The 57330-nt window shown below is 71.1% G+C and carries 53 protein-coding genes and 1 tRNA gene (1 of these 54 only partly in view); 28 read left to right on the top strand and 26 right to left on the bottom strand.

Translation table 11 applies throughout. The features are described 5' to 3' along the window. Window positions 1-18: 18 nt before the first annotated feature. The 3 genes from AMETH_RS00840 to AMETH_RS00830 all read left to right on the top strand — a co-directional run bounded on the left by AMETH_RS00840 (window position 19) and on the right by AMETH_RS00830 (window position 2687). The gene (locus AMETH_RS00840; RefSeq protein WP_017986126.1) at window positions 19-783 is read left to right on the top strand and encodes a CPBP family intramembrane glutamic endopeptidase; all 765 of its coding nucleotides are present in this window, start codon (window positions 19-21) and stop codon (window positions 781-783) included. Window positions 784-820: 37 nt separating this feature from the next. After that, on the top strand, window positions 821-2008 hold the full coding sequence (locus tag AMETH_RS00835; RefSeq protein ID WP_017986125.1) for an arginine deiminase: 1188 nt from the start codon (window positions 821-823) through the stop codon (window positions 2006-2008). Window positions 2009-2138: 130 nt separating this feature from the next. Then, window positions 2139-2687, top strand: coding sequence for a ferritin (locus tag AMETH_RS00830; RefSeq protein ID WP_017986124.1), 549 nt, complete (start codon window positions 2139-2141; stop codon window positions 2685-2687). Between the two features lie 58 nt (window positions 2688-2745). On the opposite strand, the gene AMETH_RS00825 is transcribed toward AMETH_RS00830, so the two are convergent. The 4 genes from AMETH_RS00825 to AMETH_RS00810 all read right to left on the bottom strand — a co-directional run bounded on the left by AMETH_RS00825 (window position 2746) and on the right by AMETH_RS00810 (window position 5441). Next, a complete protein-coding gene (locus tag AMETH_RS00825) occupies window positions 2746-3558 on the bottom strand; it encodes a hypothetical protein (RefSeq protein WP_017986123.1) in 813 nt (270 codons plus the stop codon). Then, window positions 3555-4058, bottom strand: a complete 504-nt coding sequence (locus AMETH_RS00820) for a SigE family RNA polymerase sigma factor (protein ID WP_017986122.1) — start codon at window positions 4056-4058, stop codon at window positions 3555-3557. The genes AMETH_RS00825 and AMETH_RS00820 overlap by 4 nt, the downstream gene beginning before the upstream one ends. A gap of 157 nt (window positions 4059-4215) precedes the next feature. Then, on the bottom strand, window positions 4216-4566 hold the full coding sequence (locus AMETH_RS00815; RefSeq protein WP_017986121.1) for a DUF952 domain-containing protein: 351 nt from the start codon (window positions 4564-4566) through the stop codon (window positions 4216-4218). Next, window positions 4566-5441, bottom strand: coding sequence for a DUF5926 family protein (locus AMETH_RS00810; RefSeq protein WP_017986120.1), 876 nt, complete (start codon window positions 5439-5441; stop codon window positions 4566-4568). Before AMETH_RS00810 ends, AMETH_RS00815 begins: the two co-directional genes overlap by 1 nt. A 78-nt stretch (window positions 5442-5519) precedes the next feature. On the opposite strand from AMETH_RS00810, the gene AMETH_RS00805 reads away from it, so the two are divergent. Continuing rightward, window positions 5520-6674, top strand: a complete 1155-nt coding sequence (locus tag AMETH_RS00805) for a cytochrome P450 (RefSeq protein WP_017986119.1) — start codon at window positions 5520-5522, stop codon at window positions 6672-6674. 33 nt (window positions 6675-6707) lie between these two features. On the opposite strand, the gene AMETH_RS00800 is transcribed toward AMETH_RS00805, so the two are convergent. The 12 genes from AMETH_RS00800 to AMETH_RS00745 all read right to left on the bottom strand — a co-directional run bounded on the left by AMETH_RS00800 (window position 6708) and on the right by AMETH_RS00745 (window position 18551). Further along, entirely contained in the window at window positions 6708-7580 is an 873-nt protein-coding gene (locus AMETH_RS00800; RefSeq protein ID WP_017986118.1) for a DUF4328 domain-containing protein, read from the bottom strand. A 53-nt stretch (window positions 7581-7633) separates the two neighbouring features. Continuing rightward, window positions 7634-7984 (bottom strand): rhodanese-like domain-containing protein, encoded by a 351-nt coding sequence (locus AMETH_RS00795; RefSeq protein ID WP_017986117.1) that lies wholly within the window; start codon window positions 7982-7984, stop codon window positions 7634-7636. An 89-nt stretch (window positions 7985-8073) separates the two neighbouring features. Continuing rightward, on the bottom strand, window positions 8074-9684 hold the full coding sequence (locus tag AMETH_RS00790; RefSeq protein WP_017986116.1) for a solute symporter family protein: 1611 nt from the start codon (window positions 9682-9684) through the stop codon (window positions 8074-8076). Next, on the bottom strand, window positions 9681-10031 hold the full coding sequence (locus AMETH_RS00785) for a DUF485 domain-containing protein (RefSeq protein WP_017986115.1): 351 nt from the start codon (window positions 10029-10031) through the stop codon (window positions 9681-9683). Before AMETH_RS00785 ends, AMETH_RS00790 begins: the two co-directional genes overlap by 4 nt. 249 nt (window positions 10032-10280) lie before the next feature. Beyond that, the gene (locus tag AMETH_RS00780; protein WP_017986114.1) at window positions 10281-12062 is read right to left on the bottom strand and encodes a sodium/solute symporter; all 1782 of its coding nucleotides are present in this window, start codon (window positions 12060-12062) and stop codon (window positions 10281-10283) included. Window positions 12063-12105: 43 nt separating this feature from the next. Next, window positions 12106-12603 carry a hypothetical protein gene (locus AMETH_RS00775; RefSeq protein WP_017986113.1) on the bottom strand — a complete coding sequence of 166 codons (498 nt, stop codon included), beginning with the start codon at window positions 12601-12603 and terminating at the stop codon, window positions 12106-12108. Then, window positions 12600-13424 (bottom strand): LytR/AlgR family response regulator transcription factor, encoded by an 825-nt coding sequence (locus AMETH_RS00770; RefSeq protein ID WP_051079479.1) that lies wholly within the window; start codon window positions 13422-13424, stop codon window positions 12600-12602. The genes AMETH_RS00775 and AMETH_RS00770 overlap by 4 nt, the downstream gene beginning before the upstream one ends. A 112-nt stretch (window positions 13425-13536) precedes the next feature. Further along, window positions 13537-14388: a S49 family peptidase gene (locus AMETH_RS00765; protein ID WP_017986111.1), complete on the bottom strand. Its 852-nt coding sequence runs from the start codon at window positions 14386-14388 to the stop codon at window positions 13537-13539. Then, entirely contained in the window at window positions 14385-15668 is a 1284-nt protein-coding gene (locus AMETH_RS00760) for a sensor histidine kinase (RefSeq protein WP_026153683.1), read from the bottom strand. Before AMETH_RS00760 ends, AMETH_RS00765 begins: the two co-directional genes overlap by 4 nt. A gap of 78 nt (window positions 15669-15746) precedes the next feature. Then, a complete protein-coding gene (locus tag AMETH_RS00755) occupies window positions 15747-16598 on the bottom strand; it encodes an Fpg/Nei family DNA glycosylase (RefSeq protein ID WP_017986109.1) in 852 nt (283 codons plus the stop codon). A gap of 2 nt (window positions 16599-16600) precedes the next feature. Next, the gene (locus AMETH_RS00750; protein WP_017986108.1) at window positions 16601-17041 is read right to left on the bottom strand and encodes a hypothetical protein; all 441 of its coding nucleotides are present in this window, start codon (window positions 17039-17041) and stop codon (window positions 16601-16603) included. A gap of 85 nt (window positions 17042-17126) precedes the next feature. Continuing rightward, window positions 17127-18551 (bottom strand): sigma-70 family RNA polymerase sigma factor, encoded by a 1425-nt coding sequence (locus AMETH_RS00745; protein WP_017986107.1) that lies wholly within the window; start codon window positions 18549-18551, stop codon window positions 17127-17129. 228 nt (window positions 18552-18779) lie between these two features. Here AMETH_RS00745 and AMETH_RS00740 point away from each other — a divergent pair. Continuing rightward, window positions 18780-18852, top strand: a tRNA-Gly gene (locus tag AMETH_RS00740). Between the two features lie 181 nt (window positions 18853-19033). Here the strand turns inward: AMETH_RS00740 and AMETH_RS00735 are convergent. The 4 genes from AMETH_RS00735 to AMETH_RS00720 form a co-directional block, all read right to left on the bottom strand. Further along, window positions 19034-21361, bottom strand: coding sequence for a translocation/assembly module TamB domain-containing protein (locus AMETH_RS00735; RefSeq protein ID WP_223843022.1), 2328 nt, complete (start codon window positions 21359-21361; stop codon window positions 19034-19036). A gap of 832 nt (window positions 21362-22193) precedes the next feature. Beyond that, complete coding sequence (locus AMETH_RS00730) at window positions 22194-22955, bottom strand: amino acid ABC transporter ATP-binding protein (protein ID WP_017986105.1); 762 nt, start codon at window positions 22953-22955, stop codon at window positions 22194-22196. Then, window positions 22952-23761 (bottom strand): amino acid ABC transporter permease, encoded by an 810-nt coding sequence (locus tag AMETH_RS00725; RefSeq protein ID WP_026153681.1) that lies wholly within the window; start codon window positions 23759-23761, stop codon window positions 22952-22954. Before AMETH_RS00725 ends, AMETH_RS00730 begins: the two co-directional genes overlap by 4 nt. A 30-nt stretch (window positions 23762-23791) precedes the next feature. Continuing rightward, window positions 23792-24613: a transporter substrate-binding domain-containing protein gene (locus tag AMETH_RS00720; RefSeq protein WP_017986103.1), complete on the bottom strand. Its 822-nt coding sequence runs from the start codon at window positions 24611-24613 to the stop codon at window positions 23792-23794. A 196-nt stretch (window positions 24614-24809) separates the two neighbouring features. Here AMETH_RS00720 and lepB point away from each other — a divergent pair, with 196 nt between their 5' ends. Then, the gene (lepB, locus tag AMETH_RS00715; protein WP_017986102.1) at window positions 24810-25505 is read left to right on the top strand and encodes a signal peptidase I; all 696 of its coding nucleotides are present in this window, start codon (window positions 24810-24812) and stop codon (window positions 25503-25505) included. Here lepB and AMETH_RS00710 read toward each other — a convergent pair. Then, complete coding sequence (locus tag AMETH_RS00710) at window positions 25459-26886, bottom strand: M20/M25/M40 family metallo-hydrolase (RefSeq protein ID WP_017986101.1); 1428 nt, start codon at window positions 26884-26886, stop codon at window positions 25459-25461. The genes lepB and AMETH_RS00710 overlap by 47 nt on opposite strands. A gap of 154 nt (window positions 26887-27040) precedes the next feature. Between AMETH_RS00710 and AMETH_RS00705 the strand changes: the two genes are divergently transcribed. From AMETH_RS00705 to AMETH_RS35440, 14 genes are all read left to right on the top strand, one after another. Continuing rightward, window positions 27041-27832 carry an ABC transporter ATP-binding protein gene (locus AMETH_RS00705; protein WP_017986100.1) on the top strand — a complete coding sequence of 264 codons (792 nt, stop codon included), beginning with the start codon at window positions 27041-27043 and terminating at the stop codon, window positions 27830-27832. Next, window positions 27820-28644: an ABC transporter ATP-binding protein gene (locus AMETH_RS00700; RefSeq protein WP_017986099.1), complete on the top strand. Its 825-nt coding sequence runs from the start codon at window positions 27820-27822 to the stop codon at window positions 28642-28644. Before AMETH_RS00705 ends, AMETH_RS00700 begins: the two co-directional genes overlap by 13 nt. After that, a complete protein-coding gene (locus AMETH_RS00695) occupies window positions 28641-30452 on the top strand; it encodes an AMP-dependent synthetase/ligase (protein WP_017986098.1) in 1812 nt (603 codons plus the stop codon). Before AMETH_RS00700 ends, AMETH_RS00695 begins: the two co-directional genes overlap by 4 nt. Further along, entirely contained in the window at window positions 30449-31345 is an 897-nt protein-coding gene (locus tag AMETH_RS00690; protein ID WP_017986097.1) for a branched-chain amino acid ABC transporter permease, read from the top strand. Before AMETH_RS00695 ends, AMETH_RS00690 begins: the two co-directional genes overlap by 4 nt. Further along, window positions 31345-32442 carry a branched-chain amino acid ABC transporter permease gene (locus AMETH_RS00685; RefSeq protein WP_017986096.1) on the top strand — a complete coding sequence of 366 codons (1098 nt, stop codon included), beginning with the start codon at window positions 31345-31347 and terminating at the stop codon, window positions 32440-32442. Before AMETH_RS00690 ends, AMETH_RS00685 begins: the two co-directional genes overlap by 1 nt. A gap of 14 nt (window positions 32443-32456) precedes the next feature. Further along, the gene (locus AMETH_RS00680; protein ID WP_017986095.1) at window positions 32457-33731 is read left to right on the top strand and encodes an ABC transporter substrate-binding protein; all 1275 of its coding nucleotides are present in this window, start codon (window positions 32457-32459) and stop codon (window positions 33729-33731) included. 357 nt (window positions 33732-34088) lie between these two features. Next, the gene (pdhA, locus tag AMETH_RS00675; RefSeq protein ID WP_026153679.1) at window positions 34089-35321 is read left to right on the top strand and encodes a pyruvate dehydrogenase (acetyl-transferring) E1 component subunit alpha; all 1233 of its coding nucleotides are present in this window, start codon (window positions 34089-34091) and stop codon (window positions 35319-35321) included. Continuing rightward, window positions 35321-36349: an alpha-ketoacid dehydrogenase subunit beta gene (locus AMETH_RS00670; RefSeq protein ID WP_017986093.1), complete on the top strand. Its 1029-nt coding sequence runs from the start codon at window positions 35321-35323 to the stop codon at window positions 36347-36349. The genes pdhA and AMETH_RS00670 overlap by 1 nt, the downstream gene beginning before the upstream one ends. Window positions 36350-36355: 6 nt before the next feature. Continuing rightward, window positions 36356-37705 (top strand): dihydrolipoamide acetyltransferase family protein, encoded by a 1350-nt coding sequence (locus AMETH_RS00665; RefSeq protein WP_017986092.1) that lies wholly within the window; start codon window positions 36356-36358, stop codon window positions 37703-37705. Between the two features lie 113 nt (window positions 37706-37818). Then, on the top strand, window positions 37819-38367 hold the full coding sequence (locus AMETH_RS00660; protein ID WP_026153678.1) for a TetR/AcrR family transcriptional regulator: 549 nt from the start codon (window positions 37819-37821) through the stop codon (window positions 38365-38367). Beyond that, window positions 38367-40319 (top strand): ABC transporter ATP-binding protein, encoded by a 1953-nt coding sequence (locus AMETH_RS00655; protein WP_085929439.1) that lies wholly within the window; start codon window positions 38367-38369, stop codon window positions 40317-40319. Before AMETH_RS00660 ends, AMETH_RS00655 begins: the two co-directional genes overlap by 1 nt. Window positions 40320-40381: 62 nt before the next feature. After that, window positions 40382-40825 carry a hypothetical protein gene (locus AMETH_RS00650; protein ID WP_017986089.1) on the top strand — a complete coding sequence of 148 codons (444 nt, stop codon included), beginning with the start codon at window positions 40382-40384 and terminating at the stop codon, window positions 40823-40825. Then, window positions 40822-41343: a DUF3558 family protein gene (locus tag AMETH_RS00645; protein WP_123684305.1), complete on the top strand. Its 522-nt coding sequence runs from the start codon at window positions 40822-40824 to the stop codon at window positions 41341-41343. Before AMETH_RS00650 ends, AMETH_RS00645 begins: the two co-directional genes overlap by 4 nt. A 96-nt stretch (window positions 41344-41439) precedes the next feature. Next, window positions 41440-43239 (top strand): hypothetical protein, encoded by a 1800-nt coding sequence (locus AMETH_RS35440; RefSeq protein ID WP_017986087.1) that lies wholly within the window; start codon window positions 41440-41442, stop codon window positions 43237-43239. Here the strand turns inward: AMETH_RS35440 and AMETH_RS00635 are convergent. Next, window positions 43236-44870 (bottom strand): hypothetical protein, encoded by a 1635-nt coding sequence (locus AMETH_RS00635; RefSeq protein WP_017986086.1) that lies wholly within the window; start codon window positions 44868-44870, stop codon window positions 43236-43238. The two genes, AMETH_RS35440 and AMETH_RS00635, sit on opposite strands and share 4 nt — an antisense overlap. A gap of 174 nt (window positions 44871-45044) precedes the next feature. Between AMETH_RS00635 and AMETH_RS00630 the strand changes: the two genes are divergently transcribed. The 5 genes from AMETH_RS00630 to AMETH_RS00610 are packed head-to-tail and all read left to right on the top strand — an operon-like array spanning window position 45045 to window position 52489. Beyond that, window positions 45045-46244, top strand: coding sequence for a hypothetical protein (locus AMETH_RS00630; protein WP_017986085.1), 1200 nt, complete (start codon window positions 45045-45047; stop codon window positions 46242-46244). Between the two features lie 2 nt (window positions 46245-46246). Next, window positions 46247-48310, top strand: coding sequence for a class I SAM-dependent methyltransferase (locus AMETH_RS00625; protein ID WP_017986084.1), 2064 nt, complete (start codon window positions 46247-46249; stop codon window positions 48308-48310). Beyond that, on the top strand, window positions 48307-50190 hold the full coding sequence (locus tag AMETH_RS00620) for a glycosyltransferase family 4 protein (RefSeq protein ID WP_017986083.1): 1884 nt from the start codon (window positions 48307-48309) through the stop codon (window positions 50188-50190). The genes AMETH_RS00625 and AMETH_RS00620 overlap by 4 nt, the downstream gene beginning before the upstream one ends. Then, on the top strand, window positions 50187-50687 hold the full coding sequence (locus AMETH_RS00615) for a hypothetical protein (RefSeq protein WP_017986082.1): 501 nt from the start codon (window positions 50187-50189) through the stop codon (window positions 50685-50687). Before AMETH_RS00620 ends, AMETH_RS00615 begins: the two co-directional genes overlap by 4 nt. Beyond that, a complete protein-coding gene (locus AMETH_RS00610) occupies window positions 50684-52489 on the top strand; it encodes a glycosyltransferase family protein (RefSeq protein ID WP_017986081.1) in 1806 nt (601 codons plus the stop codon). Before AMETH_RS00615 ends, AMETH_RS00610 begins: the two co-directional genes overlap by 4 nt. 148 nt (window positions 52490-52637) lie before the next feature. On the opposite strand, the gene AMETH_RS00605 is transcribed toward AMETH_RS00610, so the two are convergent. From AMETH_RS00605 to AMETH_RS00595, 3 genes are all read right to left on the bottom strand, one after another. Continuing rightward, a complete protein-coding gene (locus AMETH_RS00605; RefSeq protein WP_017986079.1) occupies window positions 52638-53306 on the bottom strand; it encodes a response regulator in 669 nt (222 codons plus the stop codon). Next, the gene (locus tag AMETH_RS00600; protein WP_017986078.1) at window positions 53303-54379 is read right to left on the bottom strand and encodes a sensor histidine kinase; all 1077 of its coding nucleotides are present in this window, start codon (window positions 54377-54379) and stop codon (window positions 53303-53305) included. The genes AMETH_RS00605 and AMETH_RS00600 overlap by 4 nt, the downstream gene beginning before the upstream one ends. 254 nt (window positions 54380-54633) lie before the next feature. After that, window positions 54634-54936, bottom strand: a complete 303-nt coding sequence (locus AMETH_RS00595; RefSeq protein WP_017986077.1) for a hypothetical protein — start codon at window positions 54934-54936, stop codon at window positions 54634-54636. Between the two features lie 72 nt (window positions 54937-55008). On the opposite strand from AMETH_RS00595, the gene AMETH_RS41265 reads away from it, so the two are divergent. From AMETH_RS41265 to AMETH_RS00585, 3 genes are read left to right on the top strand one after another with little or no spacing between them, the layout of a single operon-like run. After that, entirely contained in the window at window positions 55009-55143 is a 135-nt protein-coding gene (locus AMETH_RS41265) for a hypothetical protein (RefSeq protein ID WP_017986076.1), read from the top strand. A 52-nt stretch (window positions 55144-55195) separates the two neighbouring features. Then, window positions 55196-55720 carry an RNA polymerase sigma factor gene (locus AMETH_RS00590; protein WP_017986075.1) on the top strand — a complete coding sequence of 175 codons (525 nt, stop codon included), beginning with the start codon at window positions 55196-55198 and terminating at the stop codon, window positions 55718-55720. Continuing rightward, complete coding sequence (locus AMETH_RS00585) at window positions 55713-56582, top strand: VOC family protein (RefSeq protein WP_017986074.1); 870 nt, start codon at window positions 55713-55715, stop codon at window positions 56580-56582. The genes AMETH_RS00590 and AMETH_RS00585 overlap by 8 nt, the downstream gene beginning before the upstream one ends. A gap of 42 nt (window positions 56583-56624) precedes the next feature. Here the strand turns inward: AMETH_RS00585 and AMETH_RS00580 are convergent, their stop codons facing one another. Further along, on the bottom strand, window positions 56625-57330 hold the 3' portion of the coding sequence (locus AMETH_RS00580) for a UDP-glucose dehydrogenase family protein (RefSeq protein WP_081617641.1). Its footprint extends 617 nt past the window's final position; 706 of the gene's 1323 nt are visible here — the last part of the coding sequence; its start codon lies beyond the right edge, outside the window; it ends in the stop codon at window positions 56625-56627.

Genomic DNA, 57330 nt, shown 5'->3' with positions numbered 1-57330 from the left:
CGCCCCGAACGTCCCGCGATGCCCGAACCGGTGGACGCCGGGACCGCGCGGCGGCTGAAGATCGAGCTGGTCATCGTCTTCTCGATCACGCTCGGCCTGTCCGGCGCACGCAGCCTGCTGTCGCTGATCGACTCGCTCCTGCAGCCCGAACCGCTGTCCGACCAGAGCGTCGCGCTGAACGTCCCGCAGCGCGCGGCCGACCTGCTGGACCTGCTCGCCCAGCTGCTGTCGGCGGTGCAGCTCGTCGGCTGGGGCGCGCTCGGCGCGTACCTGCTGTGGCGCGGCGGGATGAAGCTGGCCGAGGTGGGCCTGGACCGCACCCGGCCCGGCCGGGACGTGCTGTGGGGCGCCGGGCTGGCCGCGTTGATCGGCATCCCTGGTCTGGCGCTGTACTTCGTCGGCTGGAAGCTCGGCTTCAACCTCGCCGTCGTCCCGTCCCGGCTGGACGACACGTGGTGGCGCCCGATCGCGCTGACGCTGTCCGCGTTCGGCAACGCCTTCGCCGAGGAAGTGCTGGTGGTCGGTTACCTGCTGACCCGGCTGCGGCAGCTGGCCTGGCGGGAGAACACCGCGTTGTCCGCCGCCGCCGTGCTGCGCGGGTCCTACCACCTCTACCAGGGCTTCGGCGGGTTTGTCGGCAACCTGGTGATGGGACTGGTGTTCGGCCGCGTGTGGCAGCGGACCAACCGGCTGGTGCCGCTGATCGTCGCGCACACGCTGCTCGACGTGGTCTCGTTCGTCGGGTACTCGCTGCTCCGCGGACACGTCAGCTGGCTGCCCTGAGCACTACGCTCAGCGCGTGACCACCAAAACCCCCAGGGTGGACAGCGAGGTCGGGCCGCTGCGCGCCGTCCTGCTCCACCGGCCGGGCAACGAGCTCACGAGGCTCACCCCGCGCAACAACGACAAGCTGCTGTTCGACTCGATCCCGTGGGTCGGCCGCGCCCAGGAGGAGCACGACGCGTTCGCCGAGGTGCTGCGCGGACGCGGCGTGGAGGTGCTCCTGCTGGCCGAGGTGCTGCGCGAGGCGCTGACCGATCCGCGCGCGCACGCGGCCGGGGTGCACGCCGCGGTCGACGACCGGCGCCTCGGCGAGGACCTGGGGGACGCGCTGCGCTCGCACCTGTCTGGTGTGGACGCCGCGACGCTGGCCGAGGTCCTGATGGCCGGCCTGACGTTCGAGGAGCTGCCCGCCGCCGAGGGCGCGTCGCTGGTCCGCAAGATCCACCACCCGCACGACTTCGCGGTCGACCCGCTGCCGAACCTGCTGTTCACCCGCGATTCGTCGGTGTGGATCGGCGACCGGGTGGCGATCTCGTCGCTGGCCATGCCTGCCCGCCGCCGCGAGACCGCGCTGCTCGACCTGATCTACGCCTACCACCCGCGGTTCTCCCACGCCTCGCGCGCGTACGGCGCCCACTCGGCCCCGGTCGAGGGTGGCGACGTGCTGCTGCTCGCGCCGGGCGTGCTGGCCGTCGGCATCGGGGAACGCACCACGGCCGCCGGCGCGGAGTCACTGGCGCGCTCGCTGTTCGCCGACGACATCGCCCACACCGTGCTCGCGGTGCCGATCGCGCAGGCCAGGGCCACCATGCACCTGGACACCGTCTGCACGATGGTCGCGCCGGACGCCGTGGTGATGTACCCGCTGGCGCGCGACGAGCTGGTGGCCTTCACGCTGCGCCCGGACGGCGACGGCTCGCTGCGCGTGGACGGCCCCGAGCCGTTCCTGCACGCGGCCGCCGAGGCGATGGGCATCGAGAAGCTGCGGGTGATCGACACCGGTCTCGACCCGGTGACCGCGGAACGCGAGCAGTGGGACGACGGTAACAACACGCTGGCGCTCGCGCCGGGCGTGGTGGTGGGCTACGAGCGCAACGTGGAGACCAACGCGCGGCTGGCGGACGCCGGCATCGAGGTGCTCGCCATCGCCGGTTCCGAACTCGGCTCCGGCCGGGGCGGGCCGCGCTGCATGTCCTGCCCCGTTGTTCGTGACCCGATCGGGTAATTAGGAAAGGCTAAGCTGAATAAGTACGCCCTAAATAAGCACTTCCTAATCTCGGTAAGCCTAGCCAAACGAAATCGGAATCACCAGACCCGCAGGGTTAACGATCAGGAAAATGGCCTATTCTTGAGTCATGGCGATGCTGAAGAAAGAACCGCGCTCCAAGTTCTACGAGCTCCTGCAGCAGCAGGTGCAGAACGAGTTCCACGCTTCCCAGCAGTACGTGGCGCTGGCGGTCTGGTTCGACAACGCGGACCTGCCCCAGCTGGCCAAGCACTTCTACCGCCAGGCGGTGGAGGAGCGGAACCACGCGCTGGCGATCGTGCAGTACCTGATCGACACCGACCACCACGTGGACATCCCGCCGACCGGCGAGGTCCGCAACGACTTCGCGGAGCCGCTCGAGCTGGTCGAGCTCGCGCTGGAGCAGGAGAAGGAGGTCACGGCCGACTTCCGCACCCTGATGAAGGCCGCCCGCGCCGAGGACGACTACCAGGGCGAGCAGTTCCTCCAGTGGTTCCTCAAGGAACAGGTCGAGGAGGTGTCGCAGATGTCCACACTGGTCAACGTGGTCAAGCGCGCCAACGGCAACATGTTCGAGGTGGAGAACTGGCTGGCCCGGGAGTCCGTCGGCGACGACGGCAACGCGGACATGCCGCCGGTCGCCGGTGGCGCCCTGTAGGACCGCCATACCGCGGAGCGCACGAGGGCCCGGGCCACAGCCCGGGCTCTTTTCCGTGTCAGCAGCCCGGCGGGGCGACCAGTTCCCACCGCACGACGGTTTTCGCGGAATCGACGTAGAACGTGTAGTTGGCGCCCGATCCGGCGGCGGCGCTGTAATTCCCCGCGCCGGCCGTCAAATCAGGATAGGCATTCCTCAGTTCGGCCACCGTGGAACCGGCGCCGACTTTTTCCGGCGTGCGCGCGCCGGTCGCGGTGAAGACCACCACTCCCCCGGTCGGCGAAATCGTCACCGACGCGACGTTCGCCGCGCCTTCGGTGAGCCGGTAGGTGGTGCATTCGGCAGGCGCCGTGCCCGCGTCGGCGAGCAGCCCGGTCGCCTTGGCCTCGTCGAAGCTCATCCCCAGCCGCAGCGACCCGTAGCCGGTCGGGCCGAGGACCACTGCCTCGGGCTCCGGGCGCACGGTCGTGCGGCTGCTGCTCGACGGCGACCGCGTGGACGTACCGGCCGGCGGGGACGCGGGCAGGACCGTGGTGGTCGAGGACGGCGCGGGCGGCTGGGTGGGCAGTTCGGGGAACGACGGCGGCACCACGACCGGCCCGGGCGCCTCGGAGGTCGTCGTCGGGGCGGCCGTCGTGGGCTGGGCGGCCTGGTGGACACCGGGGTCCTGACGCGCGGCGACGAGACCGGCGGTGACGAGCAGGGCGGCGGTGAGCACACCCCCGGAGGCGGCGACGGCGGTGCGGCGGCGACGTCGACGGCGGGCGCCGCGGACGATGGCGCCCTCGGCTCCCGATGCGGGCCTGATCGCCAGCCGGTCGTCGTCGAACAACCGCCGCAGCTCGTCACCGAGCTCGTCGTCGGGGTTCACCAGTCGTCCCTCCCTCCGGAGATCGAACCGATCTTGGTCCGCAGCGTCGCGATCGCCTTGCTGGCCTGGCTCTTCACCGTGCCCGCACTGACGCCGAGCGACGCGGCGATCTCGGCCTCGGACAGACCCTCGTAGTAACGGAGCACGATGACCGCGCGCTGTCGCGGCGGCAGTTCGCGCAGGGCCTGCCACAGCGGCTCGTGCTCGAACGGGTCCACCGGTTCGGCGGTGCGCTGCTCGGGCAGGTCCGCGACCAGGCTCTCCCGCTTCAGGCGCCGCCAGCGGCTGATGTGCGCGTTCGCCATCGCACGGCGGACGTAGGCCAGCGGGTCGGCCGTCTTGCGTTGCACGTGGGTCCAGCGGGAGCCGACCTTCTCCAGCACGGTCTGCACCAGGTCGGCTGCGTCGTGCGGGTTGCCGGTGAGCGCGTGGCCGTATCGGAGCAGCCCGGGCAGGCTCGCCTGGACGAACTCTCCGAAGTCCGCCAGCTCGTCGCTCACCGCTGACCCCCTCCCCGCCGCGCGGCCGCCTCCCCAGGCGATGGCCGACGCGGCCGAGGTCACCGTATCGCCTCCCTCGGCCGTGTGTCTTACCCCTTCGCCGAGTCCACGCATGACGGCCCCCTCAGGTTGTCCGGCGTGCTCTGAGGTGGACGCCTCAGCGGGGGTCTCGTTGCGCGAGGCGCGGCGGCAGCTCGAAGACGCCGTCCGCGTTCGGCGGGAAGGGGTGCACCGCCACCACGGCTTCGGCGCGGATCGGGCCGTAGACGTGCGGAAAGAGGATGCCGTCCGGATGCGGAGGGTCGCCGGCCTCCCAGCGCAGTGGGACGTCCAGCCGCGCCGGGTCGATCTCCAGCAGCACCAGGTCCGTGCGGCCGCGGTAGAGCGCGTTCGCCGGGATCGCCACCGTGCCCGGGTCGGAGCAGTGGATGAAGCCGACGGTGTCCAGGGACGGGGCGCGGTAGTCCGCGCCCGTCCACTCCGCGGCCGCGCAGAGGTGCAGGATCACTAGCGGAGCGTCAGCTGCCTGCCGACCAGGCCGTCGCGGGCACGGCGCTCGGCGGCGGTCAGCGGCTCGGCATCCACCGACTTCAGTGCCTCCTCCAGGCGGGCGCCCAGCTGCTCGGCCGGCTCGGCCCACTCGCGGGCGTGCGCCTCCGGGTCCAGGTCCCACACCGGCACCAGCAGGCCGTGCGCGCGGAACGACCCCGCGTAGCGGGAGCCCTCGCCGAGCGACAGCTCACCCGCCGCGGACAGCCGCGCAAGCGCTTGCATCAGGCGACCCTCCGGCTCCGGCCGGACCCAGCGCAGGTGTGCCTTCTCGCCCGCCAGCACCCAGTACGAGCCGGTGCCCAGCCGCTCGGTCGGCATGATCGCCTCGTTGGCCCGCTCCAGCGAGACCTTGACCTCGCCGCTGGGGTCGGTGTCCTCGGGCAGCCACCAGTCGAAGTTCGGGTGCAGGGTGACGTCCAGCTCGGCGTCGGCCACCAGCAGGTCCTGCAGGCGCTCGCCGTCGGCAGGCGGGCTCGTGGTGTCCGGCACCGGCAGCACGTCGCCCGGCTCGGCCGTCAGCGCCCAGCGGACCGCGCGGCCGAGGTCGCGGCTCACATCGCTGGAGCGGGTCTGCACCTGGAGCCCGACGAACACCTCGCCGTCGGTGCGCACGAACGCGGCCGCGGCCATCGGCAGCACGGTCGCCAGCGTGATCTTCCGCTCGCCCGCGTCCACAAGGGACAGCGGCGCGGTGGCCGACGGCACGAACTCGCGCAGCGCGATCAGCTCCGGCTCCGCGGCCAGCCCCTCGAACGGCTGCCCCACGAACACTTCGCGGACCTTCGGTGCCTTGTCCTTCTTCGGACCCCGCTTGCGCGCGCCCTTGCCCATCTCGCCTCCTCGGACTACAGGCCGCAGACGCTACCGAACCGGGCACGGCCCGCCGGATCGGGGGATTAGGCTCGCGTCGTGTTCGATCCCCGTGACCCCGCCTTCCTCGCCGACCCGTACCCGGAGTTCGCCCGCCTGCGCGCGCAGGCGCCGGTGCACCAGCACGACGGGCTGGGCCTGGCGATCGCGGTGTCCCACGCGGCGGCGTCGGCGGTGCTGCGGCACCGCGGGCTGGGCCGGATCTGGACCGACGCGAGCCCGGCCGAGCAGTTCGTGTCGTTCAACCTGCTGCACCGCAACTCGCTGCTGGAGAACGAGCCGCCGGTGCACACGCGGCTGCGCCGGTCGATCTCGTCGGCGTTCGGGCGCGGGCACGTCGAGCGGTTGCGGCCGACGGTGATGCGGCTGGCGGACGACCTGGTAGCGGGCATCGCCGAGGCCGGGTCGGGCGACCTGCTGGACGCGCTCGCGCAGCCGCTGCCGGTCGCGGTGATCTCCGAGCTGCTGAACGTGCCGGAGGCCGACCGGCCGCGGCTGGTGCCGTGGTCGAACGCGATCGTGAAGATGTACGAGTACGGGCTGCCCGAGGAGGGCCGGGTGGCGGCCGAGCGCGCGGCGACCGAGTTCGTGGCGTTCCTGCGCGAGCTGGCCGAGCGGCGCCGCCGGGAGCCGGGCGAGGATCTGATCACCGATCTGTTGAGGGCCGAGCTCACCGAGGACGAGGTGGTGGCCACCGCGGTACTGCTGCTGATGGCCGGCCACGAGGCGACGGTCAACGTGATCGGCAACGGGGTCTGGGCTCTGCTGCGGCACCCGGACCAGTGGCAGCGTCTCGTCGACGACCCGGGCCTGATGCCGACCGCGGTGGAGGAGCTGATCCGCTTCGACTCGCCGCTGCAGCTGTTCGAGCGCACCGCGACGGAGGACGTGGAGATCGCGGGCTTCCGCGTGGCGAAGGGCGAGAAGATCGCCGCGCTGCTCGGCGCGGCCGCCCGGGACCCGGAGGTGTTCGCCGAGCCGGACACGCTGGACGTCGGCCGCAGCGACGGCACGCACCTGGGCTTCGGCGCGGGGATCCACTACTGCATCGGGGCGCCGCTCGCGCGGATCGAAATCGCGGCGGCGCTGTCGGCGCTCACCAAGCGGCTCCCGGGCCTGCGCCTGGCAGCCGAACCGGAGCGGCGGCCGGAGTTCGTGATCCGGGGGCTGAAGAACCTGCCGGTGACGATTTAGCGGGCATCCGCTCGGCGGCCCAGCTGGGGCAGCTCAGCGGGCCGCGCCGGTGGGCCGGGCGGTGCGCAGCTCCGGCGGCGGGGCGCCCTTCACGGAGCGCACCTGCAGCGGGCGCAGCCGGTCGGTGCGGACCGGCGCCAGCAGCGTCGTCAGGCGGTACACCAGCACCGCGGTCAGCCCGGCCAGCACCGCGGCCGAGGTGTTCAGCAACCCGGTCAGCAGCACGCCGTCCGCCATCGCCTGCACGCCGTCCTTGAAGCGCCACCCGATGACCAGCACCATGAGCACCTCGTTGACCACCCAGGCCGCCCACCAGGCCAGCACCAGCCGCGACGGGCGGGGGCGGCGGTCCGGCTCGCGGCCCAGCACCAGGTGCTCCAGTTCGGCGAGGATGGAGCCCGCCATCACCAGGTTCACCCCCGGCACCAGCACCCCGGCCACGACCTCGCCCGTCGAGCGGGCCGGCTCCTGCCCGGCGGCCTCCGCGGCAGCGCTGCGGGCGACCAGCAGCCACCACAGCGTCGCGGCGACGGCGATCAGCCCGAACACCACGGTCAGCAGGGACGCGATGATCTCCAGCGCGTCCGAGAACGCCACGGTCGACGCGTGCAGGGCGGTCGACCGGCTCATCACCAGCAACGCGTAACGCCAGAACTCGGCACCCGCCGCGACCGCAGCCAGCCCGGCGAGGAACCACAGGATCGTGACGGCGTTGCGGTGCAGCACCCGCACGCGTTCGGCCGGGCTCGGATATCCGGACGGGGTGCCGGGCACCGCCGTCGGCACCCGCCACGCCAGGTGCGGAAAACCCCAGCGCGGCGGCACGTGGTACGACGGCGGGCCGTCGTAGCGCTCGGCCGGGCGCGGCGGGCGGGGACCGATCGCACCCGGTGGAGGGTTCGCCACCCAGCTGACACGCGGCCGGGGGCGGTAGGGCCTCGGGGTCGGGTGCATGGGGCCTACAGGACCTCGGGCGGGCCGTCGTGCTCGCCGACGACCGGGCGGCCCTCGGTCTCCCAGGACTTCATGCCGCCTGCCACGTTGATCGCGTCCCAGCCGCTCGCGTTGAGCCACGCCGCGGCCCGCGCGGAGCGGCCGCCGGTGCGGCACACCACGTAGAGCGGCTGGTCGTCGGGCAGCTGGGCCAGTTCGTCGGTGCGCGCGGGCAGCTCGCCGAGCGGGATGTGGATCGCGCCGGGGGCGTGGCCGGCGTCCCACTCGTCCTGTTCGCGCACGTCCAGCAACACCAGCCCGTCCGCGGGCAGTTCGGAGACGGACGCGGTCGGTATGTCACCTGGTTGCACGTTCACATACTGGCACGCACCCCCATCAACTGCACGTGAGCCCGAAAAAGGGCCACCCCCGTCACCGGAGGTGGCCCTGTTCGCCGTTCGTCAGGTCAGTGCGCGGTGGCCTTCTCGGCGTGTGCGCCGGTCAGCGCGCGGACCTCCATCTCGGCGTACTTCTTCTCGTTGCGCTCCTTCGACAGGACCGCGCCGAGGAAGCCCAGCAGGAACGACACCGGGATGGACACCAGGCCCGGGTTCTCCAGCGGGAACCAGTGGAAGTCCACACCCTTGATCATCGGCTTCGGCCCGCCGGACACCGCGGGCGAGAAGACGATCAGCACGATGCAGACGATCAGGCCGCCGTACATGCTCCACAGCGCGCCCTGGGTGTTGAACCGCTTCCAGAACAGCGAGTACAGCAGGGTCGGCAGGTTCGCCGAGGCCGCCACGGCGAAGGCCAGCGCGACCAGGAAGGCCACGTTCTGGTTCTTCGCGAGGATGCCGCCGACGATCGCGAGCGCGCCGATCACCAGCGCGGTGATCCGGGCGACGCGCACCTCGGCCTGCTTGCTGTCCACCTGGCCCCTCTTGATCACGTTGGCGTAGACGTCGTGCGCGAACGACGCCGACGCGGTGATCGTCAGGCCGGCCACCACCGCCAGGATGGTCGCGAAGGCCACCGCCGAGATGAACCCGAGCAGGATCGGACCGCCCAGTTCGAGCGCCAGCAGCGGCGCCGCCGAGTTCGTCGTGCCCGGCGCCGAGTTGATCGCCTGCGGCCCCACCAGCGCACCGGCGCCGTAGCCCAGCACCAGGGTGAACAGGTAGAAGATGCCGATCAGCACGATCGCCCAGACGACCGACTTCCGCGCGTCCTTCGCGGTGGGCACCGTGTAGAAGCGCATCAGGACGTGGGGCAGACCAGCGGTGCCCAGCACCAGCGCGATGGCCAGGGACAGGAAGTCCAGCTTGCTCGTGCTGGTCTTGCCGTACTGCTTGCCCGGGTTGAGCAGCGCCTCGCCGTTCGCACCGCCGCGATCGACCGCGGCCTGCAGCAGGTTCGAGAAGTTGAACCCGAACTTGGCCAGCACCCACAGTGTCATCGCCAGCGCGCCCAGGATCAGCAGGACCGCCTTGATGATCTGCACCCAGGTGGTGCCCTTCATGCCGCCGATGAGCACGTACACGATCATCAGCACGCCGACGATCGCGATGACCGCGTTCTGGCCCCAGTCGCCCTTGATGCCGAGCAGCAGGTTGACCAGGCCGCCTGCGCCTGCCATCTGGGCGAGCAGGTAGAAGAACGACACCGCGAGGGTCGAGACCGCGGCCGCGGCGCGGACGGGCCGCTGCCGCATCCGGAACGCGACCACGTCGCCGAGCGTGAACTTGCCGGTGTTGCGCAGCAGCTCGGCGACCAGGAGCAGCGCGACCAGCCACGCGACGAGGAACCCGATGGAGTAGAGGAACCCGTCGTAGCCGTTGACCGCGATCGCGCCCGCGATGCCGAGGAACGACGCCGCGGACAGGTAGTCACCCGAGATCGCGATGCCGTTTTGCGGACCGGTGAACGAGCGGCCCGCCGCGTAGTAGTCGGAGGCGGTCTTCGTGTTGCGGCTCGCGCGGAACACGATCACCAGGGTGATCGCGACGAAGATCGCGAAGATGATGATGTTCAGCGTCGGGTTGCTGCCCTCGACGCCCTGCGCCAGGTTCCTCACCGCACATCTCCTTCGATCTCACCGCGGATCCTGTCGGCGATCGGGTCCAGCCTGCGATTCGCGTACCGCACGTAGATCCCGGTGATGAGGAACGTCGACACGAACTGCAGCAGGCCGATGAGCAGGCCGACGTTGAAGTTGCCGATCAGCTTCGTCGACATGAAGCCGTGGGCGTAGTCGGCGAGCAGGACGTAGATGAGGTACCAGACGAGGAAGAGGACGGTCATCGGGAAGACGAAGGTCCGCAACCTCTTGCGGAGCTCGGCGAACTCTGGGCTCGCCTGCACCTTCTGCCAGTTGTCGCCCGGACCCGTCTCGTCGACGAGGTCCTGGTCGCTGGTGCTCACGGGACAACCTCCCTTTGCATGGTCTCAACCTCTTCCGGCGTGTGATGCCGGTAGATCTTGCCGCGAAACGTGAGGCTTGTTGTTAATCCGTTTGAGTGAATGATCTTACGAAGAGTTGACGATCTTACGCCGGTTTGACGTAGGAATGTCCAAATCCTGAATCCCCAAACAGGCAAGTTTCACCGAAAAGTCAACCCGCGGTAAACGGAACCGCCGATGGAGTGAAAGTCGCCCGGGTTAGACCCGGGGTCACTTACGGTGTCGGCCGCGCCCCATCCGGGTACGCTCTTCGGCCTGCCCGAACCGCGCCACCGCGCGGTCCCGCATGAACCCGAGCCGGTCCGGAGCGTGCAGGCGCAGCATGACCCCGTTGACGTCGGCCGGCTTGCCGTTCGGCGTCGCCAGGCTCACCAGGATCGTCACCGCGAACGCGACCGGCACCGTGATCAACGCGGGCTGGTCGGCGAACCACGGCGCCCAGCCCCCCGTGAAGCGGCTGACCAGGTCCACCACCAGCGCGCCGAGCACCAGCCCGCCGCCGATGATCATGCCCGCCATCGCGCCCGGCCAGGTCAGCCCGCGCCACCACACACCGAGCACCAGCAACGGCGAGAACGTCGACGCGGCCAGCGCGAACGACATCCCGACGCTCAGCGACAGGTCGTTCGGCCGCAGGAGCAGCGCCAGCGCCAGCGGCACCAGCCCGACCACACCCGCGGCGATACGGAAGTCCAGCACCCGGCCCTTCGACAGGTCCGTGGACACCACCCCCGCCAGGCTCACCAGCAGCCCGGACGACGTGGACAGGAACGCCGCGAACGCACCGGCCAGCACGACCGCCCCCAGCACCTGCCCGGCCACGCCCGGCACCATCGCCGACGGCAGCCGCAGCACCGCGGCGTCCGTCTGGCCGGTCACCAGCAGCTCCGGCACGTACATCCGGGACAGCGCCCCGAGGATCGTCGGGAACAGGTAGAACAGCCCGAGCAGCAACAGGACGTGCACCGTCGTGCGGCGCGCCGCCCGTCCGTCCGGGTTGGTGTAGAAGCGGACCAGCACGTGCGGCAGGCCCATCGTGCCGAGGAACGTCGCGAAGATCAGCGAATACGTCTGCAGCAGGTCCCGCAGCCCCTCGGAACCCGGGTGCAGCCAGTCGGCGTTGGTGACCGCCGCGTCGCTCACCGTCGGCACCGGCGTGCCGGCCGCGAACCACACGCGGGTGCCCTGGGGCAGCTCCTGCGTCGAGCCCTGCACCCAGATCTCCTCGTGCGGCGCCGGGTCGCCGGGGTGCTCGATCCGGACCTGCGTCAGCGTGCCGACCTCGAAGGCCACGTCGGTGCGGATGTCCACAGTGGTCTGCTCCGCGAACACCGGCGGCGCCGGCGCCCCCAGCGAACCGGCCGGCCCCGGCTTGCCGCCCGCCAGGAACACCGCGCACAGCACGAACGCGGGCAGCGCGATCGCGAACAGCTTCAGCCAGTACTGGAATGCCTGCACCACGGTGATCGCGCGCATGCCGCCAGCCATCACGTTCACGCCGACCAGCACGGTCACCGTCACCGCGCCGACCCAGCCCGGCACGTTCAGCACCGTCGTCAGCGCCAGCCCGGCGCCCTGCAGCTGCGGGACCATGTAGAGGATCCCGATGAACACCACGAAGAACGTGCCGCACCGGCGCAGCACGACCGACCCCAGCCGCGCCTCCAGGAAGTCGGGCAGCGTGTAGGCGCCCGAGCGGCGCAGCGGCGCGGCGACGAACAGCATCAGCGCCAGGTAGCCGGCGGTGAAGCCGATCGGGAACCACAACCCGTCGGCGCCGTCCTTCAGGATGATCCCGGCGATGCCGAGGAACGACGCGGCGGACAGGTACTCACCGGAGATGGCGGCGGCGTTGCGGCGCGACCGCACCGTGCGGCGCGCGACCAGGAAGTCGTGCGTGGTGTTGGCGAACCGGGACGAGCGGTGACCCAGGTAGAAGGTCAGCACGGCGACGGTCGCGATGCCGCTCAGCGCCCACGGGTTCAGCTGCACGATCCGGATTGTCCCCTGCCCCGGCTCCGGCTCCGCCGGCCGGTCACGACTCGATCATGTCCACGAAGTCCCGCTCGTGCCGCTCGGCCAGCCGGTTGTAGGCCAGGCCCGCGAGCAGCAGCAACGGGAACGGCAACAGCCCCAGCAGTAACCACGCCAGCGGCACGCCGACCACGCGCAGCGCGGCGAACCCCGGCCACAGGTAGAAGGCCAGCGGCAGCGCGCCCAGCAGCACCAGCACCAGCGCGCTCAACCCGAGCGCCGTGCGCAGCTGGTGCTTGACCAGATCGCGGATCAGCAGCTCGTCCCAGCTGGTCTGCTGCTCCAGCTCCAGGCGCGCCCGCAGCGTCGGCGTCGTCCTGCGGGAGCGCGGGTCGGCCAGCACCACCCGCTGCCGCTTCGGCGGTTTCGCCGGCTCCGGTGGCGCCTCGGGCGGCGGCGCGGGCGGCACCGGCTCCACCGACGCGGGCTGGTAGTTCTTGCCCAGCGTCGGGTCCGGTTCTCGCACCCCGTCGGCGCGACGGTAGAAGTCCTCGGTCATCGACCACCCGTGAGTCGGTCCTTGAGCTCACGGGTGTGCCGCCGGGAGACCGGGAGCAGCTTCTCCTCGTTGCCGATCACGACCTGGTAGCCGCCCTGCCCCATGCGCAGCTCGGTGATCAGGTTCAACGCGACCAGGAACGACCGGTGGATCCGCACGAACCCGGCCTTCTCCCAGCGCTCCTCGAGCTGGGTCAGCGGGATGCGGACCAGGTGGCTGTTGCCGTCCTTGGTGAACAGGCGGGCGTAGTCGCCCTGCGCCTCGACCCAGCGCACCGACGAGCGCGGCACGAGCTTCGTGGTCCCGGCGAGCTCGACCGGGATCACCTCGTCGTCGTCCGGCGCGGCAGGCGCGGCCGCACCCGGCCCCGGCGGGGCCACGGTCTTCAGCTTCTCCAGCACCCGCTCGACCGCCCGGTCCAGCCGGTGCTGGTTGCACGGCTTGAGCAAGTAGTCCACGGCGCCGAGGTCGAACGCGTTGACAGCCTCGTGCGCGTGGCCGGTGACGAACACCAGCACCGGCGCGGGGCTCATCGCGGAGAACACACGCGCCATCTCCATGCCGGACAGGCCGGGCATCTGGAGGTCGGCGAACACCGCGTCGATCGGCGGCAGGCCCCGCTCCTTGCGCTCACGCACCTCCGGGTCCTCCGACGCGAGCACGCGCAGCGCCTCGGAGGCGTCGACCGCGGTGAACACGCGGCCGATGTGCGGGTTGCCCCGCAGCGTGTCGACCAGCAGGTTCAACCCGTGTGGCTCGTCGTCCACGGCAAGGACGAGCAGTCTTCTGGTGTCTTGTTGCGCACTCACAGTGACTCGCATCCTGCCGAGTGCAGGTTTCAATGTCCATACCGCGAATGAATGGTCAACCCGGCTTGCTTGGCGGTGCAGGTGGCGGTGCCAGCTGCGTGCCTGCACGAGCGGGTCGGCGCTTTCAAATCCCGTAGCGTGACCAAGCAACTCGCTGTGCGACCGCGTCCAGGAGCGCCTGGGCGGCTGCGGGCGCGCCGATCCCCAGACGGGCCAGCAGCGGTTTCTTCGGCTCGGCGATCGTGATCTCGGCGTCCGGCCAGCGCTGCTCGACGACCTCCCGCAGGTTGCCGATCCCGTCGACCAGGCCCAGCTCGACGGCCTTCGCGCCGAGCCAGACGTCACCGCTGAACAGCTCCTCGGTGTCGGCGAGCCGGTCGCCGCGGCGTTCCTTCACCCACTCCACGAACATCTCGTGCAACTGTGCGTGCATCTTCTTCAGCCACTCGACGTCCTCCGGCTTCTCCGGGGCGAACGGGTCGAGCCGCTTCTTGTTCTCACCCGCGGTGTGCACGCGCCGCTCGATGCCGAAGCGCTCCAGCAGGCCGGTGAACCCGAATCCGCCGCTGATCACGCCGATGGAACCGACCATCGACGTGCGGTGAGCGTAGATCTCGTCAGCCGCGCACGCCAGCCAGTAACCGCCGGAGGCCGCGACGTCCTCGCAGAACGCGATCACCGGCACGCCCGGCTTCTTGGCGGCGAGCTGCCGGATCCGCTCCGCGACCAGGCCGGACTGGGTCGGCGCCCCGCCCGGCGAGTTGATCTGCAACGCGACCGCCTTGAGCCGGTCGTGGTCGAACGCGCGGGTCAGCGCGGACTCGACGGCAGCGAGGTTGATGGTGCCGCGCGCGAGCGGCGAGGGCGTCGGCGTGATCACCCCGTGCAGCTTGACGACGGCCACCACGTCCTTGCGGTCGCCCCGGTCGCCGATGCGCGAAATCCTGCTGCTCAGCCTGTCCGTCATGCTGGTCATGGCGCCAGGTTACGGACTCCGTCCGGTTTGTGCAGACGGCCGTTGCGGGCCGGCTCCGGCGGCGCTTCCGCGTAGTCCGGCAGGTCGGTGCGCACGCCGGGCGCGAACTTCGGCACCCGCAGCGTCACCTTCATCCCGGCGCCCGGTGCGGTCTCGACCATCAGCGCGTACTCGTCGCCGAACAGCTGCCGCATGCGGGCGTTGATGTTGCCCAGCCCGACGTGCGCGCCGGTGCGGTGCGAGTTGCGCAGGTCGGCCAGCCGCGCCGGGTCCATGCCGATGCCGTCGTCCTCGACGCTGATCAACGCCTCGGTGCCGTAGTCGGACGCGGTCACGGTGACCATGCCGCCGGTCGGCTTGTTCGCCAGACCGTGCTGCACCGCGTTCTCCACGAGCGGCTGGATGATCAGGAACGGCACCACGACCGACAGCACCTCGGGCGCGATCTTCAGCCGCACCTCGAGACGGCCGCCGAAGCGGGCCCGCTCGATCGTCAGGTAGCGGTCGATGTTGCGCAGCTCGTCGGCGAGCGTGGTGAACATGCCGGAGGTGCGGAACGAGTAGCGCGTGAAGTCGGCGAACTCCTGCAGCAGCTCGCGCGCCTCCTCCGGGTCGGTGCGGATGAGCGCGGAGATCGTGTTGAGCGCGTTGTAGATGAAGTGCGGCGAGATCTGCGCGCGCAGCGCCTTGATCTCGGCCTGCTGCAACTGGTGCTTGGACTCCTCGAAGCGGGCCAGCTCAAACTGGGTGGTGACGAACTGCGCGACCGCGTCCGCCATCTGGATCAGGCGCTTGCCGGAGCTGCGGCCCACCACGATGAGCGCGGCCTCGACCTCGTCCTCGACCAGCAGCGGCACGATCACCGCGGTCTTCATCTTGCAGGTGCCGCGGTGGTCACACGGGACGTCGTCGTGCGACACGACCTCCCGGCGGGCCTTGCGGATGGACATCATCACGGCGCTGCTGAGGTCGAGGTAGTGGTCGTTGGCCTCGCCGTCCCAGGACACCAGGGTGCCCTCGTTGTCGGTGATGCCGACGGCGACGCACTTGAGCAGTTCGAGCAGCTGCGAGGTGATCCGGTCGGCGCTGGCCTGGTCGAAACCCTCGCGGAGATCCGGTGTCGCGCGGGACATGTGGTAGACGGCCTCGAGCACCGCGTCCTCGATCGAGCTGCTCGGCTTGCGGGTCCGCGCCAGCACGACGATCAGGACGATCAGCAGCACACCCGCCACGCTCCACGGGATGATTTGCGAGATCGGCAGACCGGACACGGCGTCAATGCTCTGCGCTCGTGAGGCGGGGTGCAAGCTCTTCAGCACACTTTCTGTGCTGACTTCGCCACCCTGCGGGGTGAGGCGCTACTTCAGCAGGCGCGACAGGCGACGGTCGGCGAGCGGCTTGCCGCCCGTCTGGCAGGTCGGGCAGTACTGGAAGGACTTGTCGGCGAAGGAAACCTCACGCACCGTGTCCCCGCACACCGGGCAGGGCAGGCCGGTCCGCGCGTGCACCCGGAGTCCGGACCGCTTCTCGCCCTTGAGGCGGGCCGCGTCCTGGCCCACCGAGCGCTCCACCGCGCTCGTCAGGATTTCGTGCACCGCGTCGGCGAGCCGGTCCAGCGCGTCGTCGGACAGCTTGCCCGCGGTCGCGAACGGGGACAGCCGCGCGGCGTGCAAGATCTCGTCCGAGTAAGCGTTGCCGATGCCGGCGATCAGCGACTGGTCCGTCAGCGCCCACTTCAGCCGCTCGGTCCGGCCCGCCAGCAGCTCGGCCAGCGAATCTCGGTGCAGCGACAGGGCGTCGGGGCCGAGCCGGGCGATGCTGGGCACCTCCCGCGGATCCCGCACGACCCACACCGCCAGGCCCTTCTTCGTGCCCGCCTCGGTCAGGTCGAAGCCGCGGTCTCCGAAGTGGACCCGCAGTGCGATCGGCCCCTTGCCCGGCTTCGGCGGCGCCGGCGAGAGGTTGTCCGCCCAGCGCAGCCAGCCGGCACGCGCCAGGTGCACCACCAGGTGCAGGCCGTCGCAGTCGAGGTCGAGGTGCTTGCCGAATCGCCCGGCCCCGGTCACCTCGCGCCCGTGCAGGTCGGTGTAGGGCGGGTCGAACGTCTTCAGCACGGCCAGCGACGCCACGTCGACGCGGCTGACCAGCCGCCCCACCGCGTGCTCACGCAGGTGGTACGCCAGCGCTTCGACCTCGGGCAACTCCGGCATCGCTACTCCATCGGCCGCAGCGGGCCCTCGAAGTCCGGGCCCGCCTCCCGCTGGATGGTCTTCGCGAGCCTGGTCAGCTCGCTGCGCACGCGGAACATGCCGGAGATGATCCCGACCCAGCGCTCCGGCGGCGGCTCGCCGGTGACGCCGCCGTCGGTCTCCGCGACAACCGTCCACGGCCGGTTCAGCACCCACCGCAGCGGGAAGAACACCACGATCAGCAGCAGGCCGTAGATCACCCACGGCGGCACCACGACCGTGTCGGGCAGCCAGGCGACGAGGATGACGGCCAGCAGTACGCACACGGCGAGCATCGCGATGCCCGAGGTGTAGCTGCCGGAGATGTCCCGCTCGAAGTCCTCGGCGGTTGCCGGGCGGCGCCATTCCATCTGCGCCCGGACGACCCACTCGCGGCCGTCGCCTCCCCGCACCACGCGGTTCATCTTTCGCTGCCTCCCGCTACGGTCGTTCGCCCGTCCAACCGTAGCGTGGTCGCGGCCCGCCGCGCGAGACGCGAACGGAGATCGACTACTCGGATGACCCCCGGGCGGAGTGCCCGTGATCCCGGTCCCGCCACAGCCACCACGGGGCGGACCACGACGGTGGCCCGTGCGACTCGGCCTGCGTCGGCTTGTCCTTGTCCCGGCCCCAGCCCTTGCCCGGCTTGTCCCGCGTCGGCGAGTCCTCGCTCGACAAGGGCGTCGCGTCCGTGGTCGGCAGGTCGTCGCGCGCGCTGCCGCGGGACGACGACTGCGTCGGCTCGACCTGGTCCGACCGCTCGCCACCGGTGCTCGAACCGTCGCTGCGCGGCTCCTGCCGCGCGGGCGGCTCGGCCTGCTCGATCGACTTCGCGGGCGGCGGCGACTTCGCCACGACCGTGCTCGGCAGCGGCGCGCCGGGGTAGGGCAGCGTCACCTCGTCGGGCGCGACCAGCACCTGCGGCGGCGGGCTCAGCCGCGACTCCGGCTCGGCGATCCGCAACTCGACCCCGCCCTGCTCGGGCAGGCCCATCGGCTGCGAATCGTCGACCATCGCCGGGCCCACCGCGAACCCGACCACACCCGCGGCCGTGGTCGACGCCAGCGCCACACCGATCTTCAGCTTCGACACCAGCATGGTCTTCAACGTGGTCAGCACGCCCGACGTCGCGCCGCCACCCGCGGCAACGGCGGTGGCCGGCACCAACAACGCCACCACACCGGCGTGCGCACGCAGCGACGAGCACACGTCCCGCAGCTCGGCGTGCATCGCCCGGCAGGACGCGCACCCCAGCAGATGACCACGGATCCGCCGCGCCTCCGCACCGGTGACACTGCCCGCGGTGTAGCCGCCGAGCTTCTCGATCACCCCGCGGCAACTGACGTCGGAAATCCGGTTCATCGCCAGGTGCGCCTGCAGGTACGCGGCACGCAGACCCTGCCGGGCCCGCCGCGCCAGCGCCGCCGTCGCGTTCGCGCTCAACCCGAAGTGCGGCGCCACCACGGCCGGCTGCTCACCCTCGACCTCGGTCTGCCACAACACGGTCCGCCAGCGCTCCGGCAAGCTGGTGAACGCCGTGGTGATCAAGCTGTGCTCAGCGGTGCGGGCATGCGCGTCGGCGCCCGCACCCGCCCGGTGGGTCAGCTCGTCGTCGCTGACCGGCACGTCACGGCGCGCGCCGTGCCACTCCCACGACACCCGGCGCGCCACCGTCAGCAAGTACGCGCGGACGTGCTCCTTCGGGCCGTTCCCGCGGCGCAAGGCCTGCAACACGCGGAAGAACGTCTCGGCGGTGATGTCCTCCGCCTCGGACGAATCGGCGGCCAGGCTACGGGCCAGCCTGCGGACGGCGGAAGCGTGCAGCTCGAACAACTCGCGGAACGCGGCATCCTCACCGGAACGGAGCCTGCTCAACAGAGCCTGCTCGTCCTCCGATGCCATGCGCTGTTCCGGCACCGCCGCGTCGTCCGTCATGCGGCCAGCCACCTCCTCCCCCGCGGGACTAACCCGTTCGGTTGAATGGAGACACCATACGGAGCGAAACGCTCGCCGTCACCCCTTGTACTCCCGGAGTGACCGAGTTCCCTCCGACAGGGCGACGCACACCTCGCAGCCACCCAAGATCACCCCAAACTGGCCACCCCGTCAACCCGGCCGATCGCACCCGTATAGACTGTCCATCGCACCGGTCAACCGGGGCACGCGGACGTAGCGCAGCTGGTAGCGCATCACCTTGCCAAGGTGAGGGTCGCGGGTTCGAATCCCGTCGTCCGCTCGTAGCTGGGCAACCCCTGCTCGCGCTTTGCGCTTCGCTGGGGCTACTCGCCATTGCATTGGGGGTCGGACCCCCAAACCCCCGCCAGGGAGGGCTTCGCCCCCTGGACCCCCCGTCCGGTGCCGGCTGGTCTGGTTCTGGCGCCTTTGGGATTTTCACCTGATCGTGTGGGGGGCTTGGGCTAGGTTTCTCGGCGGATCATTCGGCCGGCTCCGGCGGCGACCGTGGTGGCCAGGATCCAGCCCATCGCGGTGAAGCCGTTCGACACCCACTTGTCCACGTCGTGCATGTACCAGCGGCCCTTGTTGCCGAAATCGACGATCGGCACCAGCAGGTCCAGCGTGTACAGCACCGGGTTCCACTCCAGGCCCGTCTCCTGCTGGTCGACCGCGCACCGCGGGCCGCTCACCATGTACCGCACCGGGTCGTTCACACACGAATCGGTGCCCGCGCCGAAGTAGATGCTGCCCGCCGCCAGCAGCGCGATCAGCCAGGCCAGCGCCCGCACCGGGCGGTACCCGTAACCGACCATCCACCGCTGCAGCCAGCTCCACAACCGCACACCAGGGCCGAGCACCCGGTAGCCCTGGGCGAGCGCCTCGTAGCGGTACTGCTGCTTCTTGAACAGCACCGTCGACGCGTGCTCCTCGTTGCCGCTGTTGCGCAGCATCGCGGCGAGCTGGTCGTAAGGGCCCGGCCGGTAACCGGCCATCGCGGTGCGCAGCCGCTCGATGCGGTCCCGCACCGCAGCGTCGTCCTTCATGTCGATCGGGCGCTTCAGCACGTCGTAGCGGAAGTCCTCCAGCTCGATGCCGCCCTCGGCCTGCCAGAAGTTGTCGTTGTCCTCCAGCGTCTGACAATGCGCGTGCCGCAGCACGATGCTGCCGGTGGCGGGCTCGGCCAGGTTGAGCAGGAACTCGTCCGCCCCCACGTCGCTCGCGTCCAGCGCGATCGCGTGCTTGTTGTACGAACCCAGCACCGCGCCGCTGAAGTCGATGCGGCGGCCGGCGGTCGCGCCGTCCATGTTGACGCCGCCCTCGGCGTGGAACGGCTGCTCACCGGCGCTGGTCAGCGTGATGTCGCGGCCCACCTTCACCGTGCGCAGGTCCACCGAGAAACTGGTCCGGTTGCGCACCGCCGGCTTGGTGACGTCGGTGCCGTACAGGTAGACACTGCCGCCGACCTCGACGCCCTGCAGCCGCAACGTGCCCTCGATGGTCGCCTCGTGCAGGTGGAAGTTGCCCGCCACCGTCATCCGGCGTGCGGAGAGGACGTCGCGTTCCGCATGCCGCAGGCGCACCCGCCCGGCCAGCAGGTTCCCGCGGACCGTCACGTCGGCCATCCGCAGCTGCCCGGACGGGATCTCCAGGCCCGTCGCCTCCAGATCGCTGCTGATCTGCGAGCCGTCCAGGTGCAGCGCGCGGTCGTAGTACGGCTCCACCGAACCGCGCGGCACCGTGATGCGCGCGCGGGCCAGGCGCAGCGTGCCGCCGATCTTCGCGTTGATCATGCGCAGTGTGCCGACCGCGGACAGCCCGTCGGACAGCTCCACGTTGCCGTCCACCTGCCACCGGTCGCCGACCAGCGCCGGCCACGGGTCGACGTACGGGTCGCTCGACTTCCACGCGTCGACGACGATCCGGCCCTGCTGCTCGCTCTGCAACTCGGCGGCGCGCAGCACGATGTCGCCGTTGACCCGCATGCTCGGCAGGTGCAGCACGCCGTGCGCGGAGAACGGCTGCCGCGTGCTGGCGGCGCCGTAGTTGTCGACCTCGCACAGCAGGCTGCCGCCGATGTGCGCGCCGTTCCCGTCGAGCGCGAAACCGTCCGGGTTGCGCAGCTTGGCGCCGGAGAAGTTCACGTTGCCGCCGGTGCGCATGCCGGGGAGGCGGACCTCGCCCTCGGTCTGCATGCGGTAGGCCAGCAGCGCGCCTGCGATGATCAGCCGGTCGGCCTGGATCGCGCGGCCCTGCGGGTAGTCGACCGCCGTGCGGGTGAGGACGACCGAGCCTTCGACGACGGCGTCGGTCAGGTTGATCGCGGCGTCCGGCACCCCGCGTTCGCGGGTGTCGCCGCGCTGCACCGCTGTCTCGCCGTCGTCGCTGCCCGGCAGGACCTGTACGACGCAGCGGATGAGGCGGACGTCGTTGCGGCTGCGCAGGTTGCGGGCCTTGAGCCCGGGCAGCCAGCAGCGCCGGAAGACCAGCCCGAGGATCTTGGCCTCACGCACGTCCGGCGGATGTTCGAAGCGGCAGTTCTCGAAGCGGAAAAGGCACTCCACGTCGGCCCCGCGCAGGTCCAGCCGCCCGGTGATGTAAGCGTTTTCCACGGCGACGATCGGGGCGTTGCTGGCCTGCTTGCGCCAGCGCAGCAGACCACCGCTGCCGGGCTCCAGCAGCGGTTTGAGCAGCTCCTCCGCGGCGAGGTGGTAACGCCGGTCCGGCACCCCGCGGAAGGGATCCAGGGCCGGCAGGGCGCGGTCCGCTTGTGCCGGTTGCCCGTTTGCCATCTGCCCTCCCACTTCGCTCGCGCATCGAAATCTTAGCTGGTGCCGTGAGTCCGGTACGGCAGTTTCGCTGAGGTGCCGGACGACGCCTACCGCTCGTCCAGCCAATACCTGCCGACGCAGTAGAGCAAAGCAACGCGATTGAAGGCGGGGCAAAGAACATCCGGGCGACACCCACATGAAGGCGCGCTGCGCCAGTGGCCCGAGGAGCTGCGAGCCGGAATCGTGCCTGTGCTGCTCTGGCCAGGCACTCAGGTCGGCAGCCTGGCCTGGTCATCCGGTGACCACCCCGAACGGCTCGACATGGTGCATGTTGGCAAAGTTCAGCGGTATGTTCCAGGTCGACCAATGGCTGGACCACCCTGCCGAGCAGTTCGTACTGCGCCGTCACGAACCGCGGAAGCGGTTGCCGCGCTCGTCGAGACGCTGCGCCGAAAATCCGGCTGAGATGTTCAGTTGACAACCGCGCCAAAAAGCAGCGGGGCGGTTCATGATGCGGGTTCGTCATTCTTGTCGCGACGAGCGCTAGGCCGACAGCGTAGAGACCGGTCGGTGTCTCGATGACAGCTACGAATACGGATTACGGACGACCGATTGTAACGGCGGCCCCTGTCAGCTGTGGTTCTTCAACAGAGCCGGTAGCAACGGCGTTGTCATGACGGCCAACATGACCAGGCGATGTGTAGATGACAGCGTGAACGGTTTGCAGCCCTTCTCTTGCAACAATTTGCCGTTCCAACAATGGGATCCAAGCGGCGGCTACACAGCATGATGCTCGGCGCCGCCTCCCACTGTGGCCCTCCTTACCCTCGCTCAGGTAAGGAGGGCCACGACGTCACTTCTCGTCGACGTGGGCCGGGTTCAGCACGCGTGACAGGAACGTCTGCGTGCGCTCGTGCTGCGGGTCCGCGATCACCTGGGACGGCGGCCCCTGCTCGACCACCACGCCACCGTCCATGAACAGCACCACGTCGGCCACCTCACGCGCGAACTGCATCTCGTGGGTGACCACCAGCATCGTCATGCCGTCGCGGGCGAGCTGGCGCATCACGGCGAGCACGTCGCCGACCAGCTCCGGGTCCAGGGCCGAGGTGGGCTCGTCGAACAGCATCACGTCCGGGTTCATGGACAACGCACGTGCGATCGCGACGCGCTGCTGCTGGCCACCGGACAGCTGCGTGGGCAGCGAGCGTTCCTTGCCGGTCAGCCCGACCTTGCGCAGGTTCTCCAGCGCGATCCGCTCGGCCTCGGCCTTGTCCCGCTTGAGGACCTTGCGCTGCGCGATGGTCAGGTTGTCCAGCACCGACAGGTGGCTGAACAGGTTGAACGACTGGAACACCATGCCGATGCCCCGCCGAGCGCGGTCGATGTCGATGTCCGGGTCGGTGATCTGGAACCCGTTCACCACCACCGAGCCGTCGTTGGGCTCCTCCAGCAGGTTCACGCACCGCAGCAGCGTCGACTTGCCCGAGCCGGACGGCCCGATGATGCAGACGACCTGCCCGCGCTGCACCTCCAGGTCGATGCCCTTGAGCACCTCCAGCCTGCCGAACGCCTTGTGCAGTCCGGACACCTGGACGATCACGTCGTCGGTCACGCCTCGACCTCCAGTCCGCGCTCGCTCTTGCGCCCGGTGCGGCGCTCCAGGTACCGGGACAGGTAGCCCAGCGGGATCGTGATGATCAGGTAGCACAGCCCGGCAAGCAGGATCGGCGTCAGCGACCCGGTCGCGTTCAGGCCCTCCCGGCCGAACTTCGTCAGCTCGTACTCGTCGCGGGCCAGGCCCAGCAGGTAGATCAGCGACGAGTCCTTGGTGAGCAGGATCAGCTCGTTCGTCAGCGGCGGCAGGATGATGCGGAACGCCTGCGGGACGACGATCGAGACCATCGCCCGCCCCTGGGACATGCCCAGGGAGCGCGCCGCCTCCCGCTGACCGGCCGGCACCGCCTGGATGCCGGCCCGGATGGTCTCCGCGATGTAAGCGGAGCCGACCAGGCCGAGCGACAGCATCACGGTCGAGTAGATGTCGAACTTCAACCCGAACGCGAGCGGCGCCCCGAAGCCCAGCGTGATGAACACCAGCAGCGCCGGGACCCCGCGGAAGAACTCGATGTAGACGGTCGCGATCCAGCGGTACGGCCCGACCGGCGACAGTTTCATCAGCGCCAGCACGAGACCGACCGCCAGCCCGAACGCGAACCCGAGCGCGGTGTAGACGATGGTGTTGACCAGCGCCGTCGTGATGACACCGGGGAACTGCGCGCGGGCCGCGTCGACGTTGAAGAACGCGCGCTGGATCTCGCCCCAGTCGGCCACGAACGCCGCGACCAGGATGACGATCACCAGCAGCGCGTACTGCGCGCCCCGGAACAGCTGGGCGCGTTTACGGCGAGACATCGCCACGGTGGAACTCCTCGCAGAAGTGGCTTCCGGTTACTTGCTTTCCGGCAGCTTGTTGAACCACTTCTGGTAGATGGCGTCGTAGCGGCCGTCTGCCTTGGCGGCGTTGATGACCTCGTTGACCTTCGCCAGCAGCGCGCCGTTGCCCTTGCGCACGGCTACGCCGTACTGGTCACCGGTCTTGAACTCGGTGGTCACCTCGACGTCCGGGTTGGTCTTGAGGAACTCGTAGTGCACCGAGTTGTCGTTGATGCCCGCGTCGACCTGGCCGGTCTTGACGGCGGTCTGCTCCAGCGCGAGGTCCTCGAACTGGACGATCTCGTAGCCGTACTGGGCCTTGTTCGCCTCGGCGTAGTCCTCACCGGTGGTGCCGAGCTGAACGCCGAGCTTCTTGCCGCGCAGCTTCTCCAGGCTGTCGATGCCGGAGCCCTTCTTGACCAGCAGCGCCTGGTTGGCGTCGAAGTAGCCGACCGAGAAGTCCATCACGCCCTGCCGCTCCGGCGTGATCGTCATCGCCGCGGCGGCGACGTCGCACTGGCCGGTGTTGAGCGACTCGCCCGACTCGATGCCCTCGAACGGGGTGTCGAAGATTTTCTGCTGCACCCCCAGGTTCTGCGCGACCATGTCCACTAGGTCCACGTCGAACCCGACGGTCTTGTCACCCTCGGTGAACTGGAACGGCGCGTAGGGAAGGTGCGTGCAGGTGGTGAGGAAGCCGGTCTCCTTGAGGGTGATCTCACCGCCGGCCTGGGTGTCGCCGCCGGTGTTGACCTCCTGCGCGCAGGCCGTCGCGGTCGCGGCGATGGCCAGCGTGGCCGACAGAACAAGCGCATTGCGTAACGATCGACGCGACACGGTTTACTCCTAGTAGGTCATACTTATCGAGTGCACGCATCCTGCCACTTGTTGACGGTCACGCACAGCATCGAGTGGTTACGGCCGCATTTCGGGTCTACCCGGTAACCAGCCGGTAACACGCCGGTGACCCTGAGTGTCCCTGAAGTACGCACGGACGGGGAAATGATCGCGGGCGCAGGGGCGATCTCCGGTCGTGAAGAACCGCTGGTGGCTGCCTGCCACCGTCATGACGCTCGGCATCGTGCTCGCGGCCGCGGCCGGTCTGTGGACGGTGCTCCGCTACGACAGCGTCGAGCTGCCCGCCTCGTCCATGGAACCGACGCTGCGGCAGGGCGACCAGCTCACTCTCGTGGACGTGGACGGCGATGTCCGCCACGGCGACGTCATCGTGTTCAGCGGCGCGTCGTTTGAGATCCCGCGGCTGTTCGCGAAGCGGGTGGTCGGCCTCGGCGGAGGTGCGGTGGCCTGCTGTGACGAGTCGGAGCGGCTGCTGGTGAACGGGGTGCCCGTCGAGGAGGAGTACCTGCTGCGCGACGGCCCCACCTACCGCTTCACCACCCGGGTGCCCGCCAACAGCGTGTTCGTCCTCGGGGACTGGCGGAACAACTCCGCCGACTCGCGGAGGCACCTCGACGGGCCCCATCAGGGCGCGATCCCGCTCGGCGACGTTCGCTACCGGGTGGTGGCCGTCGACGGGGAGAACCTCGTCCCCACCAGCGCGTTCGTCGACGCGGGACGGTCGGGTGGGCGGTCCCCGGCGCCGGACCAGCGGACGTCGCTGCTGGTGGTCGGCGCCGGGGTCGCGGTGTTCCTCAGCGGGCTGGTGTGGCTGGTGGTCGCGATCAGCCCCGCGCGTGGGCGTCCAGCATGTGCGCCACCGCCTCGGTGAGCCGCTTCGCCTGCGCCAGGTGCAGCCACTCGTCGGGGACGTGGGCGTTCGAGTCGGGCCCCAGCGCGCCGGTGACCAGGAACTGGGCCTCCGGGTACTTCTCGCCGAGCAGGCCCATGAACGGGATCGACCCGCCGAGCCCGACGCTGCGCCAGGGGGCGCCGAACACCTCGTCGCTGACCCGCTCCAGCGCCGACGCCAGCCACGGCGACGCGTCGGGCGCGTTCCAGCCGTTCGCGGCCTCCATTCCGGACAGTTCGACCACCGCGCCGTAGGGGACGTCCGTGGTCAGCGCCTTCTCCACCGCGTTCAGCGCCGCCGCCGCGTCGGCAGTCGGGGGGAGCCGGAAGCTCAGCGCCAGCGTCGTGTGGTCGCGCAGGACGTTGCCCGCGTTCGCCGGCTCCGGGAAGCCCTCCGCGCCGATCACCGACAGCGTGGGCCGCCACGACTGGTTCAGCAGCAGTTCCAGCTCGTCGTCCGAGACCGGGCGCATCCCGGGCATCAGCGGGAACGAACCGCTGATCGCGCCGGGGGCCACCGCGACCGTCGCGGCCGCCTCTTCGCGGCGGTTCGCCGGGATGTCGACGTTCAGCTCCGCCAGCTTGATCTCGCCCGTCTCCGCGTCCTCGATGCGGTCCAGCAGCTGCCGCAGCACCCGGAACGAGCTCGGCACCACGCCGCTGGCCAGCCCGGAGTGCGCCGCCGCCTGGAGCACCCGCACCGTGACGTGCACCTGCGTCATTCCGCGCAGGCTCGTCGTCAGCCACAGCCGCTCGTAGTCGTTGCCGCCGGAGTCCAGGCACACCACGAAACTCACGCGCCCCAGCCGCTCGGACAGGTGCTCCAGGTACCGCGGGAGGTCGGGGCTGCCCGACTCCTCACCGGTCTCCAGCAGGATCACCGATCGCGCGTGGGCGCCGCCCGCCGCGTGCACGGCCTCCAGCGCGGCCGTCGCCGCGTAGCCGGCGTACCCGTCGTCCGCCGAGCCGCGGCCGTACAGCCTGCCGTCGCGGACCACCGGGGTCCACGGGCCGAGCCCCTCCGCCCAGCCGCCGACCGGGGGCTGCTTGTCGAGGTGGCCGTAGAGCAGGACGGTGCCGCGGTCCTCCGCGCCGGGCGTGGCCGGGACGTCGACCAGCAGCACCGGGCTGCGGCCGTCGAGCCGCACCACGTCGAGCGTCGCGCCGGGCAGGCCGCGCCCGGCGATCCAGTTCTGCACGTGCCGCACAGCGGCGTCGAGGTGCCCGTTGGCGGCCCAGTCGGGGTCGAAGGCCTGCGACAGGGCGGGGATCTCCACCAGGCCGGACAGGCTCGGCAGCACCTCGCTGTCCCAGAGGCGCTGCACGGTTTCACGCACGGTCGTCTGCTCCACCCGGGCCATTCTGCCAGCCGTCGCCAGGTCACAGTTCGGCTCCGCATTGGCCTTCACCCGTGACCGCTAGCCACCTTCCGTATTCAATGTGATCTCAATCACCCACATTGGGGACAAAACGCCCGGTTCAACGAGGAACGGAGGGCACGCCTTGTCACCACCCGTGCTGGCGGTGAACAACCTCGAAGTGGTGTACGACGACGTGGTGCTGGTCCTCCGGGGACTCAGCCTGGAGGTCCCCGACGGCGCGATCGTCACGCTGCTCGGCGCGAACGGTGCGGGCAAGACGACCCTGCTGCGGGCGATCACCGGCCTCCTCATGCCGCACCGCGGCAAGATCACCAAGGGCACGGTCCGCTTCCGCGACGAGGACATCACCGGCGCCGACCCCGCCGACGTGGTGCGCAAGGGCATCGCACAGGTGATGGAGGGCAGGCGGATCTTCGCCGAGATCACCGTCGACGAGAACCTGCGCACCGGCGCCTACACCCGCCGCTCCCGCACCGAGGTCCGCGAGTCCTACGCCAGGGTGATGGATCTGTTCCCGGTCCTGAAGGACCGCCGCCGCTCGATCGCCGGTTACCTCTCCGGCGGCGAGCAGCAGATGCTCGCGATCGGCCGCGCACTCATGGCGTCGCCGAAGCTCCTGCTGCTCGACGAGCCCTCGCTCGGTCTCGCGCCCAAGCTGGTCGAGCAGGTGCGGGACATCATCATCGAGATCAACGGCCAGGGCACCAGCGTCCTGCTGGTCGAGCAGAACGCCGTGATGGCGCTGTCGATCGCCGGATCCGGCTACGTCGTCGAGACCGGGAAGGTCGTCAAGGACGGCCCGGCCGCCGACCTCCTCGCCGACGAGGACATCCGCGAGTTCTACCTCGGCGCCGCCCAGCACGAGGAGCGGCGCAGCTTCGCCGAAGTCAAGAGCTACCGGAGGAAGAAGCGATGGAGCGCGTGACCACCAGCGACCCCGCGCCCGCCCGGGAGGACGAAGCCGGCACCGATCGACCGATCCTCGAGGTCCGCGACCTGACGCTGCGGTTCGGCGGGGTCACGGCGCTCGACGGCGTCAGCTTCGAGGTCGGCCGCGGCGAGCTGTTCGCCGTGATCGGCCCGAACGGCGCGGGCAAGACGTCGATCTTCAACTGCCTCAACGGGGTCTACCGCCCGCAGGAGGGCACCATCACGCTGGACGGCGAACGGCTGGTCGGCCGCGCGCCCGCCGCGATCGCCGCGATGGGCGTGGCCCGCACGTTCCAGAACCTCGGCCTGTTCGAGCACCTCACGCTCATCGAGAACCTGATGCTCGGCCGCCACCACCTGATGCGCACCGGTTTCGGCACCGGGATGCTCTGGTGGGGCCGCGCGAAGCGCGAGGAGGTCCGGCACCGCGCGGCTGTCGAGGAGATCGTCGAACTGCTCGAACTCGAGCCGTACCGCCGGATGCCTGCCGGACTGCTCCCCTACGGCGTCGCGAAACGCGCCGAACTGGGCCGCGCGCTGGCGATGGAGCCGTCGCTGCTGCTGCTCGACGAGCCGGTCGCCGGCATGAACCTGGAGGAGACCGAGGACACCGCGCGGTACCTGGTCGAGGTCCGGCGCGAGCTGGGCCTCGCGATGATCCTCGTCGAGCACGACATGCGACTGGTCATGGACCTCGCCGACCGGGTGCTCGCACTGGACTTCGGCGTCGCGATCGCCACCGGGAAGCCGTCGGAGATCCAGAACCACCCGGCCGTGATCGAGGCCTACCTGGGCGGTGCCCGATGAGCACGGCACTGGTCGCTCCCCCGGACGTGCGGACCCTGCCCGCGCGCCTGCTGGAACACGCCCGCACGCTGGGCGACCGCACCGCGATGCGGGAGAAGCACCGCGGCCGCTGGCGCGAATGGACCTGGTCCGCCTACGCCGAACGGGTCGCGAACGTCGCCGCCGGCCTGCGGGAACTCGGCGTCGAGCCGGGCGACCGGGTGGCGATCCACGCCGAGAACCGGCCGGAGTGGGTGGTCGCCGACCTGGCCGTGCAGGGCATCGGCGCGATCAGCATGGGCGTCTACCCGACCTCGCCGGAGGCCGAGGTCGAATATCTGCTGTCGCACTCCGGCGCGAAGGTGCTGATCGCCGAGGACGAGGAGCAGCTGGACAAGGCGCTCGCGGTGCGCGGCAGGCTGCCCGACCTGCGGAGCCTGGTGGTGATGGACCCGCGCGGGGTGCGCGTGGAGGCGTTGCCCGACCTGATGACGTTCGAGCAGCTGGAACGCCCGCGGGACAACGCCTTGCGCGACTACCAGGACTCGGTGTCGCGGCTCGACCCGGACGCCACCGCGATCCTCGTCTACACCTCCGGCACCACCGGACCGCCCAAGGGCGCGATGATCTCGCACGCCAACCTGGTCGCGGCCGGGCGCACGTTCATCGACGCGCTCGGCGGCGGCCCGGACGACGAGGTGCTGTCCTACCTGCCGCTGTGCCACATCGCCGAGCGGCTCACCTCGGTGATCGACTCCGTGTGGGCCGGTTCGGTGGTCAACTTCGGCGAGGGCGGCCCGTCCTTCCTCAACGACCTGCGCGACGTGCAGCCGACCGTGTTCCTCGGCGTGCCGCGGGTGTGGGAGAAGATGCTGGCGGGCACCGAAATCCGGATGGCCGACGCCTCGCGGCTCAAGCGCGGCCTCTACCGGTTCTGGCTCAAGCAGGGCCGCCGGATCGCGCCGCGCCGCATGACCGGTCGGCTGTCGGCGGGCGACCAGATCCGCCTGTGGCTAGCGGAGTTCCTCGTTTTCCGTGCCCTGCGGGAGAAACTCGGCCTGGTCCGGGTCCGCACCGCGTTGTCCGGCGCCGCGCCGATCGCGCCCCAGGTGCTGGAATACCTGTGGGCCATCGGGGTTCCGGTGCGCGAGGGCTACGGGCAGACCGAGAACACCGCGCTGGCCACGCTCACCCCGGACGGCGACGTGCGGCTCGGCGCGGTCGGCAAACCGCTGCCCGGCGTGGAGGTGCGGATCGCCGAGGACGGCGAGATCCTCACCCGCTCGGCCGGGGTTTTCCAGGGCTACTTCCACAACCCGGAGGCCACCGCGGCGGCGGTGGACGCGGACGGCTGGCTGCACACCGGCGACGTCGGCGAGATCGACGCCGACGGGTTCCTGCGGATCACCGACCGCAAGAAGGACATCATCATCACCGCGGGCGGCAAGAACATCTCGCCGTCGGAGATCGAGAACCGGCTCAAGGTCTCGCCGTTCGTGCGCGAGGCGATCGTGATCGGGGACCGCCGCAAGTACCTCACCGCGTTGATCGGCATCGAGGCAGAGACGGTCGGCAACTGGGCGACCCGCCGCGGCCTCGCGTACACGACCTACGCCGACCTGTCGGCCAAACCCGAGGTGGTGGCGCTCGTCCAGCAGGTGGTCGACGAGACCAACCGGGAGTTCTCGCAGGTCGAGCAGATCAAGCGGGTCACCTTGATCGGCAAGGAACTCGACCACGAGGACGGCGAGCTGACCGCGACGCAGAAGGTCAAGCGGCGGGCCATCGAGCTGCGGTTCGAGCACGAGATCGAGGCGATGTACCGGTGACGACGTTCCTGCAGAACTGCTTCGCCGGGCTTGCCCTCGGGTCCACCTATGCCCTGGTGGCGCTGGGTTTCGTGGTCATCTACAAGTCGACGGGGGTGATCAACTTCGCGCAGGGCGGGCTGCTCGCGCTCGGCGCCTACCTCGGGTACACGTTCGCCAACAACCTGGCGATCGCGTTCGGTGTGGCGATCCCGCTGGCGTGCGCGTCGGCGGCGCTGGTGGGCGCCGGGTTCGAGCGGATCGTGTTGCGGCGCATGGTCGGGCAGCCGCCGTTCGCGGTCATCATGATCACCATCGGCCTGCTGTTCGTGCTGGAGCCGCTGATCACCGCGATCTGGGGCTTCGACAACCTGCAGGTCACCAACCCGTGGAACATCCAGACCGTCGAAGCAGGCGGGATCGTCTTCGGCGTGCGGGACCTGTGGACGATCGGGCTGACCGCGGCGGTCGTCGTCGCGTTCTTCCTGTTCTTCCGCTTCACCTCGCTCGGCCTTGCGATGCGGGCCACCGCGTTCGACCCGGAAGCGGCGCTGGCGCAGGGGATCAGCGCACGCCGGGTGTACGCGGTCTCGTGGGCCATCGCATCGGCGCTGGCGGCGCTCGCCGGGATCACCATGGCGGCCGGGCCGGGCGGGCTCTCCCCGTCGATCGGGTTCATCGCGCTCGCGGCGTTCCCGGCGATGATCCTCGGCGGCCTCGACTCGCCGGCCGGCGCGGTGCTCGGCGGCATCGTGATCGGGCTGGCCGAGGCGCTCACCCGGGGCTACCAGGACCAGCTGTTCTCCTGGGCGGGCGACAACGTGTCGATCATCGTGCCCTACCTGCTGATGATCGTGATCCTGCTGATCCGGCCGTACGGCCTGCTGGGAACCAAGGACGTACGGAGGATCTGATGCCGAAACCGCACCGCAACGTCGTCCGGGACTACGCCCAGGACCTGCGCCTGTTCGGCTCGCCGATGTCGAAGTTCGGGCTGGCGCTGATGATCGCGGCGTTCCTGGTGCTGCCGACGGTCGTGCAGGACGACTTCTGGCTGTCCGTGCTGATCTACGCCGGCATCACCGCGGTCGGCGCGATCGGCCTCAACCTGCTCACCGGCTACTGCGGGCAGATCTCGCTCGGGCACGCGTTCTTCATCGGCGCGGGCGCGTACGTGACGGCCAAGGTCGGCGGCGACTTCGGCATGCCGTTCCCGCTGTGGCTGCTCGCCGCCGCCGGGATCGGGGCGGTGCTGGGCGGGCTGATCGGACCGTTCACGCTGCGGCTGCGCGGCCACTACCTGGCCATCGTCACGCTCGGGCTGGTGTTCCTCGGCGAGCACCTGTGGCGCAACCTCGACGACCTCACCGGCGGCAACTCGGGCACGTCGGTCAACGCCGACGTCGCGATCGGGCCGGTGGACTTCGCCGACCTGACGATCTTCGGCGAGAGCTACTCGCGCAACCAGGGCTGGTTCTGGCTGGTGTGGGCGCTGGTCGGGCTGGTCGCCCTGCTGGTGAAGAACCTCGCCCGCACCCGCCCGGGCCGCGCGCTGCAGGCGGTGCGCGACCGCGACCAGGCCGCCGAGGTGATCGGCGTGCGAGCGGGCCGGTACAAGATCGGCGCGTTCATGGTGTCCAGCGCGATCGCCTCGATGGCGGGCGCGCTGTTCGGGTCCTACCAGCAGTTCGTCAGCCCCGACGAGTGGAACCTGCTGCTGTCCATCCAGTACATCGCGGTGATCATCGTGGGCGGTCTGGGCACGATCTTCGGATCGGTGCTCGGCGCGCTGTTCGTCGGCGCGCTGCCCGCCCTGATCGACCGCTACAGCGACGTCATCCCCGGCGTCCAGACGAGCGTGGGCGATTCGGGGTTCATCAGTGTGTTCGCCCTCAACCAGGCCATCTTCGGGTTGCTGATCGTGCTGTTCCTGGTGCTCGAACCACGCGGGCTCGCGGGCATCTGGCTGCGCATAAAGACCTATTTCAAGGCCTGGCCCTTCTCCTACTAGTCCAGGAGGCGTCCATGAAGAGAACGCGGATCGCGGCGGTGCTGGCCGCGGCGACGCTCGCGCTGGCCGCGTGCGGCGGTGCGGGCGACGACGAAGGCGGTGGTGGCGGCCAGGCCGGCAACCCGGGCGCCACCGCCGGGTTCGACGGCACGACGATCAAGCTCGGCGTGCTGTCCCCGCTGTCCGGTCCGGTCGCGGTGATCGGGCAGCCGCTGACCTCGGGCAACGAGGTCTGGTTCCAGGCGCTCAACGAACGCGGCGGGATCGCGGGCAAGTACAAGGTGCAGCTCGTCCAGGAGGACACCCAGTACAAGCCGGACGTCGCCGTGCAGAAGTACAACAAGGTCAAGGGCGACGTGGTCGCGTTCACCCAGCTGCTGGGCACGCCGTCGACGCTGGCCGTGCTGCCGCAGCTGCGCGCGGACAAGATGCTGGCCGCGCCGGCGTCGCTGGACGCGCTATGGGTGCGTGAAGAGAACCTGCTGCCGGTCGGCGGGCCGTACCAGGTGCAGGCGATCAACGCCATGGACCACTACCTCACCGAAGGCGGCGGCACCAAGGACTCGAAGATCTGCACGATGGTCCAGGACGACGTCTACGGCGAGGCGGGCCAGGCCGGGATCGACTTCGCGGCGAAGAGCTACGGCTTCACCGTGGCGAACACGCAGCGCTTCAAGGCGGGGACGGAGAACTACGCGGGCCAGATCGGCGCGCTCGCCGGCGCCGGCTGCCAGATGGTGTTCCTGACCGCGACCCCGACGGACGCGGCCAAGATCTGGGGCACCGCGGCACAGGCCCGGTTCGCGCCCCGCTGGTACGGGCAGTCGCCGAGCTACACGTCGGCGTTCGCCAAGTCCGCGATCGCGCCGTACCTGCAGCAGTACGTCACGATCGTCGCCGAGGGCACCGAGTGGGGCGACAACTCCGTGCCGGGCATGGCGAAGATGGTCGCCGACGAGAACGCCTTCGCCCCGCAGCAGGAGCCGGACTACTACTTCGCGTTCGGCTACAACCAGGCCCGCGCGATGACCGCGGTGCTGGAGAAGGCGGTCGAGCTGGGCGACCTGTCCCGCGACGGCATCCTGAAGGCGTCCAGCGAACTGGGCACCGTGTCGTTCGACGGTCTCACCGGCGACTACAAGTACGGCCCGGCCGACACCCGCAACCCGCCGCGGTCGAGCACGCTGTTCAAGGTCGACCCGACGAAGCCGTTCGGACTGGCCACTCTCAAGTACAACTTCAGTTCACAGGCGGCACAGCAGTACCAGTTCACGAAGGCCAACCTGTAACCGGGTGGCGTGACGCAGGTCACCCACGACACCGAGGCGGGCCACCGTCGGAGCGTTCTCCGCGACGGAGGTGGCCCGTCCGTCACTTCCGGGCAGGTGAGCGCGCGCCTCCACGGCCGACTATCGGTGGGTCGTCGGTCGGGCTTCCGAGCGTTTGCCCAGCTCAGGGCGGGCTTTCACAGCAACAAATCAGGCGCGGACCTGCACTCGCGGGGCTCGTTCGTGTCAGGATGTTCCCCGTAAGCCGTCACGGCCGACGGCTGCCGAGCGCTTCGGATCCGAAACGTCGGTGGCCGCTGGTCAGCCATCAGCGGCCGCCACAAGCGGCCTCGTGGCAGGACACCGAGGAGAACGCGCATGCCGTCCCCCGAACAGTGGACGCACCCGGAGCCCGGCGAAGGACCGGCCGCACAGGCCGCACAACCATCGCGGGAGCAGGTGATCGCCGGTTTGCGAAACACGGACGCAGGTGGCGCTGAGGTGACTCAGCTGCTCACCCCCGAAGGCGAGCGGATCGCTTCGCCGCAGTTCGACCGCTACATCTCCGACGTCGACCCGGAAGCGCTACGCGGGCTCTACCGCGACATGGTGCTGGTCCGCCGGGCCGACCGGGAAGCCAACGCCATGCAGCGCCAGGGCCAGCTCGGCATCTGGGTCCCGCTGCTGGGCCAGGAAGCCGCGCAGGTCGGCTCCGGCCGCGCGCTCAAGCCGCAGGACATGGCCTTCCCGAGCTACCGGGAACACGGCGTGGCCTACACCCGCGGCGTCGACTTCAAGGAACTGCTGGGCATCTTCCGCTGCACCGACCACGGTGGCTGGGACTTCAAGGCCCACGGCTTCCACCCGTACACCATCGTGATCGGCAACCAGGTCCTCAACGCCGCCGGCTACGCGATGGGCCAGAAGTTCGAGGGGCGGGTAGGCAACACAGACGGTGACGGGAACCCATCGAGCACTGACGAGGCGACGATCGTCTACTTCGGCGACGGCGCCACCTCGCAGGGCGACGTGCACGAGGGCTTCGTGTGGGCCGCGGTGTACGACGCGCCGCTGGTGTTCTTCTGCCAGAACAACCAGTGGGCGATCTCCGAGCCGACCGAACGCCAGTCCCGCCTGCCGCTCTACCAGCGCGCCCGCGGGTACGGGTTCCCCGGCATCCGCGTCGACGGCAACGACGTGCTGGCCTGCCTCGCGGTGACCCGCTGGGCGCTCGAAGAGTGCCGCCACGGCAACGGCCCGGTGCTGATCGAAGCGTTCACCTACCGGATGGACGCCCACACCACCACCGACGACCCGACCCGCTACCGGCTCTCCGACGAGCTCGAGGTGTGGAAGCACAAGGACCCCATCGAGCGCGTGCGGGTGCACCTGGCGCGCAGCGGGTTCGCCGACCAGGCGTGGTTCGACCAGGTCCAGGCCGAGGCCGACGCGTTCGCCGCCGACCTGCGCGAGTTCTGCTTCAACATGCCCGAACCGCCGCCGGAACGCGTGTTCGCCAACGTCTACGCCGAACCGTCGCCGGTGCTCGACGCCCAGCGCGACGAGTACCTGTCCTACCTCGCCGGTTTCGTGGAAGCGGGTGAGCGCTGATGGCCGCCCCCGTCAAGTCCCCTGTGGACGGTGCAGTGCCCGCGATGCAGAAGCTGACCATCGGCAAGGCTCTGAACCTGGGCCTGCGTGCCGCGATGGAGGCCGACGACAAGGTCATCGTCCTCGGTGAGGACGTCGGCAAGCTCGGCGGCGTCTTCCGCATCACCGACGGGCTGCAGAAGGACTTCGGCGAGCAGCGCGTGCTGGACACGCCGCTGGCCGAGTCCGGCATCATCGGCACCGCGGTCGGTCTCGCCGTGCGCGGGTTCCGGCCGGTGTGCGAGATCCAGTTCGAGGGCTTCATCTTCCCCGGCTTCGACCAGATCTCCTCGCAGCTGGCGAAGCTGCACTACCGGACCCAGGGCAAGGTCAAGGTCCCGGTGGTCGTGCGGGTGCCCTTCGGCGGCGGGATCGGCGCGGTCGAGCACCACTCCGAGTCGCCGGAGTCGCTGTTCGCGCACATCCCCGGGCTGAAGGTCGTGTCGTGCTCCAACCCGGCCGACGCGTACTGGATGATCCAGCAGGCCATCGACTGCGACGACCCGGTGCTGTTCTTCGAGCCGAAGCGGCTCTACCACAACGGGCAGCTCAAGTCCGAAGTGGACACCACGACGCCGCCGGGGCCGCTGTTCGCCTCCCGGGTGGTGCGCCAGGGCACCGACTGCACGGTGGTCGCCTACGGGCCGTCGGTGAAGGTGTGCCTGGATGCGGCCGAGGCCGCGGCAGAAGAGGGCCGGTCGCTGGAGGTCATCGACCTGCGCACGATCTCGCCGCTCGACCTCGCGCCGGTGTTCGAGTCGGTGCGCCGTACCGGGCGGCTGGTCGCGGTCAGCGAGGCGTCGTCGGAGTCGTCGATCACCTCGGAGATCGCCGCGCGCGTGCAGCAGGAGTGCTTCTACTCGCTGGAAGCGCCGGTGCTGCGGGCCACCGGGTTCGACACCCCGTACCCGCCGTCCAAGCTCGAGGAGCACTTCCTCCCCGACCTGGACCGGGTGCTGCACACCGTCGACCGCGCGATGGGCTGGTGAGGCGGGGTGCCCGAGTACAAGCAGTTCCTGCTCGCCGACACCGCCGAAGGCCTGACCGAAGCCGAGATCCTGAACGTCCGGGTGCAGCCCGGCGACGAGGTGACGGTCAACCAGATCGTCGTCGAGGTGGAGACCGCGAAGGCGGCCGTCGAGCTGCCGATCCCGTGGGCAGGCGTGATCACCGAGGTGCTGGCCGAGCCCGGCGCGACCGTCGAGGTCGGGGCGCCGCTGCTCACCGTCGACGTCGACCCGGCCGGGTCGTCGGCGTCTCCGGCCCAGGCGGTGAACGGCTCGTCCGCGCCGGCGCCGGCCGCGGCCGAGGAGGAGATGAAGCCGCTGGTCGGCTACGGCTCGAAGACGACCGAGGCGCGGCGACGACCGCGCCGGGCCGCTCCGTCCGCCGCACCGCCTGCTGCAACTCCCGCCGCACCGCCTGCCGCTGCTCCGGCGCCGGCACCCGCGGCGGCGCGGGGTGGCTACGTGCCGCTGGCCAAACCGCCGGTGCGCAAGCTCGCCAAGGACCTCGGTGTCGACCTGTCGACCCTGACCGGGTCGGCGGACGGCGGGATCATCACGCGCGAGGACGTCGAGCGGGCGGCCCGTCCGGCTGCTCCCGCTGCTCCCGCTGCTCCCGCTGCTCCCGCGCCGGTGGCCGGGTCGCGTGAGCGGCGGGTGCCGGTCAAGGGCGTCCGCAAGGCGACCGCGCAGGCGATGGTGTCCAGCGCGTTCACCGCGCCGCACGTCACGGAGTTCCTGACCATCGACGTCACGCCGATGATGGAGCTGCGTGAGCGGCTGAAGAAGCACCCGGACTTCGCCGGGGTGAAGCTGACCCCGCTGGCCTTCGCGGCCAAGGCCGTGTGCATGGCGGTGAAGCGGACGCCGGACGTCAACGCCACCTGGGACGAGGCGGCGGGCGAGATCGTCTACAAGGACTACGTGCACCTGGGCATCGCCGCCGCGACGCCCCGCGGGCTCGTGGTGCCCAAGATCCGGGACGCGGACGCGATGTCGCTGCCCGAGCTGGCGCGGGCGCTGGACGAGCTGACCACGACCGCACGCGAGGGCAAGACCCCGCCCGCCGAGATGGTCAACGGGACGATCACGATCACCAACGTCGGGGTGTTCGGGGTCGACACCGGCACGCCGATCATCAACCCGGGCGAGGCCGCGATCCTGGCCTTCGGCGCGATCAAGGACGCGCCGTGGGTGGTGGACGGGCAGCTCGCCGTGCGGAAGGTGCTGCAGCTGTCGCTGAGCTTCGACCACCGGCTGGTCGACGGGCAGCAGGGCTCGCAGTTCCTCGCCGACGTCGGCGCGCTGCTGGCCGATCCGGCCATGGCGATCACGTACTGACGGTTCGGGGCCGCGTTCCCGCGCGGCCCCGTTCGGTTGCCCGCTTGACGGAGTGAGCGCTCACTCCGCACACTGGTCGCATGACCGCTCCTCCCCGCCGCCGGGCACCCGGCATGAGCGCCGAAGACCGGCGCCGGATGATCGTGCAGGCCGTGCTGCCACTGGTCGTCGAGCACGGCGCCGCCGTGACCACCGCCCAGATCGCGCGCGCCGCCGGCATCGGCGAGGGCACGATCTTCCGCGCCTTCAAGGACAAGGACGAACTGCTCGACGCGTGTGTCGCCGAAGCGCTCAAACCGGACAGCGTGCTGGCGGTGATCGCCGGGATCCCGCTCGACCAGCCGCTGGCGGACCGGCTCACCGAAGCCGCGGAGGCGTTGTCGGCGCACCTGGAGCGGATGGGCGCGCTGATGGGCGCGTTGCACTCCTCCGGCAGGCTCAAGCGCGGCGAGCCGCGGAAGGGCTCGCGCGCGGAATCGTTCACCGCGATGCGCGAGGCCATCACGGAGCTGTTCACCCCAGAAGACCGGTTGCGGCTGCCCGCCGAACAGCTGGCCGGGGTCTTCATGTCGTTGCTTTTCTCGCGCCGTCGCGACGACCAGGCGGGGTTGTCCACGGCGGAGCTGATCGACGTGTTCCTGCACGGGGCGGTGAGCGCATGATGCACGGGGGCGGGGCGCCGATCGGGGTGCGCCGGATGCTGCGGAAGGCCAGCAGCTCGGTCGCGCAGAGCGGGCTGACCGGTCCGGTCGACATCCCGGACGCGGTGCGGGATGAGCCGACGGACCTGCGGTCGCGCCTGACCCGGCTCCGCCAGTCCGCGAGCGGGACGGTGCGTGGTCTGCCGCGCGTGATCGGATTGGCGTGGCAGGCGAGCCCGGTGATGACCGTCCTGATCGCACTGTCCACTGTGGTGAGCGGACTGATGCCGACGCTGACCGCGTACGTGGCGAAGCTGCTGCTGGACGCGGTGGTCGCGGCGGTGCAGGGGCACGGGACGACCACGCGGATCGTCGAGCTGGCCGCGCTGGAGTTCGGCGTGTTCACGATGACCGCGATCAGCACGGCGCTGACGAACGCGGCGCAGCAGCTGCTGCAGGAGCGGATGACGCTGACGATCCGGCACCGCGTGATGGACCACGCGAGCAGGCTGGACCTGCAGTTCTTCGAGGACTCGGAGTCCTACGACCAGCTGCGGCAGGCGTCGCAGGAGGCGCCGCAGCGGCCGGTGTCGATGCTGACCTCGGCGCTGGGGCTGGCGCGCACGGCGATCACGTTCGGGAGCATGGTGGTGCTGCTGGTGTCGGTGAGCCCGCTGCTGGCGGCCGTCGCGCTGCTCGCGCCGGTGCCCGCGTTCATCTCGCAGTCGAAGTACGGGTCGCGGGCGTTCATGCTGACCCTGTGGATGTCGCCGATCCGTCGGCGGATGGACTACCTGAACTCGCTGGTCACGACCGACACGTACGCAAAGGAGACCAAGCTGTTCGGGCTCGGGCCGTACCTGGTGGACCGGTTCCGACGGCTCGGGCAGAACTACTACACGCGCGAGCGGAAGCTGACGACGAAGCGCAACTTCGTGGGCACGGCGTGGAGCCTGTTGTCCACAATGGCCGGTTCCGGAATCGCGCTGTACATCGCGCTGGAGGCGGTGGCCGGGCGGCTGACGATCGGTGACCTCGCGTTGTACACGGCGGCCGCAGCGGCGGTGCAGACGTCGGTGCAGGGGTTGTTCAGCGGGTTCTCCGGGATGTACGAGAACAACCTGTACCTGGACACGCTGTACGACTTCCTGGCGACCGAACCGCGGATCACGGCGCCCGCGGCGGCGAAACCGCTGCCCGAGCCGGTGCGGGGGCACATCGAGTTCGAGAACGTGTCGTTCAGCTACCCGGGCGCCGGGGAGAAGGCGCTGGACGACGTGTCGTTCGAGATCCGGCCCGGCGAGACGGTGGCGGTCGTCGGGCGGAACGGGGCGGGCAAGTCGACGCTGATCAAGCTGCTGTGCCGGCTCTACGACCCGACCGGGGGCCGGATCCTGCTGGACGGGTTGGACCTGCGCGAGTTCGACCCGGACGAGCTGCGGTCCCGGATTTCGGCGATGTTCCAGGACTACGTGACGTACCAGGGCACGGCGGCGGAGAACATCGGGCTCGGGCAGCTGGGCGCCCTGGACGACCGGCCGCGCATCGAGGACGCGGCGGAGCGGGCCGGGGTCGGTTCGCGGATTTCCCGGCTGCCGCGGGGTTTCGACAGCCCGCTTGGCCGGTGGTTCGACCAGGGGGTGTCGCTGTCCGGCGGGGAGTGGCAGAAGATCGCGCTGGCGCGGGCCTTCATGCGGGACGCGCCGGTGCTGATCCTGGACGAGCCGACGTCGGCGCTGGACGCCGCGGCGGAGCACGACTTGTTCGCGAGGCTGCGCGCGCTGTCCGAGGGCCGGACCACGCTGTACATCTCGCACCGGTTCTCGACGGTGCGGCAGGCGGAGAAGATCCTGCTGCTCGACCGGGGCCGCCTGGCGGAGGAAGGAACGCACGAGGAGCTGATGTCCCAGGGCGGGGATTACGCGTCACTGTTCACCCTGCAAGCGGCGGCGTACCTGGAGGAGGCGGCGTAGTCGCTGGTTGTGGCAGCGGGGCGGCCCGGGCGATATTGTGCTGGCCGAGCGAGGGAGGGCTCATGAGCGACAACTCCGGCGACGTGGCGACCCAGGTGGCCAACGTCTTCGGCGGCGAGCAGCAACTGAACACGATGAACACCGACGCGAAGCGCATGCTGGCGGACGCGCAAGCCGGCCGCTGGGCGGTGGACGAGGAGACGGGAACACACCTGCGCCGGGCGGTGACGCAGATGCAGACACGGTTGAACGAGGTCGGCCAACGGGTGCACCTTCTGCAGCGTGCGCCTAAGTTCGGCAACGACGAGTACGCACAGCGAGCGGCCGCGCATTTCCTCAGCGCGATGGACTCGGACGACCAGTCACTGGTTCAGGTTTTCGTCACGGCGCGAGACACCCTGGAAACGCTTCGCCAAGCCATCGAAACTGCTATCAGCAAGTACGACGCCTCGGACGAGGCGGCTACCAAGGCGCTCAACACCCTCAGGAATCAGGAACCTCGGTGAACCGTCGATCTGCCCGGGCCATCGTGGCCGTCGCTTGCACATTGGCGGCCGGAACCGCCTGCACCAGCACTGTCTCCGGCAGCGCGTTGCCCGCGCCCGGTCCGGCTCCCAGCTCGAGCCCGGGGAATTCGGATGTGTTCGCCGGGCTCAACGCGTGCCAGCTGCTGGACCAGCTCAACGCGGGTCAGGGATTCAACCCCGGCGAGAACAAGAGCGCGCGCAACCAGTGCACAGCGTCGAAACCGGAATTCATCACCTACAGCCTGGCGCTCGATTCCACGCAAGGGCTGAGCGGATTCGCCGCGGACAACACGGGGGCACGGGAGATCTCGATCAACGGTCGCGACGCCCTGCAGGCCGACATTCCCACCGGCGGCTGTGCTGTCGCGGTGGGGGTCGGAGAACACGCCCTCGCCCTGGTGTTGGCGACCATGGCGCGGGCCAGTGAAGACGCTCAGGGCTGTCCGAACGCGCAGGCCTTCGCCGAGAAGGTGGAGCCGCTGCTGCCAGCGGGGTAGGCGGGCGGATCGGACACATCCGCACCCATCGAACCGGTGATCGCGCTATCTTCTCGGTGACGTCCACCGTGCGCAAGTTGACCGAGGAGCCCCGGGATGAGTTGGCAGGACGAGCTGCGCCGTTTGGACGCCGAGCTCGCCAACGGAACCATCACCCAGCACCAGCACCGCAAGATGCGGGACGAGCTGCTCGCCGCCGCGTCGGGCAATGTGGCGCCGGCGTCGGTGGCTTCGCCGCGGGGGCGGGTTGACGGGGCGCCTCAGTGGCAGAGTGCGAATCCGGCCGGTCCGGGATTCGCTCCGCAGCCGGGGGAGGCGCCGTGGGCGCAGGCGCCCCAAGGGTGGCCGCAGGAGGGGGCGCCGCAGGGCGCGGTGCCGGGGGGCGCGGTGCCGCAGGGTTTCGCGCCGCAGGGGTGGCCGCAGGGGCAGGTTCCGCCGGGCGAGTACGCGCATCAGCCGGTGGGCGGGGTGCCGCAGGGGCCGGGCGTGCCGGGGCAGCCGCCGGTTGGGCAGCCGCAGAGCCAGCCGCAGGCGGGGGTTCAGCCCCAGGTGGGGCAGCCGCAGTTCGGGCAGCCGCAGGACGTGTACGGGCAGGTTCAGACCGGCGCGACGGGGCAGACTCCGGCGGGGCAGCCGCAGGCTGGTCGGGGTCAGGTCGAGGCGGGGCAGGTCGGGCAGGTTCAGGGTGGCCAGGCTGAGCCAGGGGCCCAGCCGCAGCCCGAAGCCGGGCAGCCGCAGGCCGGCCAGGGGCAGCCACACAGCGACCAGCCACAGGCTGGCCAGCAGCAGGGCAGCCAGCCGGAAAGCGGCACACCACAGGGCAGCCAGCCGCAGAGCCAGCAGCACGGTGGGCAACTGGGCGGTCAGCCGCAGAGCCAGCCTCAGGCCGGGCAGCCACCGGCCGGCCAGCAGCAGGGTGGCCAAGCGCAGAGTCACCCGCAGGCTGGGCAGCCCCTGGCTGCCCAGCCCCAGGCTGGCCAGAGCCAGCAGCAGGGTGAGCAGGCTCCCGAGGTGGGCAGTGCGCTCGCCACTGAGGAAGGGCCCACGCAGAGCATCTCCGCGCAGCTGCTCGCCACCAAGAAGCCCACGAGCGCCCCCAGCCCGGCCGACGAGCGGGCCACCGATTCGATGCGCTTCCCCTCCATCGAGGACGCTCCGACGGTCGTCACCAATCCGGTTCCTCCGCCTGCCCGGCCGTTGCCCAGCATGACCCCGCCGCCGCCCCTGCACGGGCCCGGCCAGCAGCTTCCCTTCGACGCCGCGCCCGTGTTGCAGGCGCCGCCGAAGCGCAAGCCCACCTGGTTGTTCATCACCCTCGGCGTCGTCGTCGTGTTCGCGATGGTCGCGGCCGGCGTGTGGTTCCTGCGCGGCAACAACGCCACCACCACGACCGCCGGGCCGACCACCTCCGCCGTCAGCTCGCCGGAGGCCGTCGAGGCGCGGTTGCCGACCCTGCCGGGCACCCCGAGCACCAACAACGGCACCCTGACCGTCGAGCAGGGCATCGACCTCAAGCTGTACTCCCGCGAGGAAGGCCAGCTCTTCAAGGACAACGGCGCCGGCCAGGTCATCTTCCGCGGCTCGTCCCAGGGCCCGCAGGGCTACCTCGTCCTGGTCGTCCCCGCCAGCTCACCCGCCGCCGCGGCCTCGATCACCCGCCGCCTCTACGAGCACTCCCTCACCGCCGGCCTGCAAACCGTCCCGTCCGGATCGACCGACGCGAAGGCCGTCACCGGCAGCAACTCGGCAGGCCAGATGAGCGGCACGTGGTACACCTCGGGCAGCTACGCCGTCGCGATCTGGGTGTCCCAGGGCCTCGACGGCGACCCGAACTCGCTGACCGAACGCCTCGCCCAGACCAAGACCTCCCTGGCCACGGCACTCCCGCCGAACTAGGGCACCTGCCCGGGCCGCAGCACGTCACCGCACCGCCCGGTCACCGCCGCCGCGCGCGAGGCCTCCACGCGCGGCACGGTCACCCGCGCGTACGCCCGCAGGTTCACCAGGTCGTCGCCGTCGAGCGCGTCCAGCCGCACCCAGTCGCCGTTCTTGCCCGTCCGGTCGAGCACCACGGCCGCGTACTCGACCGCCAGCCGCCCGTCCGACGTCAGCCCCGTCAGGTCGGTCCACGGCACGTGCGTGTGGATGAACGTCGGCTTGACCTCGTCGAACACGTAGTCCCGCAACCCCGGGAAGTCCCCCGTGGACACCAGGTCCGCGATGCGCGCGTCCGCCAGCCCGACCGAGTCCACCACCCGCAACCGGCTGGTCAGCGCCGTCCCGCCGACGTCCGGCAACAGCGCCGACCCCTCCCGCAGGCCGATCGTGTCCGCGTACCCGTTGAACAACCGCCCGTACCGCTCCGCGATCTGGCACAACGGCACCACCGGACCACTCGCGAACCCGCGGCCCGAGTCGGCCAGCGCGGGCGCGCTCGGCACCGCCGCGGCCACCAGCACGACCGCCAGCGCCGCCCGCCACCGCACCGACAACGCCCGCATCACCTCGACCGCCGCCAGCGCCGCGACCAGCGCCGCCATCGTCCACAACGGAGTCGCGAACCGGAACTCGCCGCCCGGCTCCGGGTTGAGCACGCAGTACGCCGCCAACGCGAGCACCAGCGGCACCAGCCACGCCACCAACGGCCGCCGCAACGCCGGGACCAGCCAGAACGCCAACCCCACGGTCACCAGCCCGGCCAGCACCACCGGCCAGCCGAGGTACTCCACCGGCTCCACCACCCGCCCGGCGTTCGACCACGACGGCGGCTGCTGGTTCTTCGCCACCGCCGTGTTCGGCACCCACCGGCCGAACTCCGCGTGCCGCCACAACAGGTACGCGCCGTACGGCACCGCGAACGCCAGCACCGACACCCCCGCCGGAAGCAGCGCCCGCCACCGCCGCGCGAACACCAGCGCCACCACCGGGTAGGCCAGCACGAAGATCGCACCGTCCGGCCTGGTCAGCGCCGCCAGCACAGCCAGCAGACCGGCGGCCAGCCCGACCCGCACGGCCGCCACCCGCCCGTCCACCACCGCGCGGAACAACAGCGCCGCCAGCCACGCCACCGCCAGCGCGTACAGCGGGTTCTCCAAACCGGACAGCGACCAGATCACGTACGACGGGATCGCGGCCAGCAACCCGCCCGCGAACAACGTCACCAGCCATGCCCACCGCGTGACGCGACTCACCGCGAAGTGGCACGCGGCGAGAACACCGGCGCAGCACAGCAATCCGAGCATCTTCGGGAACAGGACATAGTCGGGCACACCGAAGATCGCGCCGGTATCGAACAGGCGCAGCACCTTCCCCAGCACCAGCAGGACGAGCCAGGCCGGGTTCGAGAACCCCTCGACGGGTTCCGCACCCGGCTGGAGCACCGGCCCCGCGCCGTCGACCAGGTCGCGCGCGTACGCGAAGGTGATCGCCGCGTCGTCGTTGATCCAGTTGCCGTAGGACCAGCCGTGCAGGCCGATGAGTGCGGTTCCCCCGGCGACCGCGGCCACGGCGGGCCAGCGTGCCGCCATCTCGCCCCCTCCTCCCTCACACCCTAACCAGAACAAGGTCACGAAATGACCCTCACCGGCGATGAGCAGGGTAGGCGTGCACAATGTGCGTCGTCACCGTAGCGCTATCCGGCGGACGCGTTCCGCCTCGTCCAGAGCAGATTAGGGGGCTACCGGGTGTCCTGGCAGGAGGAGTTGCGCAAGCTGGACGAAGAGCTTGCCTCGGGACGTCTCTCCGCGGACGACTACCGCGTCCGCCGGGACCAGGTGCTCTCGTCCGCGGTGTCCTACAGCGACAGCGCGTCCCAGCCGCAGCAGCCCGCGCCCCAGCAACAGCCGGCGCCCCAGCAGCAGGACAACTCCGCGGACTCGACGCAGGTGATCGCGCCGATCAGCCCGCCGCAGGGCACGCCGCAGCCGCCCCAGCAGCAGCCACAGCCGCAGAACTTCTCCGCGGAGCCGACGCAGGCCGTCTCGCCGAACTGGCAGGCCAGGCCGCCGGTGGACCCGGAGCGCACCCAGTACGTGGCCAACCCGCCCGCACCGCAGTCACCTCCCGCGGGCTTCCCGGCCTCCCCGCCCGCCGGGTTCCCCCAGTCCGGTCCGCAGCCGGTGCAGCAGCCGTGGAACGCGCCGGAGTCCGACGCGAGCCCGCCGTGGGGCGGCTCCGACTTCCCGCCGATCAGCCCGGTCGCGCAGGGTCCGGAGGCCTTCGACGACAAGCCCGCCAAGGGCAAGGGCAAGGCCGTCTGGATCTCCGTCGCGGTCGTCGTGGTGCTGGTCGCCGCGGGCCTGACGATCTTCCTCACCACGTCCGGCGGTGACGACAACCAGGCCGCCACCACGACCACGCAGCCGCCGCCCACCTCGAGCGCCGCCAGCAACTCGCCCAACCAGGCGCTGCTGGACAAGATCCCGCCGACCGAGGGCACCGCGGACGGCCAGAGCGGTCTGTTGCCGGTCAGCAGGCTGGTCGACCTGGGGATCATGGACGAGGGCGAGGCCACGCTGCTGAGCAGCCGCTCGGTGCAGGAGGTCGCCTGGCGCGGTTCGCAGCGCCAGCCGGACGCCACCGGCCCCGGCAACGAGAAGATCTCGGTGACGGTCATCCCGCTGGACAGCTCCGCCACCGCGACCGCGCTCGCCGGCCAGCTGCGCCAGTACTACGTGCGCAACGGCCTGGTGCTGATCAGCGACCAGCTGCCGAACATCCCGCCGCAGGTGGTGTTCCACAAGCTCGTCGCCTCACCGATCGTCTACCGCGCCACCTGGGTGTCGGGCGAGAACCTGATCCGCGTCAACGTGACGCAGGGCGACCTGGCCGACGAGGCCGCGCTGTCGGGCGCCTACCAGCGGACCGTCCGCTCGATGTTGCTGCCCTATCCGGTGGGCTGATCGTGAGCGACCTGGTCGCCGAGATCATCCGCAACGCCGCCGACCACTCCGCGCTGTCCGACGAGCTGCACTTCGCGGCGCTGTCGCCGGGCGAGCGGGACCAGCTCGACCACGGCCGGGCCAACGCGTTGCGGGCGCTCCGGTTGCCGCCGGACGCGCACGTGCTCGAAGTGGGCGCGGGGCACGGCGCGGTGACGCGGTACCTCGGCGAGCAGGTGGCGCGGGTCGACGCCGTCGAGGCGGACCACGCGGAAGCCGTCCGGGCCCGCACCGCCGATCTGCCCGGGGTGCGCGTCCTGGACGAGGTTCCCGGCGAGCGGTACGACCTGGTCGTCGCGTCCGACGTCGAGCACGCGGACCGGCTGAAGCCCGGCGGGGTGCTGTGCCTCGCCGTGCCGAACCGGCTCGGTGTGGGCCGGCCGGGCGGGCAGTCGCGCCGCCACTGGGAGCGTCGGCTGGCCGAGGCCGGGCTGACCGTCCACAAGGTCCTCGGCTGCCTCCCCGGTCACCGGATCACCCGCGCCGTCATCACCGCCGAACTGCTCGACCGGCACCCGCGGCTCGCGGTGGAGCTGTCCGGACGTGACGAGCGCTGGGCGGAGATGGTCGAGGGCGGTCTCGGCCTGGACACCGTGGACGGCCTGCTGTTCCTCGCGTCGGCAGGCGAACCCGCCGCCCGGCTCTGGCCGGACGACGTACTCGCCACCTACTTCAACACCGACCGCGCGGCCCGCTGGTGCACCCGGGCGGACGTGGTCGGCGACGAAATCCGCCGCACTCCCCTGCTGCCGCAGCAACCGGGGCCGGTCGCGGTGCGCGAGTGGACGGACGTCGTGGTCGACGCCCCGACGCTGCCCGAGGTGCTGAACGAGCAGCCGTGGCGGGCCGCGGAGCTGCTGACCGCGTGGGCGGATCTGGTGCGTACCAACCCGTCGTGGGACCTGATCCCGTCGAACGTGCTGGCCGTCGACCCGCCACAGGCGATCGACCTGGAGTGGGAGCGCGCCGGGACGACCGCCGACGAGGTGATCGACCGGGGCCTGCTGCTGCTCGCCGACGAACTCGCCCGTGCCGGCTGGGCCGGCGCCGCGCCCGGCACGACGGTGCGGGACCTGGCCGCCTGGCTCGGTGTCCTGCTCGACCGGCCGACGGCGTTCGTCGACGCGGCCGCCGAGCGGGAGGCGGAGTTCCAGGCGATCCGGCGCTGCGGCGTCACTTCCGGCCCCGGTCTGGACCACGAGCGGGATGCGATGCGCCTGGCCTGGCGCCGCCGTCTCGCCGAGGAGATCACGCGGCACACCCCGGCCACCACCGAACTGGACGCGCAGGTCGCCCGCACCCTGACCCGGATGGACCGGATCATCGCGTCCGGCGACTCGATGTTCCGCGGCAACACCGAGCACTACTTCGCGGTGGCCGGGCAGGCGCTGCGGGCGTGCCTGCACGGGCTGCAGGCCGCCGGTCGGCCCGCGCCGCGGCGGGTGCTCGACTTCGGCTGCGGCTATGGCCGGGTGCTGCGCACGTTCCGGGCCGCCTTCCCGGACGCCGAACTCGTCGCCTCCGACATCGAACTGGACGGCGTCGAGCACTGCGTGCGGTTCTTCGGCGCGACCGGGCTGCCCGCGTCGGTGCGCATCGAGGAGATCCCGCAGGTCAGCGACATCGACCTGATCTGGTCCGGCTCGGTGCTGACCCACTTGGACATCGCGGCGTGGGACGCGCTGCTCGGCTACTTCGAGCGCGCGCTCGCGCCGGGCGGGGTCGCGGTGGTCACCACGCACGGCCGCCGCGTCGCGTGGCGGATGGCCAACGGCGGCGAGTACGGCCTGACGGCCGCGGACCACGCCCGGGTGCTGGCGGACTACCGTGACCACGGGTTCGGCTACGCCGACTACCCCGGCCAGCCCGGGTACGGCATCTCGCTGAGCACCCCGGAGTGGGTGACCGGGCACGTCCTCACCCCGCGGCTGCGCCTCGCCGGGTACGTCGAGGCGGGCTGGGACGGCCACCAGGACGTGCTGATCCTGGTCAAGGACGCCGAAGAGACGTTGAAGGCGGGACGATGAACACAGCGGCCGGGTTGGTGCGGCCGGGACGGCCGGTGGGGCACCTGTTCGAGCTGCGCGGCTGGGTCACCGCGGGCGAGACCGTGACCGTCCACATCGGAGGGTCCGAGGCGGAGGTGCGGCGCCACGACACCGGGACCGAACCGCCGGGCACGACCGGTCTGCTGATCCGCACGCCGGACCCGGTGCCGACCGGCAGGCACGAGGTCGTGGTCCGCGCCGCGAACGGCGACGCGCTGACCGGCGCCGTGGTGGAGGTCGGCCGCTTCGGCGACGAGGAACCGCTGCGGCTGTACGAGATCGACACCCCGAAGCACGGCGACAACCCGCAGGGCGACGTCGTGTTCGTGCGTGGCTGGGTGCTGCTCGACTCGCGTGCGCCGTCGCTGGTCGAGGTCCTGGTCGACGGCGGTGAGCCGGTCCGCGCCCGCACCCGCCTGCCGCGGCCGGACGTGGCCGACCACCTGCCGGACTTCCCGGACGCCGGCGTCAGCGGGTTCGAGGCGCGGGTGCCCATCGACCTGCCGGCGGGCGAGGACCGCGCGTTGTCGGTGCGGATCCGCGTCCGCGGCGAGCTGTCCGGCGAGTGGACCTCCGACGCGCGCGAGGTGGTGCTGTCCAACCCGGCGGCCGAGGACACCGACGTCGCGCTGGCCGCGCAGCTCGCCGACCGCACGCGGAAGGCGCTGGCGCGGCCGCGTAGCGGCGCGGATCCGCGGCACGTTCTGGTGTTCACGCACAGCCTCGCGGTCGGCGGCGGGCAGTTGTGGTTGCAGGAGCTGCTGGACCGGCTCGCGACGCGGCACGGCTGGCGCATCACGGTCGTCACCCAGCTCGACGGCGAACTGCGCGCGGACTGCGAAGCGCACGGCATCGACGTGCACCTCACCTCGCCGTACCGCGTGCACGACGTCGCCTCCTACGAAGGGCACATCGCCGAGCTCGCCCAGTTCGCGCGCGGCACCGACGCCTCGGTCGCGCTGGTCAACACGCTCGGCGCGTTCCCCGGCGCGGACGCGGCGATCCGGGCGGGGCTGCCGACCGCGTGGGTGCTGCACGAGAGCTTCGACCTGAACGATTTCTCGTACCAGAACTGGGGGCCGGCGGGCCTGCTGCCGCCGGTGCGCGAGCGCTGGGTGAGCACGCTGCGCGAGGCGGACCGGCTGCTGTTCGTCGCCGACGCCACGCGCGAGATGTTCCTGCCGTTCTCGACCCCGGCGCGCTGCCGCACGATCCGCTACGGCACGCCGATGGTCACCTACGGCGGTCAGGTGTCCGAACGCGACCGTCGCGCGGCGCGGCGGAAACTCGGCATCCCCGAGGACACCACGCTGCTGCTCAACGTCGGCGTGCTGGAACCGCGCAAGGGACAGGGCCTGCTGATCAGCGCCATGGACCGGGTCCGGCGGGCGCACCCCGGGATCCGGTTGAGCATCGTCGGCCACCACCCGTCGCCGTACGGGCTGGCGCTCGCCGAGTTCACCGAGCGGACCGGCCTGCGGGACTGGGTCGACCTGGTGCCGATCCAGCGCGACCCGGCGCCGTGGTTCGAGGCGGCGGACCTGTTCGTGAACAGCTCCGACGTGGAGTCGCTGCCGCGCTCGATCCTGGAGGCCGTGTGCTGCGGTCTGCCGGTGGTCGCCAGCGACGTGTTCGGCGCGCGGGAGATGATCGCCGACGGGCGCAGCGGCTGGCTGTTCGAGCCCAACGACGCGGACGCGCTCACCGTCGCGCTACTTCGTGCCCTGGACACCCCGGCGGCCCGGCGGCGCGCGATCGCCGCGAACGCCTACGAGAAGCTGCACGGCTGGCTGGACCCGGCGGGCTACGCCGCCGAGTACGCCGACGTGCTCACCGAGCTGGTGAAGGAGCGGGGATGACCGACGAGCTGCCCGATGAACTTCCCGGTGCGGTGCGCGCCGAGCTGACCCGGTTGCGGGCCGAGCGGGTCGCGTTCACCGAGGAGCGCGAGCGGCTGCGCACCGAGCTGCGCGAGTCCGAACTGCAGATCCACGAGCTGACCAAGCACCGCGACCAGCTGGTGAAGCAGGTCGAGAAACTGGCCGGCGTCGCCGAACGCGCCGAGCAGGCCGACGCGCTGGCGCGGGACGTGCTGGTGGCCCGCGCCGAACGCGATTCGCTGCGCGCCGAGCTGGCCGAGACCCGCGGCGAGCGCGACCGGCTGCGGCTCCGGCTGCTGGACGCCGAGCTGCAGCTGTCCGGCGCGGCGCAGGCCGAGGCGCCGCTCACCGAGAGCGGCACGCTCGCCGCCGAGCAGCGGGCCGCCGAGCTGGCCCGGGAACTGGACGCGACGCGGGCGACGGTGAGCTGGCGGGTCACCGCGCCGCTGCGGGCCGTGCGGCGGCGGACTTCATGACCGCGCAGCTCTGCTTCGTGTCCGCGACCGGCGGCTCCGGGTTCATGGCGGAGCTGATGGAGGTGGTCGCCGATTCGGTGCGGCGGGCCGGGTTCCGCGCGACCACGGCGACCGGCCGCTACCCGGACGCGGACGCCGACACGGTCTACGTCGTGGTGCCGCACGAGTACTTCGTGGTGACCCCGGAGGCCGATCAGCCGACCGAGGAGCAGCGCCGCCGCACCATCGCCTTCTGCGTCGAACACCCGGGCACGGCGACCTTCGAGCGCAGCGCGGCCCTGCTGCCGGGGCTGGCCGGCGCGGTGGACATCAACCACGACTCGACCGCCGAACTGCGCCGCCGCGGCATCCCCGTCGAGCACTTCCAGCTGGGGTACTCGCCGCTGTGGGACGCGTGGGGCGGCGACCCGTACAGCGCCCGCGAGATCGACGTGACCTACCTCGGCACCGCGGAGCGGCGCCGGTCGAAGCTGCTCGCGTCCTACGCCGACGACCTCGCCGACCTGCGGGTCCGGCTGCTCACCCCGCCGCACGAGCCGATGGGCCCGCAGCGGGTCGACTTCCTGCCCGGCGAGGCGAAGTTCCGGCACCTGGCGAACTCGCGGTTCCTGCTCAACCTGCACCGCGAGCGGTCCCGGGCGTTGGAGTGGGTGCGGGTGCTGGAGGCGCTGTGCAACGGCTGCGTGGTGCTGACCGAGCCGTCCACGGACCTGGCGCCGCTGGTGTCCGGCACGCACCTGGTCGTGACGCGGCCGGAGTCGCTGGGTGCGGCGGCCACCGCGCTGGCCGCGGATCCGCAGCGGGAGCGCGACCTGCGGATGGCGGGGTACGAGTTCGTGCGCACCGCGCTGGAGCCGCTGGCGTCCGCGAAGACCCTGGTCGAGCTGGCCGAACAGGTGCTGACCGCCTCGCCCGGGATGCCCGCGAGCCCGCCGCTCGCCGAGACCGCCGCGGTCGACGCGCCGCGGCCGCTGGCGATCGACACCCCCTCCTGGGACGTGCGGTTCGCCGGCACCCGGTCGCTCGGCGCGCCGGCCGAGAACCCGCCGCTGGCCACCCGCATGGGCCAGCAGACGGTGGACGCGCGCCGCACGTCCGGCGTGGAGTGGCTGCCCTCGGCGGCGCCGACCGTGTTCCCGGACGCCGACCGGGCGGAGGTGGACGTGCTGCTGGTCCGCCGCCCCGGCGAGCCGGATCCGGACCCGCTGGTGCGCGACCTGCTCGCCGGCACAGTGCTGCCGCGGCGGATCCTCGTCGGCGAAGACGGTGTCGCGCCGCGGCCCCGCCCCCGGCCCGCCGACGTGCTGCGGCACGAGCTGCCGCTGGGCCGCGGGTACACGCGCAACCGGCTGCTGGAGCGCTCGGCCGCGCCGTGGCTACTGGTGCTCGACGGCGGGCTGCGGGCCTCGCGCCGACTTCTGGAACGGCTGGTCGAGGCGTCCGCTGACGTCGACGTGGTGCACTGCCCGGTGGCCGACCCGGTCGAAGGACTGGTCGCCGCGCTGCCCCCGGAGGAGCGGCGGCTGGCGGAGCTGCCCTACCTGGGCAGCGGGTACCTGGTGTGCCGCGAACTGGTCGAGTCGTTCGGCGGCTGGACCGAGGACCCGCTGGTCGACGGCCTGGAGGACCACGTGTTCTGGCGGCGGCTGGCCACCCGCGGCGTGCCGACCGCGCTGGTCCAGCAGGTCCTGCTGAGCCGGTTGCGGCCCGATCCGGCGCCCCGCCCGGTGGACCTCGACCCGCACCGCGTCTGGTCGCTGACGCGCATCCTCGCAGGTGAGCCGGTCACCCCCAACGGGTGAGTTCGGCGTGTCACGCAACCTCCTCCCACCTCCGCGCGCCTACCAGGCAGAGCATCGGGCACGGGAAGGAGGCGCGGATGTGGATCCAGATCGGCCTCGTCGGCCTGATCGCCGTGGTGTTCCTGGTGCGGCTGATGGCCGTGCTGCGTCACCGTGAGCCGCGCGGCGTGACCAAGCCGGACTCGTAGGCGAGCACGACGAGCTGGGCGCGGTCCCGCGCGCCGAGTTTCGTCATGATGCGGCTGACGTGCGTGCGCGCGGTGGCCGTGGAGATCACCAGCTGCGCGGCGATCTCGTCGTTGGACAGCCCGCCCGCGACCAGCGCCAGCACCTCGCGTTCGCGCTCGGTGATCTGCCGGACCGCGCCGGCGTCGATGCGCCGGTTCTCCGGGCGGCCGACGAACTCGCTGATCAGCCTGCGGGTGACGGTCGGCGCGAGCAGTGCCTCGCCGGCGGCGACCACCCGCAGCGCGCGGAGCAGCTCGACCGGATCGGTGTCCTTCAGCAGGAACCCGCTGGCGCCCGAGCGCAGCGCCTGGAACACGTACTCGTCGACGTCGAAGGTGGTCAGGACCAGCACCTTCACCTCGGCCAGGTCCGGGTCGCCGGTGATCTCGCGGGTCGCGGTGAGGCCGTCGACCCCGGGCATCCGGATGTCCATGACAACCACGTCCGGCCGGTGTTCCCGCGCCAGGGCAAGCGCTTGCGCCCCGTCCGCGGCCTCGCCGCAGACCTCGAACCCGTCCTCGGTCTCCAGCAGCACGCGGAACCCGGCGCGCACCAGCGCCTGGTCGTCGGCGAGCACGACGCGGATCATGTCTCCTCCAGGGGTAGTTCCGCGCGGACCTCGAAACCGCCGTCGACCGCGCGGGCCTCGGCCTTGCCGCCGAGCGCGGCGGCGCGTTCCTGCATGCCCCGCAGGCCGTTGCCGACGGTGGGGCTTTCCGCGCCGCGGCCGTCGTCCCGCACCACGAGCCGGAACTGCCCGTCCCGGCGGGCGAAGCGGATGTCGACGGTGCGGGGCTGGTTGGCGTGCCGGACGACGTTGGTGAGCGACTCCTGCAGGATCCGGTAGGCCGCGCCGTCGACCGGGGCGGGCAGATCGCCGGGCGAGCCGTGGACGCGGACGGTGAGGCCGGTGGCGCGGGTGTGGTCGAGCAGTTCGCCGAGCTGTTTCAGGCTGGGCGCGGGCCCGAGGCCCTGACCGGAACGCAGCACGGCGACGGTGGCGCGCAGGTCGGCGAGCGCGGTGGCGCTGGCCTCCTTGATCGCCTGCAGCGCGGCCACGGCCTGGTCCGGCCGCCGGTCCGCGACGTGCACCGCGACGCCGGCCTGGACGTTGATCATGGCCAGGCTGTGCGCGACGACGTCGTGCACCTCGCGGGCGATGCGCAGCCGCTCCTGCTCGGCCAGGCGGGACTGCCGCTCGGCGACCTCCTGCTCGGCGGCGAGCCTGGCCGCGACGCGGTTGCGGACGGCGGTGCCGATGCCGAGGACGGCGACCAGCCAGACGACGAACAACCCGGCGCGGGCGTCGAGCACGAGTTCGCCGCCGCGGGCGAAGTAGACGACCAGCCCGGCCAGGATGACGGCCGACCCGGCGATTCCCGCGACGAGCGGTCCACGGACGCGGGTGAGCACGAACAGCGCGATGGTCGGCACCACGACCGCCGGGCCGCCCGGGTGGTCCGTGCTGTAGTAGGCCCAGGTCAGCGCGGCGGTGACGACGAAGACCGGCAACGGCGCCCGCCGCACGGCGAACAACGGCAACGCGGCCGCGGTGAGCCACAGGTAGCCGGTCAGGTCGAGCGGGTGGTGCTGCACCCGGCCGGCCACGGTGGTCGCCCCGAGGACGAACCCCATCGGGACGAGGGTCAGCACCACGTCCACGAGGGCCGGCCACCGGCGGGGGTCACGCACGCCCCCGAAGCTACGGCAGGCGGCCGCGCCGCGCGTCCGTCGAAGAGCGGCTCTTGGATTACGACTCGGGCGGTACGCGCGAGGTCAGGGCAGGCGCGCTGGCCGCCTGGGCCGGCATCTGGATGCGCGGCGGCTCGAGCGCTCCTCCGAACCGCGCCTTCTCGGCAGGGTCTTCTCGGCAGGCCGCGACGCGGACCGGACGGGCTGCTCCTCGGGCGGCAGCGTCAGGCCCGAACACTCCCGGTCTTCTCCCACACGGGCGGCCCCACCCGGAGCTGGATCTGCCGGTTGCGGTCCCGGTGGTCGGCGACCACGGCCTCGATCGACTCGCCGGTGGCGGGCCACTTCGAATGGTCGAACACGTCCTCGCCGCCCGGACGGTAGCTGATGGCGTCGATCAACGCGGGCAGCCCGCCGGGCAGGGTCACGACCATGCCGAACGGCAGGTGCTGCTCGACCACGGCCGCCACCGCCGAGCCGATCGGGAAGCGTTCCTTCGCGGCCGCCCATTCCGCGTCGTTCGTCATCGATCTCGACCTCGGTCAGCGGCTCGCCCCGGTACGGCCGCCGGTTCCGCAAGTTCGGCGGGCGTCGCGACCATGAGCACCCTGTACGTCGCGCTGGCGGGCACGTGGGGCGCGCAGGACGCGTTGCTGCTGGTCACCGGCCTGCAGGCGACCGTGATGGCCGTCGGCGCGGTCGCCGCGCGGCGGTTGCCGGACCCACGCGGCTGAAAATCCGCGCGAAGGGCGTCGGAAAACCGCCTCCCCGGACGACGATGGGGGTGTGAGCGAACCGCGGGTACGACCGGACCCGGCCTTCGCGCTGCTCGACCTCTACGAGACGGCGCTGCCGGAGGTGTACGGCTACCTGCACGCGCGCTGCGGTGACCGGGGCGTGGCCGAGGAGCTGACCTCGGAGACGTTCCTCGGCGCCGTCAGCGCGTGCCGGAATCCGGGGGCGCCCCCGGTGAGCACGCCATGGCTCATCGGGGTGGCCCGGCACAAGCTGATCGACCACTGGCGGCGGCGGGAGCGCGAGGAACGCGGGCTGCGCGTGGTGCACGAGTCCGAGGCCGGTTCGGTAGACCCGTGGGACGCCGAACTGGACGCCCTGCTGGCCCGCGAGGTGCTGGAGTCGCTGGGCGCGCACCACCGGGCCGCGCTGACGCTGCGGTACCTGGACGGTCTGCCGGTGCCGGAGGTCGCCCGCCTGCTTGGCCGGACCGTGCACGCCACCGAAGCACTGCTGGTCCGGGCGCGATCCGCGTTCCGGGCCGCCTACCGGGAGAAGGAGGTGCGTGATGACTGACCCATTCGACGCACTCCGCGCCCCGGTCCAGCCGGTCGCCCCCGATCCGCGGTTCGCCGCCGAGCTGCGCGAGCGCCTGCGTCGCGCTGTGTTGAACGGAGGAGAGATGACCAGCACGGAAGCACCCGCACGGGCCGAACTGCACTCGCTGACGCCGTACCTCGCCGTGTCCGACGCGCGGCGTGCTCTGGACTTCTACGTCGAAGCCTTCGGCGCGCAACGCCGCGGCGACCCCATAGTCATGCCGGACGGCCGCATCGGGCACGCCGAACTGGCGATCGGCGACAGCGTCCTGATGCTGGCCGAGGAGTTCCCGGAGATCGGGCACCAGACGGCCGCGGGCGGGGCGAGCATCCGGATCGAACTGTCCGATGTGGACGCCGCAGTGACACGCGCCGTCGACCTGGGCGCGCAGGTGCTCGACCCGGTGTCCGACCGCGGGCACGGCCGGTCCGGCTCGATCCGCGACCCGTTCGGCCAGCGGTGGCTGCTGGCCCAGGCCCCGGTCCGCGCCAGCGGCCAGGACACCGCGCGGCACGGCCAGGCCATGTACTTCACGTTCCAGGTCCCAGACGACGAGGCCGCGAAGGCGTTCTACGGCAGCGTGCTCGGGTGGCAGTTCTCCCGCGGATCCGTCGAAGGCGCCTGGGGTTTCCAGGGACCAGGCCTGGAAGGCGGCCTGTGGGGCGGGCCGCGGCAGGTCGGCTGGAAGCTGATGTACGCGGTCGACGACGTGCACGCCGCGGTGGAGCGCGTCCGCGCGGCCGGCGGTCAGGTGACCGAAGTGGACCGCAAGCCCTACGGCCTCACCGCCGACTGCATCGACAACCAGGGCATCGAGTTCTGGCTCTGGCAGCCGTGATCGGACTGACGATGGGCCGCGTTCCGTAGCGGTGCGGGTGGCTCAGCTGGCAACACCCGACGGACTCGGCAGGGCGACGCGGGCCGGGCGGGGGCGGCCGAGGCCCACATAGGACAGCCCGGCGTCCGTGATGGTCCGCGGCTCCAGCAGGTTCCGCGTGTCCACCACCCCGTCGCCCTGCATCAGGTCCGCCACGTAGCCCCAGTCCAGCTTGGTGAACTCGGCCCACTCGGTAAGCACGACGATCGCGTCCGCGTCCTTGGCCACCTGGTACGGGTCGTCGACGACGGTCATGCCCGGCAGCGCCTCCCGCACCGCCGGGTCGTAGGCCGTCACCTCGGCCCCGTGCGCGGCGAGCATCGAGGTGACCGACAGGGCAGGGGAGTCGCGCAGGTCGTTGGTGCCGGCCTTGAACGCCAGGCCCAGCACGCCGATCCGGGCGGCGGCCAGGCTGCCGCCCACCGCGCCGGCGATCTTCGCGACGATCCGGTCCCGCTGCGCGATGTTCTCCACGATCGCGGCGGTGAGCAGCGAGAAGTCGAACCCGACGGACTCGGCGACCTGCACCAGCGCGTGCGTGTCCTTGGGCAGGCAGGAGCCGCCCCAGCCGGGGCCGGGCTTGAGGAACGACCGGCCGATGCGGCGGTCGTGGCCCATCCCCTCGGTCACCGACACGATGTCGGCGCCGAGCCGCTCGCACAGTTCGGCGATCGCGTTGACGTAGGACAGCTTCATCGCGAGGAAGCAG

It is taken from the genome of Amycolatopsis methanolica 239 (genome assembly GCF_000739085.1).
Lineage (GTDB): Bacteria > Actinomycetota > Actinomycetes > Mycobacteriales > Pseudonocardiaceae > Amycolatopsis_E > Amycolatopsis_E methanolica.
The sequence above is the reverse complement of the archived record's forward strand: the minus strand, read 5'-3'. Positions and strand labels throughout refer to the sequence as shown.

Coding starts and splice junctions, on each gene's coding strand:
- AMETH_RS00840 (WP_017986126.1), top strand. CDS start 19: ATGCCCGAACCGGTGGACGCCGGGACCGCGCGGCGGCTGAAGATCGAG.
- AMETH_RS00830 (WP_017986124.1), top strand. CDS start 2,139: ATGGCGATGCTGAAGAAAGAACCGCGCTCCAAGTTCTACGAGCTCCTG.
- AMETH_RS00810 (WP_017986120.1), bottom strand. CDS start 5,441: ATGGGCAAGGGCGCGCGCAAGCGGGGTCCGAAGAAGGACAAGGCACCG.
- AMETH_RS00775 (WP_017986113.1), bottom strand. CDS start 12,603: ATGACCGAGGACTTCTACCGTCGCGCCGACGGGGTGCGAGAACCGGAC.
- AMETH_RS00770 (WP_051079479.1), bottom strand. CDS start 13,424: ATGCGAGTCACTGTGAGTGCGCAACAAGACACCAGAAGACTGCTCGTC.
- AMETH_RS00765 (WP_017986111.1), bottom strand. CDS start 14,388: ATGACCAGCATGACGGACAGGCTGAGCAGCAGGATTTCGCGCATCGGC.
- AMETH_RS00755 (WP_017986109.1), bottom strand. CDS start 16,598: ATGCCGGAGTTGCCCGAGGTCGAAGCGCTGGCGTACCACCTGCGTGAG.
- AMETH_RS00750 (WP_017986108.1), bottom strand. CDS start 17,041: ATGAACCGCGTGGTGCGGGGAGGCGACGGCCGCGAGTGGGTCGTCCGG.
- AMETH_RS00745 (WP_017986107.1), bottom strand. CDS start 18,551: ATGACGGACGACGCGGCGGTGCCGGAACAGCGCATGGCATCGGAGGAC.
- AMETH_RS00735 (WP_223843022.1), bottom strand. CDS start 21,361: ATGGCAAACGGGCAACCGGCACAAGCGGACCGCGCCCTGCCGGCCCTG.
- AMETH_RS00710 (WP_017986101.1), bottom strand. CDS start 26,886: ATGGCCCGGGTGGAGCAGACGACCGTGCGTGAAACCGTGCAGCGCCTC.
- AMETH_RS00700 (WP_017986099.1), top strand. CDS start 27,820: ATGGAGCGCGTGACCACCAGCGACCCCGCGCCCGCCCGGGAGGACGAA.
- AMETH_RS00695 (WP_017986098.1), top strand. CDS start 28,641: ATGAGCACGGCACTGGTCGCTCCCCCGGACGTGCGGACCCTGCCCGCG.
- AMETH_RS00685 (WP_017986096.1), top strand. CDS start 31,345: ATGCCGAAACCGCACCGCAACGTCGTCCGGGACTACGCCCAGGACCTG.
- AMETH_RS00680 (WP_017986095.1), top strand. CDS start 32,457: ATGAAGAGAACGCGGATCGCGGCGGTGCTGGCCGCGGCGACGCTCGCG.
- pdhA (WP_026153679.1), top strand. CDS start 34,089: ATGCCGTCCCCCGAACAGTGGACGCACCCGGAGCCCGGCGAAGGACCG.
- AMETH_RS00670 (WP_017986093.1), top strand. CDS start 35,321: ATGGCCGCCCCCGTCAAGTCCCCTGTGGACGGTGCAGTGCCCGCGATG.
- AMETH_RS00660 (WP_026153678.1), top strand. CDS start 37,819: ATGAGCGCCGAAGACCGGCGCCGGATGATCGTGCAGGCCGTGCTGCCA.
- AMETH_RS00655 (WP_085929439.1), top strand. CDS start 38,367: ATGCACGGGGGCGGGGCGCCGATCGGGGTGCGCCGGATGCTGCGGAAG.
- AMETH_RS00650 (WP_017986089.1), top strand. CDS start 40,382: ATGAGCGACAACTCCGGCGACGTGGCGACCCAGGTGGCCAACGTCTTC.
- AMETH_RS35440 (WP_017986087.1), top strand. CDS start 41,440: ATGAGTTGGCAGGACGAGCTGCGCCGTTTGGACGCCGAGCTCGCCAAC.
- AMETH_RS00635 (WP_017986086.1), bottom strand. CDS start 44,870: ATGGCGGCACGCTGGCCCGCCGTGGCCGCGGTCGCCGGGGGAACCGCA.
- AMETH_RS00620 (WP_017986083.1), top strand. CDS start 48,307: ATGAACACAGCGGCCGGGTTGGTGCGGCCGGGACGGCCGGTGGGGCAC.
- AMETH_RS00615 (WP_017986082.1), top strand. CDS start 50,187: ATGACCGACGAGCTGCCCGATGAACTTCCCGGTGCGGTGCGCGCCGAG.
- AMETH_RS00610 (WP_017986081.1), top strand. CDS start 50,684: ATGACCGCGCAGCTCTGCTTCGTGTCCGCGACCGGCGGCTCCGGGTTC.
- AMETH_RS00605 (WP_017986079.1), bottom strand. CDS start 53,306: ATGATCCGCGTCGTGCTCGCCGACGACCAGGCGCTGGTGCGCGCCGGG.
- AMETH_RS00595 (WP_017986077.1), bottom strand. CDS start 54,936: ATGACGAACGACGCGGAATGGGCGGCCGCGAAGGAACGCTTCCCGATC.
- AMETH_RS41265 (WP_017986076.1), top strand. CDS start 55,009: ATGAGCACCCTGTACGTCGCGCTGGCGGGCACGTGGGGCGCGCAGGAC.
- AMETH_RS00585 (WP_017986074.1), top strand. CDS start 55,713: ATGACTGACCCATTCGACGCACTCCGCGCCCCGGTCCAGCCGGTCGCC.